This window comes from Pseudomonas cedrina subsp. cedrina, from assembly GCF_001983175.1.
Classification (GTDB): Bacteria; Pseudomonadota; Gammaproteobacteria; order Pseudomonadales; family Pseudomonadaceae; genus Aquipseudomonas; species Aquipseudomonas cedrina.
Map to the genome: position 1 here is coordinate 568009 of NZ_MNPW01000001.1, position 55944 is coordinate 623952.

Consider the following 55944-nt stretch of genomic DNA (forward strand, 5'->3'; position numbering starts at 1 on the left):
GCATCCCACGTCACACCGCCGACTTCGGCCAGACATTCGGCGTGTGGGGCATGGGCAACGGCCCCATTGTCGAACTGCCTTTGCTGGGCACCAGCAACAGCCGGGATGTGGCGGGCAAGGTCTTGAGCTTCCTCGTGTCGCCACTGGGGGACAGCGATACGGTGCAGGCCCTGGGCACCATCAGCCTGGTCGGCGGTACGGTGGATACACGGGCGTCACTGTTGCCGCTTACCGACAGCCTGCAAAAAATGCCGGATTACTACAGCGCATTGCGTAACGTGGTGGCGCAAAACCGGGCTGCTTTTGTGCGTGAAGGCCAGGAAGGCGCGACATCCCCGGCACTCGAGGGTTGTGCGAACAAAGCCTCGGATGATTTTTAAAACGCGCTCACAATGGGAGTCACATCTTGCAGCATGGCGTTTATCGCCGACAGGCTGCGGAGCCTATAAGTTTGGGTTCACTTCGCTCCTGAAGGTGAAGTGATCCTCTACTTATAGAAGGAAACATCCATGCTTAGCGCTATCAACCACTCACTGGGCAGCTTTCATTACCAACCCCTGCAGCAGGATGCTGCGGAGCCCCAGCGCAGGAAGCGCAGCATTGACGATACGCAAATGAACGTCGCTGACCCTAACAGCACCGGGAACACCAACAACAACCGAAGCAAACCCAGAGGCCAGTTGACAGGTCTGGGCGGGGGCCAACTGCTTTAACCGCATCATACGAAGGGCAGTGCACGGCCCTTCGTACTCTCCTTAACAAAACCATGACATTCCCTGAGTTAATCTTGCCGGTTCAATCCAGCCTGGAATCCTTGCCTGCATGCCGCACAACGACACACTGCCCGACGTACTCGCAGGCCCACTGCTGAGGCGCCTCGAACCTCGGCGCCTGGTGTTGTGGCTGGTGGGAAGCCGTGGATTGGAATTGAAGCTGAAGTTGCATCTACCCACGCAGACACTGGAGATCCACCTGGACAGCTGCCAGGTTGTCCCCGTCGGTCGCCAGGCGTTTATCCACCTGATCGATGTGCCTCTGGACGACGCGCTGCCGCCTGACGTGGTGATCAGCTACGACCTGCTGGTTGACGACGCTGGCATTGCCGAATGGGCACCGCACCTGCTGTATACCAACACCCAATACCCCAGTTTCGTATTGCACAGCCGTATCCATCAATTGGTGCATGGCTCATGTCGCAAACCCCATCACAGCGCCGACGAGGGTCTGCTGTGTGTCGACCGCCTGCTGGCCGATGCCAGGACTGCGGCCGACCGCCCAGCCTTGCTGATGATGAGCGGCGATCAGGTCTACGCCGACGACGTGGCCGGGCCGATGCTGCGTGCGATACACGCGTTGATCGCGCGCCTGGGCCTGTTCGATGAGTACCTGGAGGGTGCCGTAGTCGATGACAGCGCCAGCCTCTACGGCCACAGCGCCAGCTATTACCATCGCGCCGACTTGCTGCCGGCGCTGGACAGTAACGAAACCCTGCGCGAACGCTTCTTTGGTGGGGTAAAGAAGCCGATCTTCACCAGCAGCACCGCCGACAATCACTTGGTGACCTTCGCTGAGGTCATCGCAATGTATCTGCTGGTGTGGTCGCCGACGCCTTGGACACTGATCTCGCCCGTGCCTGTGCAACTGAACGCAGAACGACAGCAACGCTACGCACGCGAACAGGTGCAGATCGACCGATTCCGCGACGGCCTGCCCGGTGTCGCGCGGGTCTTCGCTCACTTGTCGACGCTGATGATCTTTGACGATCACGACATTACCGACGACTGGAACCTGAGCGCCCAATGGGAAGAGACTGCCTACGGCCATCCATTCTCCAAGCGCATCATCGGCAATGCCTTGCTTGCCTACCTGCTCTGCCAGGGCTGGGGCAACCAACCGGATGTGTTTGGCGAGCTGATCGGCCAAACCCAGGCGCTCACTGCCAAGCCCCAGGCCAACCACCTGGACGCCGCCGCGCAGGATGAACTGCTCGAAGCGCTGCTGAAATTCCAGCGTTGGCATTACGTACTGCCCACCACGCCCGCCCTGGTGGTGCTCGACACCCGCACCCGCCGTTGGCGCAGCGAGTTCACTCTCAAGCAACCGTCCGGCCTATTGGACTGGGAGGCCTTGAGCGAACTGCAACAGGAACTGCTGGACCATCCATCGGCCATTATCGTCTCGCCCGCCCCGATCTTTGGCGTCAAGCTGATCGAGACCGTGCAGAAAATCTTCAGCTGGTGCGGCCATCCGTTGCTGGTGGATGCAGAAAACTGGATGGCTCATCGCGGCGGCGCCCAGGTAATCCTCAATATCTTCCGTCACTCGCGCACGCCGGGTAACTACGTGGTCCTCTCGGGCGACGTGCACTACTCGTTCGTCTACGAAGTGCTGATCCGCCATCGCAACGCCGGCCCGCGCATTTGGCAGATCACCAGCAGCGGCATCAAGAACCAATTCCCGCCGCGCCTGCTGGAATGGTTCGACCGCCTCAATCGCTGGCTCTACTCACCGCGCTCCCCCCTGAACTGGTTCACCCGCCGGCGCACCATGCAGGTGGTGCCGCATATTCCGGAGCACGCCGAGGCCGGCGAACGCTTATGGAATTCGGCGGGAATTGGCCAAGTGTTTTTCAACGAGCAGGGCCAGCCTGAGGCGATTTACCAGCACAACGCGGATGGGAGGGTGCGGACGAGGATGGTGGCGCCGAAACGGTAGCCAATAGCCATCTTTTTTAGGCGTACATCTGCCCTATTCAAAGCGTCCAAGTCCCGATGTACAGTAGCCCCAGCCACGGAGTATCGGCGACAACAGGGGCAGGCCTTGAATGCCTGCCCACGCAAGGAATGCGCTGATGGACGATACCTCCGACACAAATCCGCTGAAGCAGGATTTCTCTCACTTCAACGCGGACATGCTGCACACCGTCCTCGAACTGGTCAGTGACGGGATCTGGGATTGGAACGCCAATACCGGGTTCGTCTACCGCAACCCCGGCTGGTACGAAATGCTGGGCTATCACCGCCATACGCTGGAAAACAGCGTATTCACTTGGGAGAGCGTGATCCATCCGGAGGATTATCCCCAGGTGATGAAGCGGTTCGACGACTACATCCACCGTCGCGCCCCCTATTACCAGGTCGAGTACCGCTGCCGCAAAAAGGATGGCAGCTACCTATGGATCGAAGACCGGGGCTACGTGATTGCGCGCAATGCTGACGGCTCGGTGGCACGCATGGTGGGCGCCCACCGCGATATTCATAGCAGAAAATGCTCACTCGAGCAGTTGGAGCGACGCAACCAATCCCTCGAGGCCCTGGTAGCAGAACGCACACGTGAGCTGTCGCGGGTCAATCGGCAGTTGCAATTGCAGCTTGATGAAAACCGCTCCCTGGCCGAACGAGATGCCTTGACCTTGGTTGCCAACCGCTACCGCCTGGAAAAAGTACTGCTGGAAGAGAGCGCCCGCGCGCAGCGCTTTCGCCTGCCGCTGGCTCTGATTGCGATAGATGTCGATGACTTCAAGCCGATCAATGACCAGCACGGCCATGGAGTGGGTGACCAGACGCTGGTTCAGTTGGCAGAGTGCCTGGAAAGCTGCGTTCGCCCGGGTGACCTCTTGGCCAGATGGGGTGGCGATGAATTCATGCTGGTCCTGCCCAAGACTTCCTTGAAGGCCGCGAAGGCACTGGCGCAGAGCATCCGCCAGGCACTAAGCAACCGCCCGCACACGGGCGGTTTCAAGATTACCGTGAGCCTGGGCGTGGCTGAACGCCGAATGGATGAATCCCCCGCCGACCTGATGGCGCGTGCCGATCAGGCGTTGTATCGCGCCAAGGCGGCGGGGAAGGATGGCGTGTCGGAATAACGCCTCGCGCTGTTATCGCACCGGCAGCGCGTTCATTTGAGCCGCAAAGGACCTTCAGGCAAGAGCTCCTTCCGATTTGGAATGACCCGGCGACTTTATTTCGTTTGCGGCAGGGACGGGCGCCCGGCTTAGATAAAAACACGCCCGCCACTGCCGAGTCGCCGATTCATGAGCCGCGAAACCATCAGCCAGTCGATTTCCATCGTTCACCCCATCAGCCTCAGCCATGGTAAAAATGCCGAGGTCTGGGACACCTCGGGCAAACGCTATATCGACTTTGTAGGCGGCATCGGTGTGCTCAACCTCGGCCATTGCCACCCCGGCGTGGTGGAGGCGATTCGTGAACAGGCCACTCGGCTGACGCACTACGCGTTCAACGCTGCCCCACATGCGCCCTACATCGAGCTGATGGACCGTCTGACCGCGTTCGTCCCGGTGGACTACCCCATCAGCGGCATGCTGACTAACAGCGGCGCAGAGGCTGCGGAAAATGGGCTGAAAATCGTACGCGGCGCCACCGGTCGCACGGCGGTGATTGCGTTTGACGGTGCCTTTCACGGCCGCACCCTGGCCACGCTCAACCTCAACGGCAAGGTTGCGCCCTACAAGCAAAAGGTCGGCGTACTACCTGGCCCTGTGTATCACCTGCCCTACCCCAGCGCTGATAACGACGTGAGCTGCGCCGAGGCGCTGAAAGCCATGGACCGCCTGTTCAGCGTGGAAATCGACGTCAACGATGTGGCCTGTTTCATCATTGAGCCGGTGCAGGGCGAAGCAGGGTTCCTGGCATTGGACCGCGAATTCGCCCAGGCCCTGCGGCGCTTTTGTGATGAGAAAAATATCCTGTTGATTGCCGATGAGATCCAATCGGGCTTCGGCCGTACCGGCCGGCGCTTTGCCTTCTCGCGCCTGGGGATCGAACCGGACTTGATCCTGCTCGGTAAAAGCATCGCCGGCGGTATGCCGCTGGGCGCAGTCGTTGGGCGCAAAGCGCTGATGGACAACCTGCCCAAAGGCGGCCTGGGTGGCACCTATTCCGGCAACCCCATCGCCTGTGCGGCGGCATTGGCCACGCTGGATGCAATGACCGACGGACACCTGAAAGCCTGGGGCTCACACCAGGAAGAAGCCATCGTCAGCCGTTATGAAACCTGGCGGGCCCAAGGCCTCACGCCTTACCTCGGGCGCCTGACCGGCGTCGGTGCCATGCGCGGCATTGAGCTGGCCAACCCTGACGGTACCCCCGCGCCAAATGCGCTGGCCCAATTGCTCGGCCTGGCGCGGGACGCCGGCTTGCTGCTGATGCCCAGCGGCAAATCGCGGCACATCATCCGTTTGCTGGCACCCCTGACGATAGAGCCTGCGGTATTGGAGGAAGGGCTGGATATTCTTGAGACGTGCCTGAAGCAGTTGGTCTAGTCGCTAAAATAGCTTACGAGGTACCGTTGATAAGATGCCTCTTGAAGACATGTACGCATTTCTGTACGTTTCAGCCATCAAATGAGGACATCATCATGGAAACCATCAATTACACGAATGCCCGCGCCCATCTGTCCGAAACAATGGACCGGGTTAACGAAGATCACATCCCGCTGCTGCTGACTCGGCAAAAAGGTGAGCCGGTGGTGATGATTTCGTTATCAGAGTTCAATGCACTTGAAGAGACGGCCTATCTGCTGCGCTCGCCTAAAAACGCCGAACGCCTCATCAATTCAATCAACAGCCTGCGGGCCGGTAAGGCCAAGCCAAGGCGGTTGATTGAAGAATGAATATACTTTTTACCCCTGATGGCTGGGACGACTACCTGTGGTTTCAACAGAACGACAAGGCAGGGCTCAAGCGTATAAACCTGTTGATCAAGGCCATTCAGCGCGATCCGTTTGACGGCGTCGGCAAGCCTGAACCACTCAAGCACAACCTGAGTGGTTTCTGGTCTCGCCGGATCACAGCGGAACACCGCCTGGTATATGGTGTAGAGAACGGTGAGGTACAGATTTTGATGTGTCGCTATCACTACTGAAGCCACCCACCCTCCGGAACCCACCTTGACCTGATCCCCCTCCACCCTGAAAATGCCCGACGCTTTTTTGTCCTCGTTTACTGAAGTAGTGAAATTTCAATGTCCGATTCCTACACCCCTGAAGAATCCGTAGTCGCCTTGCGCGCCAAAGCCGAATACGAAAACGCCATCAATCTTTCACAGCATGTGCCTGCCGCCAAGATCATCAGCGAGATGGTGCTGGACGCATTCCACACCTCCAAGGAAAGCGACCAGATCCGTGAGCTGCGCGTGGCGATCCGCCAGGCCCACGATGCCTTCGACGACGACACCGCCTACGACCTGATGGGCCAGCTCAAGCAACTCAAAGACGCCGAGGCAGCCGACAACGCCGCCCTGGAAAACCTCAGCAGCCAGTTCTCCATCAGCCGCATCCTGTCCAGCTTCAAGGACGACCCCCAGTTTCAGGAATTGGTCTACGGCCTGGCATTGAAAGTGCTGAACCAGAGCCACCAGGCCATCAGCAACCCGAGCGCCGGCAAGAGCAAGGCATCACGCCCCAAGAAAGAAGCCGAAGTGTTTGTGATCAGCAAGGACGGCATCAGCGTCACCCTGCCGCTGCGCACGCCGCGCTCGAAGCTGAACGTTGACCGTGAGGCGTTCGAGTTCCTGGGTTTCAGCTTCGTGGGTGAAGGGGATGAAGCGGAGCTGGAGGTTGAAAGCTTTGTAGATAACGCCGGCACCGAACAGCCGTTGAGCCGCAAGAGCGTGATCACTGCATTGCAACAGCAGACGGCGTTTGAGGGGTATAGCATCGCGCAGCAATAATCAGCATTGCTGGGCATATGTGGGAGCTGGCTTGCCAGCTTCCACATTAGTTTTGTGTTGGCTTAAACAACGCTTTTGACCTGCGCCGCAAACACCTCGCGAAAACGCGCCATCTCCCGTTTGCTCCCCACCGTCACCCGCACCCACTGCGGCCAGTCTTTCCATACCCGTCCAATCAGTACGCCGTGCGCCGCAAGCTTCTCGACCACCTGTTCGGCCGGTTGTTGCACGTCGATCATGAAGCAATTGGCCTGGGATGCCGTGCAGGTAAAACCACGACCTTTCAACCACGTCACGGTCTCATCGCGCAGTTGGTTATTGAGCGCCTTGCGCTGTGGCAGCAGCTTCACATCTTCCAGGCTGGCGAGGCCGCCGAGCAGACTTGCGCCCGCCGGTACGTTGTCACCGCCAAACACCGCGAGCCGCTCCAGCAGCGCCGGGTGGCCGATCGCCAGGCCCAGGCGGGCGCCGGCCATGCCGTAGATTTTCGAAAAGGTGCGCAGCACCAGCAGGTCGTCGTGGTCCTTGACCCAACTGACAACGCTGGGCACGTCGGCGAAGTCGATATAAGCCTCGTCCACCACCAACACACTGCCCTTGGGTTTGTCCGCAAGCGCCTGACGGATAGCGTCGACGGGCGTGACGGTGCCGGTGGGGTTGTTGGGGTTGCACAGGTAGAGCATGCCGGCCTGGGGATCGGCGGCGAGCATGGCCGGGATGTCGTGGGCGTGGTCGGCGTTCAGACTCACCTCCTTCACCGGCGCCTTGTTCGATTGTGCCGCCTGGCGCGGCACTTCGTAGGACGGCGTGGCCATCACCAGGCCGCGGGTCTCGCTGGTAAAGGCCAGCACCGCATAGCGCAAGGCGGCCATGGAGCCTGCAAACACCGCCACCTGCTCTTCGGCAATGCCCTGCTGCTGGGCAAACAACCCGGCCAACGCATACATGTGGCCGTAAGGATAACGTGCGGAGGTGGCGATCCCCTGCTGCATCGCCTCGCGCGCGGCGCTGGAGGGGCCGTAGGGGCTCTCGTTGTAGTTGAGCCGCACCTTGTCGGACTTGGCCGGCGGCGGCGCCGCAACCGCCCAATCCAGGCGTCCCAGCAATGGCAGGGCAGCGCCCACGGCGAGAAGGGTCCGACGACTAACGCTGACCATGTGACAACTCCTTGTTGTAGGCAGGTAATGGATTCGCACAGCTCGTACAGGGAGGTATGACGAGAAAAGCGCCTGCGAATTTAAACCCGCGCCCAAGAAAAAGCCCCGCGCTTCTCTCGAAGGCGGGGCTTTTTCACTGCAGGACCACTTCAGTGAGCGGAGGTCAGCAACAGCTCTTTCGGCACTTGGAAATCCAGGGACATCATCACGCTGAGCGCGGTGATGGTGAAGATCGAGAACACGAACAGCTTGCGCGCCCAGACGGTGTCATCCACCGCCTTGTAGCCGGTCCAGGCCATGTACAACCAGTACATGCCCATGGCCGCGGCGACGGCGAGGTAGCTCATGCCGGCGTAGCCACTGAAGGTCAACATCAAGGTCGCCACGAGGAAGGCCAGGATGTAGAGCAGGATGTGTTTCTTGGCCACCTGGATGCCACGCTTTACCGGCAAGACCGGAATCGAAGCAGCCAGGTAGTCATTGAAGCGGAAAATCGCGATGGCGTAGGAATGCGGCATCTGCCACAGGCTGAACATCACCAGCAGCACCAGCGCGGCCATGTCGAAGCTATTGGTTACAGCCACATAACCAATCACCGGCGGCATCGCCCCCGACAGACTGCCCACCAGCGTGCCGTGCACCGACTTGCGCTTGAGGTAGAGGCTGTAGAGGCCGACGTAGATGACAAAGCCGATCACGGCAAACAGCGCCGCCAGCGGGTTGGCCACCTTGTACAACAGCACTACACCGGCAACACCCAGGACGGTCGCGAAGATCAATGCCAGCTTCAGGGAAATAAGGCCCTGGACCAGCACGCGATTCTTGGTGCGCTCCATCTTGATGTCGATGTCACGGTCGATGCAGTTGTTGAACACGCATCCGGAAGCTACCACCAGGGACGTGCCGATCATTGCAGCCAGGAAGATGGCCAGATCGACATGTCCCTTGGAGGCCAGGAAGAAACCGCCCGCCACAGAAAGCACGTTACCGAAAATGATCCCCGGTTTGGTGATTTGGATAAAGTGCTTAAGCGACATCGGGTTTTACCTCACTTCGCCATCATGTAGGTGTGGATGCTGAACATGATCCACAGCGACAGACCAACCAGCAGAACGATCACCAGGCCTGCGAACACGAACGCAATCACGTTCTCGCGCTGTTCTTTGGAACGATCCAGGTGCAGGAAGTACACCAGGTGAACCAGGACCTGAATCACCGCGAACGCCAACACGATCATCAAGGTGATCGATTTCGGCAGGGTTGGGTACATCACCAGGCCGAACGGGATCAGGGTCAGGATGACCGACAGGATGAAGCCGATGGCGTAAGACTTTACGCTGCCGTGGCTTGAATCGTGGCTGTCATGGGAGTGTGCATTAGCCATTACAGAGTCCCCATCAAGTAAACGACGGTGAATACGCAGATCCAGACCACGTCCAGGAAGTGCCAGAACAGGCTCAGGCAGCTCAGGCGGGTCTTGTTGGTGTTGGTCAGGCCGTGTTTATTGACCTGGTAGATCATCACCGCCATCCACAACAAACCTGCGGTTACGTGCAGACCGTGGGTGCCCACCAGCGTGAAGAACGCCGACAGGAAACCGCTGCGGTGCGGGCCGTAGCCTTCGGAGATCAGCAGGTGGAACTCGTTGATCTCCATGCCGATGAAGCCCAGGCCGAACAGGAAGGTCAGGCCCAGCCAGCTCAGCACGCCTTTTTTGTTGCCCTTGTAGAAGGCCAACATGGCGAAGCCGTAGGTGATCGAACTGAACAACAGCAAGGCGGTTTCGCCGAGCACGTAAGGCAGTTCGAAGATGTCGTGGCCCGATGGGCCACCCGCTACGTTGTTTACCAGTACCGCGTACACCGCGAAGATCGACGCAAACAGGATGCAGTCGGTCATCAGGTAGAGCCAGAAACCGAAGACGGTCATTGGCCCCGAGTCGTGGTGATGGTCATCGTGCCCATGGTCATCGACATGGGCGTGTCCAGCATTGGTCACTAAGTTCGACATGGTTTAAGCCTGTTCCAACGAGGTTTCTACACGGTTGGCCGGGATTTTCTTCTCGGCGACCAGGCGAGCGTGCTGCTCGGCTTCGATGCGCTCGATCGTTTCGACCGGCACCATGTAGCCTTGATCATCACGTGCTGCGTGGACAATGAAGTAGCCGATGGTGCCCACCAGGCTCACGATTGCCAGCCACCAGATGTGCCAGATCATCGCGAAACCGAACACGGTCAACAACGCACCCATCACCACGCCAGTGGCGGTGTTGCTTGGCATGTGGATCGGTTCGTAGTGCTTGGGTTGCTGGTACGCAGTACCGTCTTCCTTGGCTTCGGTGAACGCATCGATGGTGTTCGCAGTCGGGATCACGGCGAAGTTGTAGAACGGCGGTGGCGAGGAGGTCGACCATTCCAGGGTGTGGCCATTCCATGGATCGCCCGATTCGCACATGTTCTGCTTGCGATCACGCACGCTGACATACAGCTGGATCAACTGGCAGGCGATGCCCACAGCGATCATCACCGCACCGAACATGGCGACGTACAGGTACGGCACCCACTCAGGGTTGGTGGTAGCGTTCAGACGACGGGTCATGCCCATGAAGCCCAGTGCATAGAGCGGCATGAACGCGACGAAGAAGCCCGAGATCCAGAACCAGAATGCAGCCTTGCCCCAACCTTCGTGCAGCTTGAAGCCGAACGCTTTCGGGAAGTAGAAGCTGAAACCAGCGATGTAACCGAATACCGCGCCACCGATGATCACGTTGTGGAAGTGAGCGATCACGAACAGGCTGTTGTGCAGTACGAAGTCAGCACCCGGGATGGCCAGCAGTACGCCAGTCATGCCGCCGATGGCAAATGTCACCATGAAGCCCAGGGTCCACAGGACCTGGCTGGTCATGCGCAGACGACCGTGGTAGATGGTGAACAGCCAGTTGAATAGCTTGACCCCCGTCGGGATGGAAATCAGCATCGTCGCCAGGCCGAAGAAGGCGTTGACGCTGGCCCCCGAACCCATGGTGAAGAAGTGGTGCAGCCACACCATGAAGCCCAGTACGGAGATCGCGCCCGAGGCGTAGACCATCGAGTGGTGACCGAACAGGCGCTTGCCGGTAAAGGTCGAGATCACTTCGGAGAAGATACCGAACGCCGGCAGGATCAGGATGTACACCTCAGGGTGACCCCATGCCCAGAACAGGTTCACGTACATCATTGGATTGCCACCAAGTTCATTGGTGAAAATGTGGAAATCCAGGTAACGGTCAAGCGACAGCAGCGCCATGGTAGCGGCCAGGATCGGGAACGAAGCCACGATCAGGACGTTTGCCCAGGTGCAGGTCCAGGTGAAGATCGGCATGTCCATCAGTTTCATGCCAGGGGCGCGCATTTTCAGCACGGTGGCCAGGAAGTTGACCCCCGTCAGCGTCGTCCCGAGTCCTGATAACTGCAGCGCCCAGATGTAGTAGTCCACACCCACGCCAGGGCTGTATTGCAGGCCCGACAGTGGCGGATACGCAACCCAACCGGTCTTGGCGAATTCGCCGACGCCCAGGGACACGTTGATCAGCACCACGCCGGACACCAGCAGCCAGAAGCTCAGGGAGTTCAGGAACGGGTAGGCAACGTCACGGGCACCGATCTGCAACGGCACCGCAAGGTTCATCAGGCCGGTAAAGAAAGGCATCGCCATGAAAATGATCATGATCACACCGTGGGCGGTGAAGATCTGGTCATAGTGTTCAGGTGGCAGGTAGCCAGGCGAGCCCTCGGTGGCCATGGCCAACTGGGTACGCATCATGATGGCGTCGGCAAAACCACGCAGCAGCATAACCATGGCAACGATGATGTACATCACGCCGATTTTCTTGTGGTCGACCGAAGTCAGCCACTCGGTCCACAGGTAGGTCCACTTCTTGAAGTAGGTGATACCTGCAAACAGTGCCAGACCACCCAGCGCGATCATGGCGATGGTAATCATCACAATCGGCTCGTGGAACGGGACCGCATCCCAACTTAATTTACCAAACATCGTTTACTCCTCTGCCCCAGCAGTTGAATGCGCGCCCGTGTCAGAACCTTCAACCGCGGCCACTTCTTTCTTCTCGTGCTTGACCGGCTTGCCTGGCTTCATACCTTCGTACTTGTCGACGATTTTCTGAAACAGGTTCGGCTCAAACGCGGAGTACAGCGCGACAGGGTTGTTCTGGCTTGGTTTGGTCAGGGCGTCGTATTCAGCTTGATCAAGCTGTTTAGGTGCGGCCTTGACTTCGGCTACCCAGGCGTTGAAGTCTTCCTGGCTCGTCGAGATCGCTTTGAATTTCATGCCGGTGAAGCCAGCGCCGCTGTAGTTGGCGGAGATGCCTTCCATTTCAGCTTTCTGGTTGGCGATCAGGTGCAGCTTGGTCTGCATGCCTGCCATCGCGTAGATCTGACCGCCCAGGGCCGGGATGAAGAACGAGTTCATCACAGCGTCGGAGGTGATCTTGAAGTTCAGCGGGGTGTGCTCCGGGAACCGGATCTGGTTCACAGTGGCGATACCCAGGTCCGGGTAGATGAACAGCCACTTCCAGTCCAGCGCGACCACTTCGATGTTGATCGGCTTGACGTCGGATTCCAGCGGACGGTACGGGTCCAGTGCGTGGGTGGACTTGTAGGTCACATAACCCAGGGCAATGATGATGAGGATCGGGACCAGCCACACCGCGATTTCGATCTTGGTGGAGTGCGACCACTTCGGCGCGTAGGTGGCGCTGGTGTTCGACGCGCGGTATTTCCAGGCGAAGGCGAACGTCATGATGATCACAGGCACCACGACCAGCAGCATCAGCAGGGTGGCGGTGATGATCAGGTTTCGTTCATCCAGGCCGACCTGTCCTTTTGGGTCGAGCAAGGTCCACTTGCAGCCTCCCAGCATTAACATCATGCCAAGCAGCGGCAAAAAGCCTAGTAATCGGGGGTACCTGTTTTTACTCATCTCACGACCTCTAAAGCAGCTTGCGCAATGCAGTTGGGTTTTGATCGCCAACACTTCACCCTGCCAAGGGTTGGCATTTCTCTTCGATTGAATAAGAGCCTGCCCATCACGTCATAAAGGAACGTTTCACGGACCTGCGGTGAGTTCTTATTCGATTTCGTGGTTAAAGGCCTTGTTACAGACCAATTCCATTTGGTGCGGATAGTTGGAAGGCTGCCGGAACCTTGGGGTCGCACAGAGCCATCCATCTGCCCCTCGACCGCTCCAGTGCTCAAAGATTGAACGGCACCGGACATTCAGTGCGGGCGATTGTAGTTAGCTGGCGATGTATAAACCATGTCTGATAAAGAAATAATTTTTATCGATTACAGCAATAATCCTTCACCAATATTGCAAAGGTTCGCGATCTTATCGCGTTCGATTCTCAACAAAAACCACAAAAATTGCCGTGTTATAGGGCAAGACGTCGCACCCCTTACCCAGCGTAAGGGCCTGCCAAACCGATGCAAGCCCCCATAAATCAAGGCATTCGGACATCACGAAATCCCTGGCGCGGCGCGAGATTCGAGAGGTCGAAAGGACTATAAAGTGACAGCACACCTTGGCCGTTTTATGCAAATCCAAGGGCCTGGCCGGGCGCTCGGAAATGTCCTGCGGCAGCTTCCGTGTGACAACATGTCGCACACTGCGCGCACCCGAAATTGCCCGGCGTCACGTTCTGTTCACAAATTCCTGCAAGCAAAAACGCCCCGGCCTTCCTTCAAGAAAGACCGGGGCGTTTGCGCGAATCAGCGTCAGGCGTTGCGCTGGCGATTTCGATAGATGCCCAGGGGCACCAGGATCACGGTCAGCACGAACGCCACGAGCGCCCACTGTGCCAGTGACAGGCCCAGCACGGGTGGGTAGGGGGTGCTGCAGAAGCCATCGACCTGGAAGCCCAAGGGAAACACCTTGGCCAGGGGCAAGTCGTCGACGATAGGTTGCAGCACATCGACCCCGCAGCTGACCTGCGGGAAAAACTGGGTGTACACATGGTGACCGGCTGCCGCCACACCGCCGAGGGCGCTGAGTATCACCAGCCCTTCAAAAAACGTGAGGGCGCCTTTGGTGCGCATGCCCGCGCCGATGAACGCGAAGACCGCGATCAACAGCAAGGCGTAGCGTTGCAGGATGCACAGCGGGCACGGCGCCTCGCCCAGCACCACCTGCATGTACAGCGCACCGCCGATCAGCGCCAGGCAGATGATGCCCAGCAACACTAGAAAGCGCCGCTCCCTGCCTAATCGCAATTCGTCACTCATCTCCGGTTCCCTTTGTTTGGTTGTGCCAATGGCCGCAAGTTTACACACAGGGAGTGGTTTAAACAGAGGGGGGTTAACAGCGGATTAATCGAGGAAAAATGGGGTGGCCGGGCGGACGCCATCGCGGGCAAGCCCGGCTCCCACCTTAGACCGCAATCCAATGTGGGAGCCGGGCTTGCCCGCGATGATGCCGACTCGGTATTCGGGCTGAAACTCTACTCCAGCGCCGCCGCCGGGCCGAAGAATTCATAGCGACTCTGCTTCTCCGGCACGCCCAGCGCCTTGAGGTGGCGCTTGACCGCCGCCATGAAGCCTTTAGGCCCCAGGAAGTAAGCATCGATGTCGCGTTGCTCGGGCAACCAGGCGGCCAGTTGTTCCTGGCTCAGCAGGCCGACTTTATCCGCCGCCGGGCTCACGCCGTCATCTTCGGCATAGCAGTAGAAGCGCTTGAGCTGCGGATGCTGGGCCGCCAGCGCATCCACCCAGTCGCGGAACGCATGCACTGCGCCGTTACGCGCGCAGTGGATAAAGTGCACCGGGCGCTGGGTGGCGAGTGCGGCTTCGAGCATCGGCAAAGTGGGCGTTATGCCCACGCCGCCGCTGATCAGCACCAGCGGTTTGTCGCCGGGCGCCAGGGTGAACTCGCCCGACGGCGGGAACAGGTCAATCGTGGCACCGACCTGCAGCTGATCATGCAAGTAGTTGGAGACCCGCCCGCCGGCCTCGCGCTTGACGCTGATGCGGTACTGGCCCGCATCGCTCAATGCCGACAGCGAATAGTTGCGGCGCACTTCTTCGCCGTCGAGCACCAGCTTCATGCCGATGTATTGGCCTGGCGCTGCGGCAAGGATCGCCCCGCTGTCGGCCGGCGCAAAATAGAACGAGGTAATCTCGGCGCTCTCCTCCACACGTTTGACCATGGTGAACCCCCGCGCACCGCGCCAGCCGCCCGGGGCCTGGGCTTTCTCTTCATAGATAGCGGCTTCGGCGCCGATCAGGATGTCCGCCAGTTGCCCATAGGCATTGCCCCAGGCCGTCATCACCTCGGGGGTCGCGATCTCGCTGCCCAGCACTTCGGAAATAGCGCGCAGCAGGCAGGCCCCGACGATCGGGTAATGCTCCGGCAGGATCTGCAGGGCCACATGCTTGTTGATGATCTTGGCCACCAGGTCGCCCAGTTGATCCAACTGGTCGATATGCCGCGCGTACATCAACACGCCGTTGGCCAAGGCACGCGGCTGGTCGCCGCTGGCCTGGTGGGCCTGGTTGAACAGCGGGCGAACCTCGGGGTACTCGGACAGCATCATGCGGTAGAAATGGGTGATCAGCGCTTCACCGCCGCTTTCCAGCAGGGGCACGGTGGATTTGACGATGGCACGGTCTTGGGCACTTAGCATGGGAGCCTCCTGGGCTTCTTCACTGATTACCCTGGTGTAGTCAGTATTCGTGCCAACTTATAAATCCTTAAATTTCAATGCGTTAAAGTATAAGTAGTCAGTATGACTTCCTACATCTTATAGTCATAAGGACTACGAGGAGTCATTATGACTGCGCAACCGCTGCTCACCACCCTGCTGCCATTGGTCGCCGACCTGTCCCGCGAACTGCCCGAAGGCGAGCGTTACCGTCGCCTGCTGCAAGCCATGCGCACCCTGCTCCCTTGCGACGCCGCCGCGCTGTTGCGGCTGGACGGCGAATGGCTGGTGCCACTGGCCGTGGATGGCTTGAGTGCCGACACCCTCGGTCGACGCTTCAGGGTCAGCGAGCACCCGCGTTTTGCCGTACTGCTGAGCAGCCCCGGCCCCACGCGTTTTGACAGTGACAGCGAGTTGCCAGACCCCTACGACGGCCTGGTCGACGGGCTGCACGGGCACCTGCAAGTGCACGACTGCATGGGTTGCCCGCTGTTCGTCGACGACCAGCCCTGGGGCCTGCTGACCCTGGACGCGCTCGACCCCGAGCGCTTCGAACGCGTGGAGCTGGACGCCCTGCAAGCCTTCGCCAGCCTCGCCGCTGCTACCGTCAACGTCGCCGAACGCATCGAGCGCCTGGCGTTGCGCGCCGAAGACGAGCACCAGCGCGCCGAGATCTACCGCCAGGCCAGCGGCCAGCAGCACAAGGAAATGATTGGCCAGAGCAAGACGCACAAGCGCCTGGTCGAGGAAATCAAGCTGGTGGGCGGCAGCGACCTGACTGTACTGATCACTGGCGAAACCGGCGTGGGCAAGGAACTGGTGGCCCAGGCCATTCACGCCGCCTCCACCCGCGCGGACAAACCACTGATCAGCCTCAACTGCGCCGCCCTGCCGGAAACCTTGGTGGAAAGCGAGCTGTTCGGCCATGTGCGCGGCGCCTTCACCGGCGCATTGAACGAGCGCCGCGGCAAGTTCGAACTGGCCAATGGCGGCACGTTGTTCCTGGATGAAGTCGGCGAGCTGTCGCTGACGGTACAAGCCAAGCTGCTGCGGGTGTTGCAAAGCGGCCAGTTGCAGCGCCTGGGGTCGGACAAGGAGCACCAGGTGGATGTGCGCCTGATCGCCGCCACCAACCGCGACCTGGCCGGCGAGGTCCGCCAGGGTCGCTACCGCGCCGACTTCTACCACCGCCTGAGCGTGTACCCGCTGCAAGTCCCGGCGCTGCGCGAACGCGGGCGCGATGTGTTGCTGCTGGCCGGTTTCTTCCTTGAACAGAACCGCTCGCGCATGGGCCTGGGCAGCCTGCGCCTGACCAGCGATGCCCAGGCGGCGCTGCTGGCCTATAACTGGCCCGGCAATGTGCGCGAGTTGGAACATTTGATCGGACGCAGCGCGCTTAAAGCCCTGGGCAACTGTCGCGAGCGTCCGAAGATTCTCAGCCTGAGCGCCCAGGACCTGGACCTGCCCGACGTCAGCGCGCCGTTGGTCGAAGAGCAGACTGAGGTTGTGCCGATTGTCAGCGGCGACCTGCGCCAGGCCACCGAGCACTATCAACGCCACGTGATCAACGCCTGCCTGGAACGCCACCAGCACAACTGGGCCAGCGCCGCCCGCGAACTGGGCCTGGACCGCGCCAACCTCGGCCGCATGGCCAAGCGCCTTGGCCTCAAATAACCCAAACAACTCGGTCCAATGTGGGAGCTGGCTTGCCTGCGATGACGGTGGGTCAGTTAAAGGTGGGTTGGCTGATAAACCGCCATCGCAGGCAAGCCAGCTCCCACATTTTCAGACCGGTTTCGCCCTGAAGGTTGGGCTCTCAGTCTTCGGCTTTCGAAACACCAACACATTCCCCACCATCACCAATACCAACCCCATCAACGCCGGCGCCGTCCACTGATAGCCCTCGACAAACGCCGACACATTCAACGCCACCACCGGAAACAGCACCGTGCAATACGCAGCCCGCTCCGGCCCCATTCGCCCTACCAGCGTCAGGTAAGCCGTAAACCCGATCACCGACCCCGGGATCACCAGGTACCCCAGCGCGCCGACATACCGCGCGCTCCAGTCCATCTCGAACGGGATCCCACGCACCGCGCAGTAGGTTGCCAGCATCAAGGCGCCATAGGCCATGCCCCACGCATTGGTGGTCAGAGGCCTGAGGCCCGCCTTTTGCTGCAAGCTCGACAGCATATTGCCCGCCGAGAAACACATCGTCCCCAACAAGGCCAAACCCAGTCCGAGCAGGGTCTGCGGGCTAGCGGCGTGCCCCACCAGTTCCGGCCAGAACAGCAAGCCCAAGCCCATCAAGCCGAGCCCGCCACCCATCAATACATTGCGCGCCACGCGCTGGCCGAAAAACACGCGGGCGTTCAGTGCGTTCCACAGCGTGGCGGTGGAAAACACCACCGCCACCAGACCGCTGGGGATCCACTGGCTGGCCGTGAGAAAGCACATGAAGTTCACGCAAAACAGGCACAGCCCCTGGGCCACGCAGATCAGGTGCCCGCGTCGGTTCATCAGCTGCAACTTGCGGCTGAGCAGCAACAACACAAACAGCACCAGCGCCGCCAGACCGAAGCGATACACGATCGACACAGGAATCGCCACCACGCCCAGTTGCCATTTGAGGGCGATCCAGGTGGTGCCCCAGATCAGCACGGTGAGTAAATACAGGGAAAGGTTCATAGCGGGCTCCATCGATTGAGCCACAGTGTCGCGCCTGAGCCCTGTTGCGCTCTTGCACATTCTTGCGCTTTTGTCCGGCGACGGGATCACAGCGCCCACCGCGGGGAGTAGCATGCAAGGCGTCGGAGAGATGAACATGCCTGATCTGCAATCGCTGCACGTTTTCCAAGCGCTTAACCGCTCGCCCAACGCACGCCTGGAAGCCTGCGCCGAGCTCGGTGACGGCGTATCCGCGGCTTTGTGGAGCAACCACCACGACGCACAGGATTACCAGGCACCCAGCCATCACACCTTGTCCTGCTACATCGGCGGCGGCACCGGCACCTTTCGGCGCGACCGGCCGGGCACCAAGGGCGGGCCCGACAAACTGTGCATCCTGCCCGCCGAGCACCAGTCGGCCTGGGTGATCAACGGCGAGATCCGCCTGGCCCACGTGTATTTCAGCCCGCAGCAGTTTGCCCTGGGCTGCGTCACCCTCCTGGACCGCGAACCGCGCACGCTGCAACTGCGCGAGAGCACCTTTCTGGAAGACCCCAGCCAGGCGCGGCGCTTTCATCAGTTGATCGCGCTGAACTGGCACGAACCCGCCGAGCGCTTGCTGACCAGCAGCCTGGCCCATGAACTGCTCAGCCACACCCTGCTCAGTCAGGTGGGCGCCCGCGACGGGCTGCGCCTGAAGGGCGGGTTGGCGGCGTATCAACGGCGATTGTTGGTGGAGTATGTCGAGCAGCATCTGGAGGAACCGATCAGCCTGGGCCAACTGGCCGGACTGTGTGCGCTGTCGGAATACCATTTCGCGCGGATGTTCCGCCAGAGCTTCGGCCTGCCGCCCCATCAATACCTGCTGGCGCGACGGCTGGCCCGTGCGCAGGCCCTGCTACGCGGTGGCACGCTGGCCTTGGGGGAGATTGCCTTGATGTGCGGGTTTTCCAGCGCCAGCCACTTCACCCACCGCTTTCGCCAGGCCATGGGCGCCACGCCCGGCGAGTACCGCCAGGCGTTCTGCGCCTAGGTCATCAACCCCAGGTTTTTCGCCTTGGCCACCGCTTGCGTACGCCGTTCCACCCCTAACTTGCTGTGGATGCGCCGCGCATGAGTCTTGACGGTGTGCAAAGAGATGAACAGGCGATCGGCAATTTCCAGGTTGGAGTTGCCCAGGGCGATTAACTGCAGCACTTCCAACTCGCGCTGGCTGAGGGGATTGTCCAGTACGCCCGAAGTCGACACCGCCGGTTCCATGCCCAGCTCGCTCAACAGCGCCGGTGAACGCAGCCGCAGTTCGCGGATCGCCTGCTGCACCTGGCAACGCGCCGCCAGCTCCAGCCCGGTTTGCAGCGAGCGGCGCGCCAGGACAGGGTCGCCGACGTGCCAGGCGACTTCGCCCACCACCAGGTGCAGTTCGGTTTCCAGGCAGAGCATGCCGCGTTGACGCGTGGTTTGCAGCAGGGCGTTGAGCCGCGCCAGCGGCTGATCGGCACAGCCCAATTTCACTTCCGCCAGCACCAGCAGGTATTCCAGGCGCGGGATCAGTTCCAGGGTGGCCGGCGGCGCTTGCTTGGCTTGGGGCCCGCGAAAATGGCGAAGGACGCGGCGCATCGCTTGCGCGGTCAATTCGGCGCGGCCCTGCTGCAACCAGAAGTGTCCGCTGACCAGCAGCAACACCGCGCGGTATACCGTGTCGGGCACCTGGCGTTGCTGCATCAGCCGTTCGGCCTCGCGCAGTTGCACAAACGCCTGGGCATAGTCGCCACGGTTGGCGGCCAACAGGGCCAGGCCGAGAAACCCGTAGAGCACACGCTTGTCCTGGCTGTGCAGGCAGATCTTCAAGCCGGCCTCGAAGCACTCGGCGGCCAGGCTGTCGTGCCCTTGGCGCAACGCCAGATGCCCGCGCCGCAGCGCGATACGCCCCCCCAATGGCCCGGCCGTGAGTTGCTGTTTGAGCAACATCGCCTGCACGTTTTCCAGCAGGCTCTGGGCGCGATAGGGAGCACCGCGCTGCTCCAGCAATTGCGCGTGGTCCAACTCAAGCAAGGCTTCGAGCAGCAACGAGCCATGGGCGCGGGCCAGGCACAACGCCTCGCGGTTGAGGGTCTGGGCCACGTCCAGTTCACCGCGCAGCAGGGCTTGTTGAGTCAGCCCCGACAAGCACATCAACCGCGACGTCCAGGCGCTGTCGGGCAAAGCTTGCAGCGCTTCGATGAAATGTTCGCGCGAACGCTCGGCATCGCCGTCCAGATGCAGCAGCCAACCCCACTGCGCCTGCCACCGCGCGAGCAAGTGCCGTTGTTGCGCCGCCGTCGGTTGCGGCGCGAACCGCGCAAGCTGATCGATACACTGCGCGGCCTGCTCGAAACGCCCGGCAAACAGCAGCGCCGCCGTCACCAGCCCCACCAGTTGCGCCGAACCGAGCATCAATTCATCGCCATGCTCTTCATGCAGGCGCAGCAGCAGTACGGCGTTCTGCTGGCGGAACAGGTCTTCGAAACTGAAGTGCTGTAACAGGCTGACCGCCACTTCGTATTCTTCGGCCAGCAGCGCCTGTTCAAACGCCGCCTGCCAGTCCTGTTCGGCGGTGAACCATTGGCACGCGCGCCGGTGCCAGGAGCGCTTGGCCGGCCAGGGTTCATCGCGCAGCAACTGCGCAAGCGGAGGGAAAACCTGCAGCCAGTCGGTGTCTTCCCAAGACTGGATAAACGCGCCGAGAGCCTGTAGCTCGCGCAGGTATTGGCCACCGTCGCCTGCGCCGAACAGGTGCTCGCATAACCCCGGATTGAAACGCGGCAGATGCGCCAGCACGCGCCAGGCTTCGGCCAGTTCGGGCGCCAAGGTGTTGAACAGCTCGTGTTGCAAATAATCGAGCAAGGTCTTTTGCGGGTGACCTTCCCCCAGCAAGGCGATACGCGCACCGGCGCACCAGCCGGCACTGAACTGCATGACGCTGTCGACGGATTGTCCCGGGGAATGAATGAGCAGTTGCTGGATCTCGGCAGGGCTGAACGCCAGGTCGGCGCCACACTCCAGCAGTTCGTCGTCGAGCAGCAACCGGGGCCAATTGCACAGGGGCCGGCGCCGTGCGCCGAGCCACCAGGTCAAGGCCGGACTGCCGGCGGTCAGCAAACGGTCGAGCAATGCATCGGTTTCGGCGGTGGGTAAACGGCAGAAGTCATCAATGAACAACCATGCCGGGGCCTGCCAGCGAGCCAGGTCCAGCAGCAGCGTCGCTTCATCGGTGAACGGCAGACCGAGGTTCTGCGCCAGGCGCCGGCAAAAGTCGCTCGGGCCCAGGGCAGCGCCATTGAGCGGCAGCCAGAAGACTTGGCAGCCCGCCGGCGCCTGCAATGCGCACTCGGCCAGCAACGCACTCTTGCCGCTGCCGCCAGGTGCGCACAGCAACTTGACCCGCACCGGCGCCGCCAGCAACGGCTCGGCCAAGCGCGGGCGCAGCAGATGGTGGGCGGACAGCCGAGGCATGAATCCAGGACGGTCCAGGCAGCGTGTCATGGCGGTCATTGCTGCATCCTGCGTTCTTATTGTTATGCAACCTGACCGCTACCCTAGCCCTGTGGTTGGCGTTTGTTGAAGAAAGATTCAGCACAATGATTGAAAGACATGCACAAAACCCACTGTGGGAGCTGGCTTGCCTGCGATGGCGGTGGTGAATTCACTACCGCTATCGCAGGCAAGCCAGCTCCCACATTTGGATTGTATTTCAGGAGAATCAACGCACGCCTTCAGCCCTCAGTGCCGCCGGGGTGTAGTCCGCCGCCCTGGCATCGAAGCCGAACACAAAGCTGCTCTTCTCTTCGTTCTTCATGCCCAACGCGAGGTAGCGCCCGGCGATGATGTCGTACAGGGTTTCCACGGTGTAGGCCGGGGTCTGGTGGTTGTAGTAGAACTGCGCATGGCCTTCGGCAACCCGCCACAATTGGCCACGGCCATCGTAGTGATCCACCAGTGCCACCTGCCAGCTGTCTTCGTCGATGTACATGTGGCGCTTGGCGTAGATGTGCCGCTCGCTCGGCTTGACCGTGCCCACCACTTCCCACACGCGGTGCAGCTCATAGCGGGTCAGGTCCTGGTTGATATGGCCCGCCTTGATGATGTCGTCGTACTTGAGCGTCGGCTGGTCGAGTTTGTAGCTGTTGTAGGGGATGTACATCTCCTTCTTGCCCACCAGCTTCCAGTCGTAACGGTCCGGGGCGCCCGAGAACATGTCGAAGTTGTCGGAAGTGCGCAGCCCATCGGACGCGGTGCCCGGCCCGTCATAGGCCACTTGCGGTGCACGACGTACGCGACGCTGGCCGGCATTGTAGATCCACGCCAGGCGCGGCTCCTTCACCTGGTCGAGGGTTTCATGCACCAGCAGCACGTTACCCGCCAGGCGCGCCGGCGCGGTCACTGACTGCTTGAAGAAGGTCAGCACGTTGGCACCCTTGGCCGGGTCCATGTCGGGGATCAGTTGCGGCACCGCCACTTCTTCCTCGAAACGGATCGGCGTGTAGCTGCCGTTGGTCTGCGGCGTGGCCTGGGTGATGATGCGGCGCAGGTTGCCCCCGTGGTAGCGGGTGATGTGGTTCCACAGCACCTCCACGCCATTCTTGGGAATCGGGAAGGCGTAGTAGCGGTTGCCGGTGAAGTTTTCCAGGCCGTTGCCGTCGTTGATCGCCTTGACGTTCAGCGCGCTGCGCTTGATCGACTCATAGATGTCGGGCGGCAGGTTGACCGTGCGGTGGGTCGGGTAGACCGGGATCTTGTAGGTCTCGGGGTAGCGCTTGAACATCGCGACCTGGCCGTCGGAGAGTTTGTCCTTGTACTTGTCGACCGTGGCCGCGGTGATCACGAACAGCGGCTTTTCACTGGCAAACGGGTCGGCGAGGAAGCCTTTGCTGTCCACCGCGCCGGCGTTTTTCGGAATGCCGCCGGTCCAGGCCGGGATAGAACCATCGGCGTTGCCGGATTTTTCGGCGCCTACCGGGGTCAAGGTGGTGCCCAGCTTGGCCGCCTCGTCCGGCGACACAGCGGCCATTACGTTGGCTGCCAACAGGCTGAGGGCCATTACCGCAAATATCTTACGCATAGAGTCTTGTCCTTCTTTAAGCCAGATCAGAAGTTCACGCCGAAGCTGAGGGCGAGGAAGTCACGGTCGGTCAGGGTGTTGTAGTCACCGCCAAAAAAGTCGGTGTAGCTGAGGCTGGCGGTGTAGGTGTTGCGGTAGTCCGCGTCGACACCCGCGCTGATGGCCTTGGCGCCTTTGTTGAACAGGCCGTTGGGGCCGTAGCCGGCGACGTCGTGGGACCAGGACAGGTTGGGCTTGAGGTTGATCCCGGCGATCACGTTGTTGTAGTCCAGGATCGCCCGCGCACGGTAGCCCCAGGAGGTGGACGTCACGAAACCGTCGGTGTCGCCCTGGAAACCATAGGCGCCGTACACCGAGTCGCGGCCGTAGCGCAGCTTGGATTTATCCTCCAGGCCGCCGACGTGCACGATGGCCGCTTCGCCCACCAGGGTCAGGCGCTCGGCGCCCAGGACCTGGTCGAAGAACTGGGTCATGCTGCTTTGGATCTGGGTGATCTCCTTGCGGCGGTAGCCCTTATTGTCGGAGCCGAAGTTGCTGCGGATGGGTGAGGCCAACTGGCCGGCTACGGGATTGATCAGGGCCAGGGTCAGGTCGGTGGAATTGAGTTGCACCGGAGCATTGGGCCGATAGCTGATTTCCCCGCTCCACGCCGTGCCGGTGGGCAAGGTGGTGGAGAAACTGGCGCCGAACAGGCGGATGTCTTCCGGATAGTCGAGGTAATACTGGCCACGTCCAAGCATCAGGCTCTGGACCAGGCCGGCACCGGAGCCTGGCGCGATGGCGTTGGCGGTGCCGGAGATCGCGCCGAGTGTAGCCAGGCTGGTCGTGTTGGTGATGGTGCCCACGATGGGTGTACGGCTGTGGTAGTTCATGAAGTACAGGCCGTACTCGGTGTCATCCCCCAGCCAGCGCAAGGCGGTGCCGAACTGGCCGGAATCCCGCGCATCGCGGTCGCCGGCGCGACGTACAATCACGCCTTCACTGGTCGCGCCAAATCCTTGGCCGAACGCCGCCGCCACAGGTTGCAATGGCCTGATCGCCGGGTTCCCGACGGTGTAGTTATTGGTGCAGCCATCCGCCGCCACATCGCCGCCAAAGTAAGTGCCGCAGTTATCCAGCACCGTCTGGTCCCATTCCAACTGGTAGAACCCTTCGACGGTCAGCTGGTTGGTCAGGCCCTGGGAGGCGAACAGCATGTTCACCGGGATCAGGCCTTCCTTGATTTCGGCACCTGGGCGGCGAAACGCCGAGACGTCGATGGGGTTGATGCTGTTGATGGAGTTGCCGATGAAGGTACTTTCGCCCCAGCTCACCACCTGCTTGCCCGCACGCACGGTGCCCGGCAGGTCGCCCAGCGAGTAGTTGTGGTAGACGAAGGCGTCGAGGATCTGCGCTCCACTGGATTTGGCGCCTTCCTTGCGGTTGTGGTCGCTGATGGGCTTGAACTCGCGGTCTTCGTCCTTGAGTTCGAAGTCGTACCAGTACTTGCCGCGCACAAACACGCCGGTGTCGCCGTATTTCAGTTCAAGGTCGTGCAGGCCCTTGAAGATCTTGGAGAAGGTCTCGCCCTTCTTGAAATTCAAGCGCCCGTCATCACCGGTGGACGCTTGGCCGGTACCGCCATTGACGGTACCCACCAGTTTCTTGTCGGCATCACGCATGCCCCAACTGGAGCCTACCGACAGCGAGGAGTCGAATTGCCCTTCGATCTCGCCAATATTGAATGAAACAGCCTGTGCCTGGGCACAGCAACCCAATGCAACCGCAGCGGCCAGCGCCTGTGGCTTGAAGATGGCGCGCATTGTTGTTTTTGTCATGCGTCTTCCCCGGTGAGTGACAGAAGGCCCCACCCTACTGCCGCCCGTCAGGAGCGATAAGCGCACCAAGGAGGGATTCGTGTTGTCGCTCGAAAGGATTAGCGGGCGCTCTGGCCTGGGTCTGGGCGTGGGCATGCGCCGCATGGATTACGGGTTATCAGGAGAATGGATGGCGCGCGCTGCCACTGTTGCGGTTTGCGTAACAGTCATTGTCATGAACCGGCATTACTTATCTTGTTACAAGCCACTATGCTTAGCGGGCTTTCAGGGCCAACGGCCCACTTCCACCGCTGGAAGAAAAGCCAGACTTGAATGGATTGATGATTTTTTCAATTCGTTAACGGTGTTCACTGACGTTGATTTGTCGCTCCTTGATCCAACGTCTTACTTCGGCCGCTGCCTATGCAGCGGCCTTTTTTATGCCCGAAATAAAACGGGGCGCCAACAGCGCCCCGTAGGATTCAAGCTTTTTCAGCAATGATCACAGGCTGTATTTCTGCAAATTGGCCATCATCTCCTTCAACGCCTCGATGTTGTCCTTGGGATGGGCGGCCCCTTCGAAATCGCAGATCTGCTGCCAATGCGCCGCCACATCCTCGGGAGAGAACCCGGCTTCGGGGTCAAAGCCCACGCCCAGGCTGCGCTCCCAGCGGGTCTTGCCGATCCAGCCGCCGCCGACTTCAAACAGGCCTGAGGTTTCCTGGCACGCCTCGCTGCCCAGGTACACCACCAACGGGCTGACCAGCTCCGGCTTGAGGCGCTCGAACACTTGCGGCGGGATCAGGCCTTCGGTCATGCGCGTAGCGCCGGTGGGGGCGATCGCGTTGACCAGGATGTTGTTCTTGCGCCCTTCCAACGCCAGGGTGCGCGTCAGCCCATACAGGCCGAGCTTGGCCATGCCGTAGTTGGACTGGCCGAAATTGCCGTAGATGCCCGAGGTGGACGCGGTAAAGATCACCCGGCCGTAGCCTTGCTCACGCAGGTGGGGCCAGGCGGCGCGGGTGACTTTGTAGGCGCCTTCGACATGCACCCGGTAAACCAGGTCCCAATCGCTGTCGTCCATTTTGTGGAAGGTCTTGTCGCGCAGGATGCCGGCGTTGTTGACCACTACATCGATACGGCCGAAAGCGTCGAGGGCGTTCTGTACGATCTTGTCACCGTCGGTGACAGAATCATGGTTGGCCTCGGCAATGCCGCCAGCTTCACGAATTTCGGCCACGACCCGGTCAGCGGCCGAGGCACTGGCGCCTTCGCCCTGGGTGGAGCCGCCCAGATCGTTCACCAGCACCTTGGCGCCGTGCCTGGCGAACAGCAGCGCATGGGCCCGGCCCAATCCGCCGCCGGCCCCGGTGACGATCACGACCTTATCCTGGAACTGCACTGACTCACTCATTCCGAACTCCAATGGCGACAATGGGAATGGGTCGAGTGTCAGGCACCGGGGCGCGGGTCACAATAGATACGGCTGAGGCTGAATGGTGCTCGATAAGGCGCAGGGATGATGGCGCTGAGAGCTGGCTTGTGTGGGAGCCGGGCTTGCCCGCGATGGGATCGCCTCGGTGTGCCAGTGACAACGCGGTGATGCTATCGCAGGCAAGCCAGCTCCCACATAAATCTCTACATCTGGCGGGGATTTGTTTCAGGAATAGGCCGCGCGCGACACCGGGCAACTGATCCGCTCACGAAACGCCAGGTAATGCTTGAGCACCTGCACCGGCGCTTCGACCTGCGGGTAGTGGCCGATATTGGCCAGCAACACCGTGTCGGCGTGGGGCACCAACTGGTGGTAGCGCTCCACCATATGGGCGCCAGAGATCGGGTCGACCTGGCCGTCGATCACGCGCAACGGCACTTCGCCTTGTTGCATCGCCGCGACCCAGCGCTCACGCAGTCGCTGCCGTTGGGGAAGGTAGCCGATGAGTTTGTGCAGGATGCGCGTACCTTCGTGACACTCGATCAGACTCCAGAAATCATCCAGGGCGCTTTCACTGGGGCGGGTATTGGGGCCGAATATCTGGTTGAAGCTGTTCGCCAAGGCATTGCGCCCGAAGGCGCGGCCGACCATCCACCCCAGGGGGCTGAGCAAGAGCTTTTGCACCAGCGCTGGCCGATGGGTCTCAGGAAACAGCCCACCGTTGAGAAACACACAGCTGGCCATGTGAAAGCGACCTTCGTAGTGCCGAGCCAGCAATTCCTGGGCAACGCTGTCACCGTAGTCGTGGGCCAGCACGTGCACCGGCTGCTCAACACGCAAGTGCGCCAGCAGCGCCTGCTGCAAATCCGCTTGTTCCAGCAGGCAGTAGCCATGGTCCAATGGCTTGGCCGAATCGCCAAAACCGAGCATGTCGCAGGCAATCACCAGGTTGCGCTGGGCCAGGGGCTGCCACAGGTAATGCCAGTCCCAACTGGCGGTGGGGAAGCCATGGATCAGCAGCAACGGCTCACCCTGCCCCGCTACCCAATAACGGATGGTGCGGCCGTGGAAGTCGAATGTCTGGCTGCGTTTGCGCCAGACGCTGAGCGGGATCTCGGCGAGTGGCATCAGTGTCTATACCCTGGGTCCCGACTGTCCAACGTGCGCAGCAGCGCCGGCCAGGCCAGCGCTCCCCCCATGCCTTGCGCGCTCTTGGTGACCGCCGCCACCATCGCCTTGGCGCCCGCGAGTATCTGCGGCCCGATGGGTATCAATTGCGCGCCGCCGTTTTGTGCCAGGACCTGGATATCGCAGGCGCGCTGGAAGGTAAACATCATCAGGAAGGTGTCGGCGATGGTGCTGCCGCAGGTCAGCAGGCCATGGTTATGCAGCATCAGGAAATTGTTCTGACCTAGATCGGCCTGCAAGCGCACCTTCTCTTCAGGGTTCAACGCCACCCCTTCGTAGGCGTGATAGGCCAGGCTCGACAACACGAATATCGATTGCTGGCTGATCGGCAACACGCCTTGCTTCTGCGCCGCCACCGCGACACCGGCGGCGGTGTGGGTATGCAACACGCAGGTCACATCGTGACGCACTTCGTGGATGGCGCTGTGAATGGTGTAGCCCGCCGGGTTGATCTCGTAGGGGCTGTCCATCAGCTTGTTGCCCGCCTGGTCGACCTTGACCAGGCTCGACGCGGTGATCTCGTGGAACATCAGCCCATAAGGGTTGATCAGGAAGTCATCGGTGCCCGGCACCTTGGCCGAGATGTGGGTGAAGATCAGGTCGTCCCAACCGTGCATCGCCACCAGGCGATAACAGGCTGCCAGGTCGACGCGGGCTTGCCACTCGGCAGCGCTGACCTGATCTTTGACATGCAGTGATGCAACGGGGGCTAGGCTCACGTTAACGACCTCCTTGGCGCACTTTCTTATTATTTTTTGAGTGAGGGGCCAGTCTAGTCAGACCTCAACGCCGCCGTAGTTGCCTTGGCAGCCAGCTTGATGACCCTGCGAGTCAGCGTTGAGAATAGTCCAAATTCGTGCAAGTGACGCCAGAGAAGTGCCGTCAACAAAGCCACGCAATAGCGTTGCTGCGGGCGTTTGCGGTCAACCGCGCAGCGCAATGATCAGTTCGGCCAGCCACGGTTCGGCGTCCGTTTCCGGGGTGACGCTTTCGCTGGCGTCCAGGCGCAGCATCGGCAGCACTTCGCGCACGCCCAGTTCACCGAACAGCTCGCGCAGTTGCTCGCCACCGGCGCAGAACGTATCGCCATAGCTGGCGTCGCCCAGGCCGATTACCGCACCGGGCAGGCCGCGCCAAGCGGCGGGCAGTTGGTCGCGGATACTCGAATACAGGGGTTGCAGGTTATCGGGCAACTCGCCCATGCCGGTGGTGGACGTGACCGCCAGAAAGGCGTCCGGTGCAAATGCCTGCACATCCGCCAGGCTGGCTCGCGGGTTGTGCCAGGCCTCGAAACCGGCGGCATTGAGGAGATCGGCGGCGTGGCGGGCCACTTCTTCAGCAGTGCCGTAGACCGAGCCGGAAAGGATGGCGACTTTCATCAATCTGATCCTGTAGTTGAGCGAAAGCCTGGGATATTAGCAGCTGACGCAAATTTTTCAGCGCACCCCGTGCAACATTCAGGCGTTGCCATAAACTCCTTACTCCACAACAAGCCATGGACCGCTCAATGATTAACGCCAAGCTGATGCAACTGGTGATCAACGCCTCTAACGACGGCATCGTCGTCGCCGAACGGGAAGGCCTGGACAAGCCGCTGATCTACGTCAACCCGGCATTCGAACGCATGACCGGCTACACGCTGGATGAAATCCTCTATCAGGATTGCCGCTTCCTGCAGTCGGGCGACCGCGATCAGCCGGCCCTGATGGCGATTCGGGAGGCGTTGGAAAGTGGCGGGGCCTGCCGCGAAATCCTGCGCAATTACCGCAAGGACGGCAGCCATTTCTGGAATGAACTGTCACTTTCAACAGTTTATAACGAGGCCGACAGGCAGACCTATTTCGTCGGTGTGCAGAAGGACGTCACCTTGCAGGTCAAAGCCCAGCAGCGCGTCACCCAGTTGGAAGCTGAATTGGCCCAGGTGAAAGCCGAGCTGGCGTCGCTCAAAACGACGAGCGGATCTAACAAAATTTAGAAAAAGGAGTCAGTAAAGGGGATAATGGCACTTTAACACTCCACCTATTGAGCAATGGCGATGCAACGCGACGCGCTTCTGACCCAGGATGAGCTGGAGTTCATTCAGAACATGCAGCACAACCCGCAACTCAACGTGCGGGATGCATCGTCGAGCCTGACGGTCAACGGTGGCGCGCAGATCCGCGACTTGCTCACCCGCCTGGCCGCTCATGACCATGTCACCATCCAGGCCCAGTTCGACAACCAGCAACTGACGTTTCCACTGCAGCTGGTGGAGGATGAGTTTCATGCGGTCCACCTGCGCCTGGGCGTGCCGAGTATTTTCGAGGATGGGCCGATGATCCGGCCGTGGCGCCTGGTGCTTGAAACACCGGTGGCCCTGGAGAATATCAAGGGCAACCCAGGCGCGTTGTGGGTGCGCGAAGTGTCATTCAAGGGGGTGCTGATAGAAATTCGTGGCCGGATCAAACCGCCCAAGACCTTTTCGCTGTGGTTCAGCCCTTCGGGCTATGAACGCATTGCGCTGCGCGGATCGTTCGAACGGGAAACCGCGCGTGGGCTGTTCGCCTACCGACTGAGCCAAGGCAGCGCCGATGAAACCGAGCGCCTGCGCCAGTTCATCCTGCACCAGCACCGCCTGGTTCACCCAGAAGTCCATGCTTGATATCAGGTGTCGAGGCTACCGCTCAGGAAGAGCTGCAAGCGTCGTTGCATCAATTGCCCCTCATTACCCAGGCAGCCGATTGACGAGCCTGCCAGGCTTTCCTGCGCCAGGTCCGCTGCATCGCCGGCCAGCAACAACGGGCAATTCAACGTCAGCGCCAGGCGCTTGAGCCGCTGCGGCAGATCACTGCTGGGGGCACGATTGGAAAACAGCACCAGGGCTTGCGGCTTGGTCTTTTCACAGACCAGGGTCAACTCATCGAACGGCTGGCCGACGCCCAGTAGTTTTACCGCAAGTTTGTCCGCCGCCATCAACAGGCCCGCGACCAACAACTCCAGCTCGCGGCATTCCCCGGCAATCGCCGCCACCAGCACGCGCGGCCCCGGCACGGCGGCGGCGGCCTGGAGGCGTTGCGCGGCACGCGAGCGCAGGAAGCTGTCGAAGAACAGCCATTCGCTGGCCTGGCCGAAACGCCCCTGGTGACGCAACAACTCCTGCCAGAGCGGCATGAGGATGTCTTGAAACACGATGGGCAGCGGATAATCGCAACAGAGCTGGCCGTAGAGCAGGTCCAACTGGCGGTCGTCGAACGCGCTGATGGCCATGCGCAGCTGGCGTTGCCACTGGCGCCATTGCAGCGCAGCCTCGGAAACCGCGCCAGGTTCGCCGAACCGCTCGCCTCGCGCGAGGATCCTGGCGACTTTACTCACCGCCACGCCACGTTCGATCCAGTCGAGAATCCGGTGCACCGTGTCGATGTCGTTGCGCGAATATAACCGGTGCCCGCTTTCGGTGCGGGTGGGCTGGATAAGGCCGTAGCGCCGCTCCCAGGCACGCAAGGTCACCGGGTTGACGCCGGTCAGCCGAGCGACTTCACGAATCGGGAAAAGGTCAGCGCAAGCGGGTGCGTTCACTGGGGATGTTTCGCGCTGGGGAGCAATAATTTCGGGCATTAGAGGTCAAGAACATCCGTGTCGATGTGGGGCCTATTTAACGCTTATTCGGCGGGCCGATTCAAGTTGCACGATGGGCCGACCAAAGTATCTGGCGTATTTCGCTGAAACAGGAATAATCCTTGCCTGTTATTTCAGCAAAGCTGCAGCACCCCGCAGCTTCGTTTGTGCGCCGCCTACCCGGCCCAGCGCACCCGTCTATCCGGAGATACACAATGTCTACCTCTCCCGTCACCCTGATGGTTGTGCGCCGCGTGGCCAAGGGTCGCTACGAAGAACTGATGGCCTGGCTGCGTGAAGGCGAGCAATTGGCCACCGACTTTCCCGGTTACCTGGGCTCAGGCGTGCTTGCACCGCCGCCCCATGATGATGAATTCCAGATTATCTTCCGCTTTGCCGATGAAAAAACCCTGCATGCCTGGGAGTTTTCCGCATCGCGCAGTGCCTGGCTGGGCCGTGGCAGCGAATTGTTTGCCGACCCGTCCGAGCACCGCGTACGCGGCATCGACGGCTGGTTCGGCGCGGCAGGCGCGCGGCCACCACGCTGGAAGCAGGCTGTGGCGATCTGGCTGGCGTTTTTCCCGGTATCGCTGCTGTTCAACTTTGTGCTGGGCCCGCTGCTCAATGAACTGGCGCTGCTGCCCCGTGTGCTGGTCAGCACCCTGGCGCTGACGCCCTTGATGGTTTACCTGTTTATTCCGTTGTCCACGCACCTGTTGGCGAACTGGCTGCACCCAACCCCTGCGCGCAAGGTGCGTGAAGCCGCGGCTTGAGCACAGGGGCGACGCGCGCTGGTATAGTTTCACCCTGCCAGCGACCCGAGCCTCCCAATGACTGCAACGAACGCCCCGATCCTGATCACCGGTGCCGGCCAGCGTGTTGGCCTGCATTGCGCCCAACGCCTGCTGGACGAGGGCCACCCGGTGATTTTCAGCTACCGCAGCGAGCGGCCCGGCGTGCACGCGTTGCGCGAGCGCGGTGCGATCGGCATTTTTGCGGATTTCAGCGATGAAGCCGGGATCCTGGCGTTTATCGCTGAACTGAACACCCATACCCAAAGCCTGCGGGCGATCATTCACAACGCCTCGGCCTGGGTCGCTGAAACGCCTGGCGACGAAAGCCGTGCCTTCGTCGACATGTTCAGCGTGCACATGCTTGCGCCGTACCTCATCAACCTGCATTGTTCACCCTTGCTGCAACGCTCGGCACCGGCCGACATCGTGCACATCAGCGACGACGTCGTGCGCAAGGGCAGCCGTCAACACATCGCGTACTGCGCGACCAAGGCCGGCCTCGACAGCTTGACGCTGTCGTTTGCCGCGCAGTTCGCACCCTCGATCAAGGTCAACGGCATCGCCCCGGCGATGGTGATGTTCAACCAGGGCGATGACGACGCCTACCGCGCCAAGGTGCTGGCCAAGTCGGCCCTGGGCATCGAGCCCGGCCCCGAGGTGATCTACCAGAGCGTGCGTTACCTGCTGGACAACCCCTATGTCACCGGTACCACCCTGACCGTCAACGGCGGGCGGCATATCAAGTAGCCGTTTTTGAGGATGTTGTATGACTTTGTCCCTGCCCCAACACTACCGCGAGATCCTCAAAGGCCTGGGTGAAGACCCGGAGCGCGAAGGCTTGCTCGACACGCCCAAGCGCGCTGCCAAGGCCATGCAATACCTGTGTCATGGCTACGAACAGAACCTGGAAGAAATCGTCAACGGCGCGCTGTTCGCATCTGACAATGACGAGATGGTGATCCTCAAGGACATCGAGCTCTATTCATTGTGCGAACACCACCTGCTGCCCTTTATCGGCAAGGCCCATGTGGCCTATATTCCGACCGGCAAGGTGCTGGGCCTGTCGAAACTGGCGCGCATCGTCGACATGTTCGCCCGGCGTCTGCAGATCCAGGAAAACCTCACGCGGCAAATCGCCGACGCCATCCAGGACGTGACCCAGGCCGCCGGCGTGGCCGTGGTGATCGAGGCCAGGCACATGTGCATGATGATGCGCGGCGTGGAAAAACAGAATTCAACCATGAACACCTCCGTGATGCTCGGCGCGTTCCGCGAGTCGACCACCACGCGCATGGAGTTCCTGCAACTGATCGGACGGAGCAAGTAGCAATGCCACAACTTCAACCAGGCATGGCACGCATCCGGGTCAAGGACCTGTGCCTGCGCACCTATATCGGCATCAATGAGGACGAAATCCTCAACAAGCAGGATGTGCTGATCAACCTGACCATCCTGTATGCCGCCCAGGAAGCCGTGCGCGACAACGACATCGACCACGCGCTGAACTACCGCACCATCACCAAGGCGATCATCGCCCATGTCGAAGGCAACCGCTTTGCCCTGCTGGAGCGCCTGACCCAGGAAGTGCTGGACCTGGTGATGGGCAATGACTCGGTGCTGTACGCCGAGGTCGAAGTGGACAAGCCCCATGCGCTGCGCTTTGCCGAATCGGTGTCGATTACCCTGGCGGCCAGCCGCTAACCCTGAACCTGCAGTGAGCCTTATGAACGATCAACAACGCCTCGAACTCGAAGCCGCCGCTTTCCGCCGGCTGGTGGCCCATCTGGACAGCCGCAAGGATGTGCAGAACATCGACCTCATGAACCTCTCGGGTTTCTGCCGCAACTGCTTGTCCAAGTGGTACAAGGCCGAAGCCGATGAGCGCCAGATCGAGCTGAGCCTGGATGACGCCCGCGAAGTGGTGTACGGCATGCCCTACGCCGAATGGAAAGCCCAGTACCAGAAAGAAGCCAGCGCCGACCAGCAGGCCGCGTTTGCCAAAGGAAAAACCCATGACTGATTTGAACACCCTGCGCGCCAGCCTCGACAGCGGCGAACATGTTTTTGCCGATACCCTGGCCTTTGTTGCTGCCGGTTACGACTATCAGCCGCAAGCCTTTACCAATGGCGATGTGGAAAACGCTGCCGGACAGAACGAAGGTTCATGCAAGACCTTGGGTCTGGCGTTGCTGGAAGGGTTGAGCGATCAGCAAGCGCTGCTGGCGTTTGGTGAGCATTACCGTTCGGTGGTGGCCACGCCTGAGGGCAGTGACCATGGCAATATCCGGGCGTTGATTGCCCATGGTTTGGCGGGTGTGAAATTTACTGCGCCACCCCTGACCCGCCGCTGATTCAATTTGAAAACCCGGTCAGTGTGGGAGCCGGGCTTGCCCGCGATGGCGGTGTGACTGATACACCGCCATCGCAGGCAAGCCAGCTCCCACAGTGATTGGGTTAGCACTTCAAGATGGCGGCGCTGTTTAAATCCCGCGCATAAAAAAACCGGCCTCGCAGCCGGTTTTTTTGGTTCAACAGGTTCAGAACGTAGCGTTCTGCAGGCCGTCGAGGTAACGCTCGGCATCCAGTGCCGCCATGCAACCGGCGCCGGCCGAGGTGATGGCCTGGCGGTACACGTGGTCGGCCACGTCACCGGCGGCGAAGATACCTTCGATGTTGGTCGCAGTGGCGTTGCCTTCACGGCCGCCCTGCACTACCAGGTAACCGTCTTTGGCTTCCAGTACGCCTTCGAACAGCGAGGTGTTCGGAGTGTGGCCGATGGCGATGAACACGCCGTCGACTGTCAGCTCGTCGAAGCTGCCGTCGTTGTTTTTCAGGCGCGCACCGGTCACGCCCATGTTGTCGCCCAGGACTTCGTCGAGGGTGGCGTTGAGCTTGAGGATGATCTTGCCTTCAGCGACACGAGCGTGCAGCTTGTCGATCAGGATCTTCTCGGCGCGGAAGGTCTCGCGGCGGTGAACCAGGGTCACGGTGCTGGCGATGTTGGCCAGGTACAGCGCTTCTTCCACTGCGGTGTTGCCGCCGCCAACCACGGCGACCGGCTTGTTGCGGTAGAAGAAACCGTCGCAGGTCGCGCAGGCCGAAACGCCTTTGCCCATGAACGCCTCTTCCGATGGCAGGCCCAGGTAACGGGCGCTAGCGCCGGTGGCGATGATCAGCGCGTCACAGGTGTACACGCCGCTGTCGCCGGTCAGGCTGTAAGGCTTTTTGGAAAAGTCGACCTGGTTGATGTGATCAAACACGATCTCGGTTTCAAAGCGCTCGGCGTGTTCTTTCATGCGTTCCATCAGCACCGGACCGGTCAGGCCGTGGACGTCGCCCGGCCAGTTGTCGACTTCAGTGGTGGTGGTCAACTGACCGCCCGCCTGCATGCCGGTGATCAGCAGCGGCTTGAGGTTGGCCCGGGCAGCGTAGACGGCAGCGCTGTAACCGGCAGGGCCGGAACCGAGAATAATCACTCGCGAATGACGGGTAGCAGACATGACTCACTCCTATCGACCGCCCGGACTACAAGGCGGCTGGAATAAAAAAGGGACCACGAAGCACTTGGGGAAGGCTTGAACTCGCGGGCCCTGAAAATAATGGATGCAGCGTATCGAGGGGGGCAAGATTAAGGAAATACGCAATAACAATCCAGCTCATAGGCGGTCTCTATGCAGTCGAGCCGGTTGATCGACACGTTTGTTTCTGCTGATGTCGCCGCTTTCGCCCAAGAGGTAAAGCCGGTAAGGTCGGCGCGTTCGTCCCTTGCTCGGAGTTCTCCATGCCCGCCCCTGTTCTTTCCGGCCCGCAATACCTGCGTGAAGGCCTCAAACTGGTGTTGAGCCCTGGCTTGCGCCTGTTTGTACTGCTGCCGCTGGCGATCAACCTGGTGCTGTTCGTCGGCTTGATCTATTTCGCCGGTCATCAGTTCAGCCTATGGGTCGACCACCTGATGCCGACGCTGCCGAACTGGCTGAGCTTCCTGAATTACCTGATCTGGCCGCTGTTTGTGGTGCTGGTGGTATTGATGGTGTTTTTCACCTTCACCATGCTGGCCAACATCATCGCGGCGCCGTTCAATGGCTTTCTCTCGGAGAAAGTCGAAGTGGTGGTGCGCGGCACCGATGATTTCCCGGCCTTCAGCTGGGGCGAGCTGATCGCCATGGTGCCGCGCACCCTGGCGCGGGAAATGCGCAAGCTGGGCTACTTCCTGCCGCGGGCCATCGGCTTGTTTATCCTCTCGTTCATTCCCGTGGTCAACCTGATCGCCGCGCCGTTGTGGCTGTTGTTTGGCGTGTGGATGATGGCGATCCAATACATCGACTACCCGGCCGACAACCACAAGCTGGGCTGGAACGAAATGCTCGCCTGGCTGCGCCAGAAACGCTGGCAGAGCATGAGCTTCGGCGGCATCGTTTACCTGGTGTTGCTGGTGCCGGTGGTCAACCTGCTGATGATGCCGGCGGCGGTGGCCGGCGCGACGTTGTTCTGGGTGCGCGAACAAGGGGCCGAGGCGATGGCGCAGCAGCAAAAAGTGACCCAGTCATAAATCCATCATGCCGTTGACACAATGACGACATGGCCCACGACGACACTGTGGGTCATGACGACAGCTTCGCTCCACATCACGCTCATCACCGAAACCTTCCCGCCCGAGATCAACGGGGTGGCCAATACCCTTGGCCGCCTGTGCGAGGGCCTGCGTGCACGCGGCCATCAAGTCGAGCTGGTGCGACCGCGCCAGGGCGCCGACCAGAGCCGTCCCAGCGACGACGCATTGCTGCTGTGCCGCGGCTGGCCGCTGCCGGGTTACCCAGGCCTGCAATGGGGCCAGTCGTCGATGCACAAGTTGCTGCGACGCTGGACGCGCCAACGCCCGGACGTGTTGTATATCGCCACCGAGGGGCCGCTGGGGCTGTCGGCGTTGCGCGCGGCGAGGCGCCTGGGGATCAGCGTCGTCAGCGGTTTTCATACCAATTTCCAGCAGTATTCGAACCAGTACGGCTTGAGCTTGCTCAGCCGCATGGTCACTCACTACCTGCGCTGGTTTCATAACCGCTCGAGCCTGACCCTGGTGCCCAGCGCCAGCCAGCGCCTGGAGCTGGAACGCAAGCACTTCGAACGGCTGGGGATGTTATCGCGGGGAGTGGACAGCCAATTGTTCCATCCAGCGAAACGCGATAACGCGCTGCGCGAAAGCTGGGCCTTGAACAGCGGGCAAACCGCTGTCCTTTATGTGGGCAGACTGGCGCACGAAAAGAACCTTGGGTTGCTCAAGCGGTGCTTCGAGACTTTGCAGGCCGCCTACGCACAGCGCCAGATGAAACTGATCATCGTCGGCGATGGCCCGCAGCGGGCAATGATGGAAAAGGACCTGCCGGAGGCGATCTTCTGCGGCGCCTTGCGCGGTGAAGAACTGGCGCGGCACTACGCGTCAGGTGATGTGTTCCTGTTCCCCAGCCTGACCGAAACGTTCGGCAACGTGGTGCTGGAAGCGATGGCATCGGGGTTGGGCGTCGTGGCCTACGACCAGGCGGCCGCAACCCAGCATATTCGCCATGGCTACAACGGAGTATTGGCGATGCCGGGAGACGAGAACGCGTTTTGCGAGGCCGCCAATTGGCTGCTGGAGGACGCCGAAAGCCTGCGTCGCATGCGCCTCAATGCGCGCCAGCATGCGAGCCGCCAGGGCTGGCCGGCGATTATCGAGCAGTTCGAGAACCAGTTACGAGGTGTATGCGGGGAGCACACTGTGATGCCCTCGCTGCCTTACGCAAAATAGAAAGCCCACGGGGCACACCATCGTTTGACTGCGCATGGGAAGATTTACTTGATATTTAAGTTGGGAACGAGCAGCGCCCGCTTACCAATCATTGATACCTGCTGCTTTAAGCAGGGCCTTTGAATCAATGGAGAGATCGATCATGCCAATTTATGGAATGGGTGTACGAAACGGAGTCAACATGCCAAATGCAGAATGGACACGTCAGCAACAATGGTTGGATCAGTCTCGAGCAGAACCGCCCGTCTACGGCCAGGCTGGGCATCAAAAAGATCCGAACAAAATTGATCACCGCAACGAGCTGAGTAAAAGACCGTAGTATTAATCACCCGTGCAGCAAAACTCCCTGTGCATGCACAGGGAGTCCAGCCCTTACACCAGAGTCGTCAACGCCTCACGACTGAACGGCAGAATGTCGCTCTCGCGGCCTTCGCGCACCTTCACCGCCCAATCCGGATCCACCAGCAGCGCGCGACCCACGGCGACCAGGTCGAACTCGTCGTTGTTCAGGCGCTCCAGCAGTTTCTCCAGGCTGGCCGGTTGCGCGACCTTGTCGGTGTTGACCATGAACTGCAGGAACTCGCCGTCCAGGCCAACGCTGCCGACGGTAATGGTCGGCTTGCCGGTGAGCTGGCGGGTCCAACCGGCCAGGTTAAGGTCGGAGCCTTCGAATTCCGGTTCCCAGAAGCGACGGGTGGAACAGTGGAAAATGTCCACACCAGCGTCCGACAACGGCTTGAGAAATTCGCCCAGCGCTTCGGGGGTTTGCACCAGACGCGCGGTGTAATCCTGCTGTTTCCACTGCGAAAAGCGAAAGATGATCGGGAAGTCCGGACCAACCGCGGCGCGAGTGGCCTGGATCAACTCGATGGCGAAACGCGAGCGATTGGCCAGGCTGCCGCCGTATTCGTCGGTACGCTGGTTGCTGCCTTCCCAGAAGAACTGGTCGACCAGATAGCCGTGGGCGCCGTGGATCTCCACGCCGTCCATGCCGATGCGCTGGGCGTCCCTGGCCGCTTGGGCAAAGGCGTTGATGACATCCTTGATGTCCTGGGCGGTCATGCCATGCACCACCACATTGCCGTCCTTGAGTTTTTCCATCGAACCATAGGCCGGCACGCTGCCATCAGGCTCGGTGCCGAGACGGCGAACGCTGCCCACGTGCCAGAGCTGCGGGACGATCTTGCCGCCCTCGGCGTGTACCGCATCGACCACGCTCTTCCAGCCGGCCAGCGCGGCCTCACCGTAGAAGTGCGGCACGTTGGGGTAGCCGTTGGAGGCTTGATGGCCGACCACGGTGCCCTCGGTGATAATCAGGCCCACGCCAGCGGCCGCACGGCGGCGGTAGTACTCGATGACTTGGGCATTCGGCACGCCGCCTGGAGAGAACGAACGGGTCATCGGCGCCATGACCACGCGGGTCGACAGTTGCAATGTGCCCAGCTGGAAAGGTTTGAACAAGGCTTGGACAGGCATGAGTGCGCTCCACGAAGAGAGGTTTATGACGCGGATAATATGGAGCGCAATAAGCCTTGAACAGCACTATTGATTTGGGTGATTTAGGCCTAAAAGAAGGAGGGCCGGTTAGCACTGACCTGTGGCGAGCGGGCTTGCCACAACAAGCCCTGTTTTCAAATAAGTCAGGGGTTCAAGCCAGGGCTTTTTCGATGGCCTGGACGATCGAGGGGTCTTCCGGTGGGGTGCGCGGCGAAAAGCGCGCCAGGACACGGCCATCTTTGCCGAGCAGGAATTTTTCGAAGTTCCAAGTGATATCCCCCGGGAACTCGGCGCCCTCGCCCGCCAGCAAACGGTACAGCTGGTGACGGTCAGGACCGTTGACCTCAAGCTTGCTGCCCAGCGGGAAAGTCACCCCGTAATTGAGGCTGCAAAATGCCTGGATCTCTTGCTCGGTACCCGGTTCCTGGCCCGCAAATTGATTGCAGGGCAGGCCAAGCACGGTGAACCCCTGGCCTTTGTACTGCTGATAGAGGTTCTCCAAGGCCGCATACTGCGGGGTCAAGCCACATTTGGAGGCCACGTTGACCACCAGCACCACTTGGCCCTTGAACGGCGCCAGCGGCAGCTCTTGTCCGTCCAAAGCTTTGAGTTTCAGGTCGTGGAAAGCACTCATGACGAACTCCAGATATCCATGTTCTTCGCATTGCGGCGTTTCGAGATTACAACCCGCAAGCCTGCAATCATAGACGCCGATTGCAAAAATCGCCTGCAGGTTACTGAGCGGTCGGCCAGGGCAAAATCGGAATCGCCGTCACGGCGTTCTGCGGGCTGCCTTCGATCAGGCGGTCGCTGTAGACCAGGTACACCAGGGTGTTGCGCTTCTTGTCGAGGAAACGCACCACCTGCATGGTCTTGAACACCAGGGACGTGCGTTCCTTGAACACTTCGTCGCCATCCTTGAGTTCGCCCTTGAAGCGGATCGGCCCGACCTGACGGCAGGCAATCGAGGCTTCGGCGCGGTCCTCGGCCAGGCCCAGGCCGCCTTTGACGCCGCCGGTCTTGGCGCGCGACAGGTAGCAGGTCACGCCGTCGACCTTGGGATCGTCAAAGGCTTCAACGACAATTCGATCGTTGGGTCCTACAAACTTGAACACCGTCGAGACCTGGCCGATTTCTTCGGCGGACGCCAGCAGCGGCAGGGCCAACAGCAGGCCGAGCAATCCCTTCATTAAACGCATCGTGTATTCCTTTGGTTAAACCAGGATCAGGTTGTCGCGGTGAACCAGTTCCGGCTCGGCCATGTAACCCAAGAGTCCGACAATCGCATCGGACGATTGCCCAATAATTTTCTGCGCTTCAAGGGCGCTGTAGTTGGCCAGGCCACGGGCGATCTCACGACCATCCGGGGCGACGCACACCACCATTTCGCCACGGCGGAAGCTGCCCTGCACCAACTTGACGCCCACCGGCAGCAGGCTCTTGTTGCCCTGGGACAAGGCCGACACCGCGCCGGCGTCCAGCACCAGGGTGCCACGGGTTTGCAGGTGACCGGCCAGCCACTGTTTGCGTGCCGCCAGCATGCCGCGTTCCGGCGACAACAGGGTGCCGATGCGCTCGCCGGCCTTGAGACGGTCCAGCACGCGTTCAATACGCCCGCCAACAATGATGGTGTGGGCACCGGAACGCGCGGCCAGGCGCGCGGCGCGCAGTTTGGTCTGCATGCCACCACGGCCCAGGGCACCGCCGACGCTGCCGGCCACGGCATCCAGTGCCGGGTCATCGGCGCGGGCTTCGTAGATCAACTGGGCGTCCGGGTTGTTGCGGGGGTCGGCGTCGAACATGCCGTCGCGGTCGGTGAGGATCACCAGCAGGTCGGCTTCCACCAGGTTGGCCACCAGGGCGGCCAGGGTGTCGTTGTCGCCGAAGCGGATTTCATCGGTGACCACGGTGTCGTTTTCGTTGATCACCGGGATGACCTTGAGCTCCACCAGCGCGCGCAGGGTACTGCGGGCGTTGAGGTAGCGCTTGCGGTCGGACAGGTCGTCGTGGGTCAGCAGGATCTGCGCCGTGTGGCGGCCATGCTCGGCAAAGCTGGATTCCCAGGCTTGCACCAGGCCCATCTGGCCGATGGCGGCGGCGGCTTGCAGCTCGTGCATCGCGCTGGGTCGCGCGGTCCAGCCGAGGCGGCTCATGCCAGCGGCAACTGCGCCGGACGAGACCAGCACCAACTCCACACCGGCCTCATGCAAGGCCACCATCTGCTCGACCCAGACGCTCATGGCTGCGCGATCGAGCCCCTTGCCATCGGCCGTCAGCAGCGCACTTCCGATCTTCACGACCCAGCGCTGCGCACCTGTCACTTTGCTCCGCATCATCTTCAACCTTAGATTGAGGGCTGCGCGACCCAGCGCGGCCCATAACGTTATACCCGGATACCAAAACGCCGCTCCAAAGGAGCGGCGTTCAAGTTTATCGCAACGAATCAGTCGCGCACGTAAATGATTTCCGGACCGTCTTCATCATCCACGTCTTCTTCGTCCCACTCATCGTCGCCGATGTCATGGACCGACTTCACGCCGCTGCGGCGCAGGGCACGCTGGTCGTCCAGCGCCTGCAACTGGGCACGGGCTTCGTCTTCGATCTGCTGGTCGAGTTCGGCCAGCTCTGCCTTGAACACCGGGTCGGCCGCGAGGCGGTCGGCACGGTCTTCGAGGTAGCGCATGATGTCGCGGGTCAGGCGCTCGGTGCCTTCTTTGGCGATGGCCGAGATCACGTAGACCGGACCTTCCCACTCCAGGCGGTCGACGATTTCCTTGACGCGTTCCTCATGCTCTTCTTCGAGGATCTGGTCGCATTTGTTCAGCACCAGCCAGCGATCGCGCTCGGCCAGGGCCGGGCTGAACTTGGTCAGTTCGCTGACGATGACTTCGGCGGCGTCCGCAGCACTGGTGTCATCCAGCGGTGCCATGTCGACGAGGTGCAGCAGCAAACGGGTACGCGACAAGTGCTTGAGGAAGCGAATCCCCAGGCCGGCGCCATCTGAAGCCCCTTCGATCAGACCGGGAATGTCGGCAATCACGAAGCTTTTCCAACGGTCGACGCTGACCACGCCCAGGTTTGGCACCAGGGTGGTGAACGGGTAGTCGGCAACTTTCGGCTTGGCGGCCGAGACTGAGCGGATGAAGGTACTTTTGCCAGCGTTCGGCAGGCCCAGCAGGCCCACGTCGGCGAGTACTTTCATTTCCAGCTTGAGGTCACGCTGCTCGCCCGGCTTGCCAGGGGTCGTCTGGCGTGGCGCACGGTTGGTACTGGACTTGAATCGGGTGTTACCCAGACCGTGCCAGCCGCCCTGCACCACCATCAGCTTCTGGCCGGCCTTGGTCAGGTCGCCGATGACTTCCTGGGTAGCGGAGTCGATGATCGTGGTGCCGACCGGTACGCGCAGTACCATGTCCTCACCTTTTTTACCGGTGCAGTCGGTACTGCCGCCGTTGGAGCCACGCTCGGCATCGAAGTGCCGGGTGTAACGGTAGTCGACCAGGGTGTTGAGGTTTTCGTCGGCCATCAGGTAGATGGAACCGCCGTCACCGCCGTCACCGCCGTTGGGGCCACCGTTTTCGATGAACTTTTCGCGGCGGAAACTCATGCAACCGTTACCGCCGTCGCCTGCTTTTACTCGGATGGAAACTTCATCAACGAACTTCATAACAAAACGCCTCTCGCCGCACGGACGAGCTTAAAAAACCAAGACATAAGACTCTTGCAAAAATGAGCGTAGCGACCTCAATCAGCGACCGCAAATCCAGCCCCGGAGCCCATCACAAACAGCTTTGCAAGAGACTCACCCCACAAACGAAAAAGCCCCGTCGCGAGACAGGGCTTTTCCAGCGATCTCGCAGTTAGGCTGCGACAACGCTCACGTAACGGCGGTTGAACGCGCCTTTTACTTCAAACTTGATCACGCCTTCGATTTTCGCGAAGAGGGTGTGATCCTTACCCATGCCTACACCGTAACCGGCGTGGAATTGGGTGCCGCGCTGACGCACGATGATGTTGCCCGGAATGATTTTCTGGCCGCCATACATCTTAACGCCAAGGCGTTTGGCTTCTGAGTCGCGACCGTTACGGGTACTACCACCAGCTTTTTTGTGTGCCATGAGTCAATTCTCCTAGTGAGGATTAGGCTGAAATTAAGCCTGAATACCGGTGATTTTGATCTCGGTGTACCACTGGCGGTGGCCCATACGCTTCATGTGGTGCTTACGACGACGGAACTTGATGATGCGGATTTTATCGTGACGACCTTGGGAAATCACTTCAGCCACAACGGTAGCGCCAGCAACCACTGGAGCGCCGATGTTCACGTCATCGCCATTGGCGACCAACAGAACGCGATCAAAAGTCACGGATTCGCCGGTGGCGATTTCCAGTTTTTCGATCTTCAGGTATTCACCTGGGGCGACCTTGTATTGCTTGCCACCAGTAACAATTACTGCGTACGACATGGTATTTCTCCGATAATCCTGCTCACCCAGCGCTTTATAAGAAGAGGTATTGGCTGGCATGGCTGCATGGGATGGACGTCCCGAATGCAATTGCGTAAGGCAGGTGCTGCCCAGGAAGTTCAGGGTGCGCGATTGTACGCAAGGCGTTAGCGGGTTGCAAGTGGCCGTCCATCGTGCCTTGACACTCGGGGGTCAGGGTCCTAGCATGCCGCGCAACCCTTCTGGAGCGACTGTCGCTGATGCAACCCCAAGCTTTCTACCGCGCGGTCGCGGACGATTTTAGCGCCGTCGACGGCATCATCAAGCAGCAGCTGACGTCTAAAGTGCCGCTGGTCTCCAAGATTGGCGACTATATTACGTCGGCTGGCGGTAAACGCCTGCGTCCTTTATTAGTGTTGCTCTGCGGCAAGGCCCTGGGCCGCGAAGGCGATGACCTGCGCCTGCTGGCCGCCACCATCGAGTTCCTGCACACCGCCACCTTGCTGCATGACGACGTGGTCGACATGTCCGGCATGCGCCGTGGCCGCGAGACCGCCAACGCCATGTGGGGCAATGCGCCCAGCGTGCTGGTGGGCGACTTCCTGTACTCGCGCTCGTTCGAAATGATGGTTGAACTCGGCTCGATGCCAGTGATGAAGATCCTCTCGCAGGCCACACGCATCATCGCCGAAGGCGAAGTGTTGCAACTGTCCAAGGTGCGCGACGCCAGCACCACCGAAGAAACCTATATGGAAGTGATTCGCGGCAAAACCGCGATGCTCTTCGAAGCCTCGACCCATAGCGCCGCTGCCCTGTGTGGCGCAACGGCCGAACAGGCCGAAGCCCTGCGCACCTTTGGCGATCACCTGGGCGTGGCGTTCCAACTGGTGGACGACCTGCTCGACTACCGTGGCGACGCCGAAACCCTGGGCAAGAACGTCGGCGACGACCTGGCCGAGGGCAAGCCGACCTTGCCGCTGATCTACACCATGCGCGAAGGCACGCCGGAACAGGCCGCCCTGGTGCGCAAGGCGATCCAGAAAGGCGGGATCGAAGACCTGGAGGCCATCCGCGCCGCCGTCGAAGCGTCGGGGTCGCTGGAGTACACGGCGCAACTGGCGCGCGATTATGTGGCCCGTGCGATCAAATGCCTGGACGCCCTTCCGGCCAGCGAATACCGGGATGCCCTGGTGGAGCTGAGTGAGTTTGCGGTAGCGCGTACGCACTGATTCTGCGCTGCTGTGGGAGCTGGCTTGCATCTTTGTAGTGAGCGGGCTTGTCCCGCGCTGGGCTGCGAAGCGGCCCCAATAAAGAAACAGCAGTGCTCCAGATAGAACCAAGCCGCCTGGTTTGGGGCGGCTTCGCCACCCAGCGCGGGACAAGCCCGCTCACTACAAGGTTTTGCGGCGCCGCCCCCAAATCGGCAATAAACCCTATATAATGTGCGACTTTTTAGCCATCCTGACTCCCAAGGAGCTTTAGTGAGCACGTTGCCACCCTGCCCGAAATGCAATTCCGAATTCACCTACGAAGACGGCACCCAGCTGATCTGCCCGGAATGCGCCCATGAATGGTCCGCCAACGGCGAGACCGAAGCGGCCGGCGATGAAACCGTCAAGAAAGACTCTGTGGGCAATGTCCTGCAGGACGGCGACACCATCACCGTGATCAAGGACCTCAAGGTCAAGGGCACCTCACTGGTCGTGAAGGTCGGCACCAAGGTCAAGAACATCCGCCTGTGCGATGGCGACCACGATATCGATTGCAAGATCGACGGGATCGGCCCGATGAAGCTCAAGTCCGAGTTCGTGCGCAAAGTCTGAACCTTGCCTCCATCCCGCGCCCGCCGCGGGATGGCGTTTCGCCCTCTCCTTGATCGAACGCACTGTCCATCCAGAAAAAACCATAAACCGCCAATAGGCACTTGCTATTCTACGAATAAGAATTATTCTCATTGAAACCGATCAAGGAGAATACCCATGACTTATTTGATAGATGCCTGGCTGGACCGTCCACACCCCTACCTGCGAATCCTGCATCGGGAAACCGGTGAAGTCTGTGCGGTGCTGGAAGAAGAAGCGCTGAACGAACTGCAGGACCAGGGCGACCTGGACGTGAATGGCTTGAGTTCAAGTGAACCGGGAGTGCTGAAGGAGGTGGTGCGCAATCTGTTTCTGTTCTGCTATGCCCGGGCGTTGCGCCCGGCGACGGAGCTGCATGGCAAGTTTCATCCATGAGCAACCGCGCAAAACCTGAATGCACCCGGCTCCCACATAGAACCGGGCGCATCAGCAAATTTTACAGAACGTCGAGCAGCTCGACGTCGAACACCAGAACGCTGTGCGGCGGGATGCTGCCAACGCCTTGAGCGCCGTAGGCCAGTTCGCTCGGCACGTACAGGCGCCATTTGCTGCCGGCATTCATCAGTTGCAGGGCTTCGGTCCAGCCGGCGATCACGCCGCCCACCGGGAATTCCGCAGGCTGGCCACGATCGTAGGAACTGTCGAACACAGTGCCGTCGATCAGGGTGCCATGGTAGTGGGTACGTACCTGGTCTTCGCGGCTTGGCTTGGCGCCTGTACCTGCGGTCAACACTTCGAATTGCAGGCCGGACGCCAGAGTGGTGATGCCATCGCGCTTGGCGTTTTCAGCCAGGAAGGCCAGGCCGGCACCGGCAGCGGCTTCAGCCTTGGCAGCCGCTTCGGCTTGCATGATTTCGCGAATCACTTTGAAGCTGGCTGCCATTTGCTCCTGGTCAACACGGCTTGGCTTGCCGGCGAACGCGTCGGTCAGGCCGGCAAGGATCGCGTCCAGGCTCACGCCAGGCGGCGGGTTATCGCGCAGTTGGTCGCCCAGTTGACGGCCAATACCGTAGCTGACGCGGGTTTCGTCGGTGGACAGATTGACTTCGGACATCAAATGGCTCCGCTGTAGGGCGGGTACGAAAACCATTGTTTTGCGTGCCGCCCAGAACTAAAAGGGCCAGCAGACTAGCACACATGCCCGCGCTTGATGAGCCACCGCGCCGGCAACTACGTATCTACTACCGAGCCCCAGGTGCCGGGCGACAAGCTGAAGCTCCCAAACATCACGGAGCTTCAGAATGATCCCAACCCCACTTGATCGCCCCCCGACGTTCGAAGAAATACGCAACGATCTGGGGCAGATCAGCGATTACCTGTTGCAGGGCGGCCCAATCAGGGCCCAGGCCAAACCTGATGAATTCATGGAGTTGGAACGCCTGAACCAGGTTCTCAATTGTCTCCACGCCCCTCCAGATAGATGCCACCGGACGCTTTTTCATCGACCGCTGGGATGCAATTCTTGTCGCAGGACACGCTGATCCAGGCACTCAGGTACGACATAGACCTGACCCCCGTGTAACGGCAACCTCGACGATTGCCTCCACCAGGAGGCAATTTCCCCCATCCGTCGGGACGCGCCTGCGCAAGTAAAAAAAACTACAGCTCAAGGGTTTGCGGCCGATACGGACGTACACCTTTGCTGGCATCAAAAACAAAAACTTCCAGCTCCAGAAAACAAATCGACTGCGTGCCTGGAGGCATAGTAATGAACAGCTGGTTCGGCAACATCAGCGTCAACCTCAAACTCGGCCTGGGCTTTGGCTTGGTGCTGGTTCTCACCTCGATCCTGGCCTTCACCGGCTGGACCAGCCTGGGGGGCCTGATCGACCGCAGCAATTGGATGAGCGACATCACCCAGCTTAATGCCTCGCTGACCAAACTGCGCGTCGTGCGCCTGCAGTATATGCTGGCCAATGGCGACGAAACCGTGGCACAGAACGTACAGACCAATCTGGACGTCTTCTCCGCCCAGCAGCAGAAGCTGCTCGACAGCTTCAAGAGCCCGGAAAACCTCAAGCTGCTCAACCAGCAAAAGGCCCTCATCACCGCCTATCAACAGTCGCTGAACAAAATGCGTGAGGCCTACCGTAATGGCAACGCCGCGCGCCAGGTGATGGGTGACAAGGCCGAGATCGCCAATACTCAGATCAATGCGCTGGACGCCAGCGTGCAGCAGATGGCCGACAGCCCGGAGCGCTTCGCGCAGTTCCAGGCGGTGACCCACGCCAAAGAAGAATTCCTGATGGCCCGCTATGAAGTGCGCGGCTACATCGCCAATGTCAACGCAGACACCGAAGCGCAAGCCGCCGCCCAGATTGAAAAAGCCATCAACGGCCTTAAGGGCCTCGGCGCCGTGTTTGGCGCCAGCCAGCAAAACGCGCTGGCCTCCCTGGAAACAGCCCTTGGCGCCTATCGCACTGCGGTGCAGAACTACAAGGCCGCCAATGCCAACATAGTCAGCGCCCGCGCCGAAATGACCACCCAGGGCACCGACATCGTGACCCTCAGCGACAAGCTCTACGACATCCAGCTGGAACGCCGTGATATCGAAAGCGCGCAGGCCCGTAGCCTGCAACTGATCAGCACCCTGCTGGCCCTATTGGTCGGTGTCATCGCCGCATGGGTCATCACCCGCCAGATCACCCGCCCGCTGCAGGAAACCCTGGCCGTGGTCGATCGCATTGCCTCGGGCGATCTGAGCCATACCATCCAGGTCACCCGTCGCGACGAACTGGGCGTGCTGCAACAAGGCATCCAGCGCATGGGCACCACCTTGCGTGAGTTGATCAGCGGTATTCGTGACGGCGTGACCCAGATCGCCAGCGCCGCCGAAGAGCTGTCGGCCGTCACAGAGCAGACCAGCGCCGGCGTAAACAGCCAGAAGATCGAGACCGATCAGGTCGCCACGGCCATGCACGAAATGACCGCCACCGTGCAGGAAGTGGCGCGCAACGCCGAACAGGCTTCGCTGGCCGCCGCCGACGCCGATGGCCAAGCCCGCGCAGGCGACAAAGTGGTGGCTGAAGCCATCGCCCAGATCGAACGCCTGGCCGCTGAAGTGGCGCGCTCCACCGACGCCATGGCGCACCTGCAACAAGAGAGCAACAAGATCGGCAGCGTCATGGACGTGATCAAGGCCGTGGCCGAGCAAACCAACCTGCTGGCACTCAACGCGGCGATTGAAGCGGCGCGAGCCGGTGAAGCCGGCCGTGGGTTTGCCGTCGTGGCCGACGAAGTGCGTGGCCTGGCCCAGCGCACGCAGAAATCCACCGAAGAAATCGAAGGCCTGGTCGCCGGTTTGCAGAACGGCACCCAGCAAGTGGCCAACGTGATGAACAACAGCCGCAGCCTCACCGACAGCAGCGTCGAACTGACGCGCAAGGCCGGTGTGTCGCTGGAAAACATCACGCGTACCGTGTCCAATATCCAATCGATGAACCAGCAGATCGCCGCCGCCGCCGAGCAACAAAGCGCCGTGGCCGAAGAGATCAGCCGCAGCATTGTGAACGTGCGTGATGTGTCCGAGCAGACCGCCACGGCCAGTGACGAGACGGCCAAGTCGAGTGTGGAACTGGCGCGCCTGGGCAGCCAGTTGCAGCAGATGGTCAGTCATTTCCGGGTGTAACGACCGGCGCATTCAATGGGGCGAAGGAGATTCACTGTGGCGAGGGAGCTTGCTCCCGTTGGGCTGCGTAGCGGCCCCAAAATCCTGGGAGCGCTGCGCACTCCAACGGGAGCAAGCTCCCTCGCCACAGGCAAACTTAGACATACTCGGCCCTCCGTGAGTTGGGCCTTACCTCCAGCGCACTTACCGGAACACGTGAGCCTTGGGACGCTGGTCATGGCTTCCGATGAAGCTCGCAACCCCGGCCACTAACCGGTGTTGCAAAAAACCGCCTATTTAAAGGCGGTTTTTTATTGCCCGCAAATTACCCCTCAGCCCTCACCTTCCTCGACAAACACCACCCGATTGCCAAACGGATCCTTGACGCTCATCTCACGCGAGCCCCACGGCGTTGCTTCAACCTCAGGCTTGGCATAACGGTAATCTTTACCCAGCAATTGCTGCTGATACGCGTCCACGCCTGGCGCCTGGATCCGCACCGCCGCGCCCGGCGACGCATCGCCATGGTGCTCGGACAAATGCAGCACGCACTCACCCAACGACACCTGCAGATACAGCGGATAGTTCGCCTCGAACCGATGCTGCCAATCGACCTTGAACCCGAGAAAGTCGACGTAGAATTCCAACGCTTTGGTCTCGTCGAAAATCCGCAGGATGGGGGTGACTTTTCCTAAGTGCATGGCAACCGCTCCGTATGTAAGAACGCCCACTATAAATACGAAAACCCGCCACGCAAATCCCCGCTGCGTGCCAGGAACCGGCCCGGCCGCTGACCATTGGCCTGCCCGTCGCGGTAGCTCAGCACGCCATTGACCCACACCCCGTCAATGCCCTCTGCCGCACGCTGCGGTTCCTTGAAATCCGCCACATCGCGCACGCGCAGAGGGTCGAACAAAACCAGGTCCGCCCAGTACCCTTCGCGAATTTCGCCTCGCTGCGCCAGGCCAAAACGCGCCGCCGACAGGCCGGTCATTTTGTGCACAGCGGTATGCAACGGGAACAACCCGACATCGCGACTGAAGTGCCCCAGCACCCGTGGAAACGCGCCCCACAAACGCGGATGCGGAAACGGATCCTCAGGCAACCCATCGGAACCCACCATCGACAAGGGATGCGCCAGGATGCGCCGTACATCCGCTTCGTCCATCCCGTAATACACCGCCCCCGCCGGTTGTAGCCGACGCGCTGCCTCCATCAGCGAAACGTTCCAGTCGCCGGCGATAGCCTGCAAGTCGCGCCCGCCCATGTCCGGGTGCGGCGTCGACCAAGTGATGGTGATACGGAACGCATCGGTGACTTGCTTGAGGTCCAGGGTCGAAGAACTGGCGGCATAGGGATAACAGTCGCAGCCCACCGGGTGGGTTTTCGCCGCCCGTTCCAGGGATGCCAGCAGTTGCGGACTGCGCCCCCAGTTTCCCGCGCCCGCGCACTTGAGGTGGGAAATGATCACCGGCGCCTGGGCATGCCGACCGATCTGGAAGGCTTCGTCCATCGCTTCCAGAACCGGCTCGAATTCGCTGCGCAAATGGGTGGTGTACACCGCGCCGAAGGCCGTCAGCTCTTCACTCAGTTGCATCACCTCATCGGTCTCGGCGTTGAACGCACTGGCGTACGCCAGGCCTGTGGATAAACCCAGGGCGCCGGCGGCGAGGCTTTCCTGTAACTGCACGCGCATGGCGGCGATTTCAGCCGGCGTGGCGGTGCGGTGCAGATCGTCCATGTGGTTGCTGCGCAACGCCGTGTGGCCGATCAAGGCCGCAACGTTCACCGCAGGGTGGGCGCTTTGCACCGCGGCGCGGTAGTCGGCGAAACGTGGATACACGAACGCTTCACGCTGGCCCAGCAGGTTCATCGGGTCTGGCGGATCACGCTGCAAACTCACCGGCGAGGCGCTGATCCCGCAATTGCCGACAATCACCGTGGTGACGCCCTGGCTGAGCTTGGGCAGCATCTGCGGGTAACGGATCACCACGGTGTCATCGTGGGTGTGCACATCGATGAACCCCGGCGCCAATACGCGGCCGGCGGCATCGATCTCTTGCTCGGCAGCGGCCGTGGACAAATCGCCGATCGTTGCGATGCGCCCGTCGCGCAACCCCACATCGGCCGGGTAGCCGGGGGTGTTGCTGCCATCGATGACCAGCGCCTGGCGAATCAGCGTGTCGTACTTCATATCAGTCTCCGAGCGGCAGGCTGTCGGGGCCGCCGCGATAATCGTCGAGGGCCAGCTTGATCCGGCGCAGGCGTTCCTGGTTGGCGTCCGGCAGGGCCAGCGCCAGTTCGGTGGCGAGCAGATCAATGGCCAGCAACATGCCGTAGCGCGCCGCCGTGGGTTTGTAGATAAAACTGGTTTCGGCCGGTTGCAATGGCAGCAAGACATCCGCCAACAGGGCCAAGGGCGAATCGGCCAGGGTGATGGCGAGAATGCGCGCGTCGTAATTGCGCGCCAACTCCACCACGTCCAGCAGTTCGGGGGTAAGTCCACTCAAGGAACACACGATCAGCGCCTGTTCGGGGCCCAGGGTCGCCGCCGTGATACGCATCATCACCGGGTCGTGGCAGGCGGCAATTGGATAACCCAGGCGCACCAGGCGCACTTGCAGCTCATCGCTGCACAGGCTCGACGGGCCGCCCATGCCGAACGCATGAATCATCCGCGCCTTGCCCAACAGGCTCACTGCATCCACGAAACTCGTCTGGTTGAAGCCCGACAAGTGCTGACGCAATGTGGCCTCGATGTCACCCAGGATCTGCCGATGAAACGCCGACTGTTCCGGCAACCCAGCCGGGTCGAGGAAGCGACTGCCCACGCCACTGGCCTGGGCCAGTTGCAGGCGCAAGTCGCGCAAATCCCGGCACCCGACACTGCGCGCAAAGCGCGACAAGGTCGCGGTGCTGACCTCGGCCCGTTGGGACAAGGCCTCCAGGCTGGCCGACGCGGCAAAGCCCACGTCATCGAGCATCAGCCTGGCGATACGCCCCTCCCCTGCGCTGAAGGAAGCCTGGCGGGCGCGGATCTGGTAGAGGATGTCCATGGGGTCTCCGGGTTACAGAACAGGGCTCATAACAACAGTGAAAGGCCGTACGTCAGGCCGAAGGCGACCAGCGAAATCAGGGTCTCCAACACGGTCCAGGTCTTGAAGGTCTGGATCACCGTCATATTGAAGTATTCCTTGATCAGCCAGAAGCCGCCGTCGTTGACGTGGGAAAAGATCACCGAGCCCGCGCCGGTCGTCAGCACCAGCAATTCCGGGTGTGGATAACCCAGGCCCATGGCAACCGGCGCCACCACACCGGACGCGGTGGTCATGGCAACCGTGGCCGAGCCTGTGGCAATACGCATCAGCGCGGCGAACAGCCACCCCATCACCAGCGGCGACAAATGAAACGCATGGGCCAGGCCGAGGATTTCGTTGGTCACGCCCGCGTCTACCAGGATGCGATTCAACCCACCGCCCGCGCCCACCAGCAAGGTAATGCTGGCCGTCGGCGCCAGGCATTCATTGGTGAACTTGAGGATCGACTCGCGGTTGAAACCCTGGGCGATACCCAAGGTCCAGAAGCTGACCAATGTCGCCACCAGCAACGCAATCACCGAGTTGCCGATGAACAACAGGAACTGGTTGAACGCAGTGCCCGGCGTGGCGATCACGTTGGCCCAACCGCCGATCATCATCAACACCACCGGCAGCAGGATGGTGCCCATGGTCAGCGCGAAACTGGGCAGTCGGATGCGCGGCTCGCGCTCGATGAACTGGCGTTCCAGCGGGTTTTGCGCCGGCAACTGGATACGCGGCACGATGAACCTGGCATACACGGGGCCGGCGATGATGGCCGTGGGGATGCCGATCAGGATCGCATACAGCACCGTCTGCCCCACCGACGCGTTATAGGCCAGCACCGCCATCATCGCCGCCGGGTGCGGCGGCACCAGCGCATGCACCACCGACAAACCGGCGACCATCGGCAAGCCGACCATCAAGATTGAAACGCCCACACGCCGCGCCACGGTAAAGGCGATCGGCACCAGCAACACAAAACCGACTTCAAAAAACAGCGGCAGCCCCACCAGGAACGCGATGCACACCATCGCCCAATGGGCATTGCGCTCGCCGAACCGGTTGATCAACGTACGCGCCACCTGCTCGGCACCGCCGGATTCGGCCATCATCTTGCCGAGCATGGTGCCCAGCGCGACGACCAGGGCGATGTGCCCCAGGGTCTTGCCGACGCCCGCCTCGTAGGAGCCCATGATGGTATCCGCCGGCATCCCGGCCGTCAGTGCCAGGCCGATGGACACCAGGGTGATGACGATAAACGGGTTGAGCCGGTAACGTGCAATCAGCACGATCAAAGCAATGATGGCGATGGCAGCGTATGCCAATAGCCCGAAGCCCAGTGATGCGGCCATGCGGTACTCCTCGGAAAGGGTCACGTCAGATCTGTTGTGAAACTCATAAATCATTACCGAGGCGTATTTTCAATTTTAATGAAACTAAATTTCGCCCACAGATAAGCCCTGTCGCGTTGGGATACGCCCAAGGCTCGTCAATGAAAATTCAGGGAGCGTTCTTACACGAAGATCAGACAAGGCTGGAAACTCACCGCGCGCGGTTGAGTCTTAGCCTGCACATTCATTGAAGCCAGGAAATCGACCATGAAACACACGACACTCGCCGCCGGCGCCCTGCTGCTGGCCCTGTGCGGCACTGCCGCCGCAGCCGACAACCCGGCGCTGAAAAAATGCATGGACGGCGCCAGCACCACCGCAGACATGGTCGGTTGCAACGTCAAGGAGACCAAGGTGCAAGACGCGCGCCTGAACAAAGCCTACAAGGCTGCTCTCGCCGCCCTGGAAGGCAACCGCAGGCAGCAGCTGCAAGACGTGCAGCGCCTGTGGATAAAGTACCGCGATGCCAATTGCGGTTTCATCGGTTCGGCCACCGGCGGCACCATCGATCAGGTCAACGGCTCCGGTTGCGTGCTGGACATGACCCAGGCACGCGCCCAGGAGTTGGAAAACCTCGTCGGGCCTTGATCAGTCGTGATGCACCCGCGCACGCTTGAGCAACTTCTTGCAGCGCTCCGACAGATGCAACACCCGCAGGTGCTTGCCGGCCTTGCTGTAGCGCTCGCGCAGGGTCATCAGCGCGGCAATCGCCGAGTAGTCGACAAAGCTCAGGTGACGGCAATCGAGCGTCACCTGAGCCGGGTCGTTGGCCGGGTCGAATTGGTTCAGGAACGGCGTGGTCGAGGCAAAGAACAAGGTACCGTGCAGGCGATAGAGCTTGCTGCCATCGGCTTCCAGATGCTCATCGGCGTACAATTCGCGCGCTTGCTGCCAGGCAAAGTTCAGCGCCGCAATCACAATCCCGCACAGCACGGCGGTGGCCAGGTCGGTGAACACGGTGATCACCGTCACCGCAATGATCACCAGCACATCATTGAGCGGCACCTTGTTGATCACCCGCAACGACGCCCAGGCGAAGGTCTGCTGCGACACCACGAACATCACCCCGACCAGCGCCGCCAATGGAATGCGCTCGATCAGCGGTGACAGAAACAGGATGAACAACAGAATCATCACCCCGGCAAACACCCCGGAGAATCGCCCGCGCCCGCCGGAGCTGAGGTTGATCACGGTTTGTCCGATCATCGCGCAACCGCCCATGCCGCCGAACAGGCCAGACAGCATGTTCGCCGCGCCCAGGGCCACGCTTTCGCGGTCGGGGTAGCCACGGGTCTCGGTGATTTCGTCGGTGAGGTTCAGGGTGAGCAGGGTTTCCAGCAGCCCGACCATAGCCATCAGGAAAGCGTAGGGCGCGATGATGCCGAGGGTTTCCAGGGTCCAGGGGATCTGCGGCCACGCAAAGGTCGGCAGGCCGCCGGCGATATGGGCCATGTCGCCGAGGGTGCGGGTCGGCAAACCGAGCAGATAGACCGCCAGGCCCACGCCAAGGATCGCCACCAGCGCGGGCGGCACGGCGCGCGTGATACGCGGCAACAGGTAGACGATGGCCATGGTCACCAGCACCAGGCCGGCCATTACGTACAGCGGCGTGCCGCTGAGCCAGCTTTCGCCGTTCTTGAAGTGCTCCAGCTGCGCCAGCGCAATGATGATCGCCAGGCCGTTGACGAACCCCAGCATCACCGGATGCGGCACCATGCGCACCAGTTTGCCCAGGCGCAGCAGGCCGAACGCGACCATGATCAGCCCGCCCAGCAATACCGTGGCCAGCAGATATTCCACGCCGTGTTGCACCACCAACGCCACGATCACCACCGCCATCGAGCCTGCCGCGCCGGAGACCATACCGGGGCGACCGCCGAATAAGGCGGTCAGGGTGCAGATGATAAAGGCGCCATAGAGCCCCATCAGCGGGTTGAGGTGAGCCACCAGGGCAAAGGCGATGCACTCGGGCAGCAACGCAAAGGACGTGGTGAGGCCGGCCAGGGCATCGGCGCGCAGACGGGTGAGGTTCATGAGGTACCAGGGTCATGCGGGGGATAAGGCGGGGAATGGTACGGAATTGAGCGGGGTGGGGCCAGTGTCGGGTGAACATGAAGGACCGAGTGGCCCCCTTCGCGAGCAAGCCCGCTCCCACATTTTGACCGC

55 protein-coding genes and 2 pseudogenes (1 of these 57 only partly in view) are annotated in these 55944 nt (G+C 60.9%); 26 read left to right on the plus strand and 31 right to left on the minus strand.

Annotated elements, in window-relative coordinates:
• From BLL36_RS02690 to BLL36_RS02725, 7 genes are all read left to right on the plus strand, one after another.
• A protein-coding gene (locus BLL36_RS02690) for an MlaA family lipoprotein (RefSeq protein ID WP_076949912.1) crosses the window boundary here: on the plus strand, nt 1–380 show its 3' end. 409 nt of this gene lie to the left of the window's left edge; only the last 380 of its 789 coding nucleotides appear in the window; its start codon lies off the left edge, out of view; it ends in the stop codon at nt 378–380.
• 442 nt (nt 381–822) lie between these two features.
• Nucleotides 823–2715, plus strand: coding sequence for a metallophosphoesterase family protein (locus tag BLL36_RS02700; protein ID WP_076949914.1), 1893 nt, complete (start codon nt 823–825; stop codon nt 2713–2715).
• 136 nt (nt 2716–2851) lie between these two features.
• Nucleotides 2852–3865, plus strand: coding sequence for a diguanylate cyclase domain-containing protein (locus BLL36_RS02705; protein WP_076949915.1), 1014 nt, complete (start codon nt 2852–2854; stop codon nt 3863–3865).
• Nucleotides 3866–4033: 168 nt separating this feature from the next.
• On the plus strand, nt 4034–5284 hold the full coding sequence (locus BLL36_RS02710; protein ID WP_076949916.1) for a 2-aminoadipate transaminase: 1251 nt from the start codon (nt 4034–4036) through the stop codon (nt 5282–5284).
• Nucleotides 5285–5379: 95 nt separating this feature from the next.
• Complete coding sequence (locus BLL36_RS02715) at nt 5380–5634, plus strand: type II toxin-antitoxin system prevent-host-death family antitoxin (RefSeq protein WP_076949917.1); 255 nt, start codon at nt 5380–5382, stop codon at nt 5632–5634.
• Complete coding sequence (locus BLL36_RS02720) at nt 5631–5885, plus strand: Txe/YoeB family addiction module toxin (protein WP_076949918.1); 255 nt, start codon at nt 5631–5633, stop codon at nt 5883–5885. The genes BLL36_RS02715 and BLL36_RS02720 overlap by 4 nt, the downstream gene beginning before the upstream one ends.
• Nucleotides 5886–5984: 99 nt before the next feature.
• A complete protein-coding gene (locus BLL36_RS02725) occupies nt 5985–6692 on the plus strand; it encodes a hypothetical protein (protein ID WP_076949919.1) in 708 nt (235 codons plus the stop codon).
• A 62-nt stretch (nt 6693–6754) separates the two neighbouring features.
• Here the strand turns inward: BLL36_RS02725 and ptaA are convergent, their stop codons facing one another.
• From ptaA to hmpA, 8 genes are all read right to left on the minus strand, one after another.
• Entirely contained in the window at nt 6755–7849 is a 1095-nt protein-coding gene (gene ptaA / locus BLL36_RS02730; RefSeq protein ID WP_076949920.1) for a pyoverdine biosynthesis transaminase PtaA, read from the minus strand.
• 149 nt (nt 7850–7998) lie between these two features.
• Nucleotides 7999–8886: a heme o synthase gene (gene cyoE / locus BLL36_RS02735; RefSeq protein ID WP_076949921.1), complete on the minus strand. Its 888-nt coding sequence runs from the start codon at nt 8884–8886 to the stop codon at nt 7999–8001.
• Between the two features lie 11 nt (nt 8887–8897).
• Entirely contained in the window at nt 8898–9233 is a 336-nt protein-coding gene (gene cyoD, locus BLL36_RS02740) for a cytochrome o ubiquinol oxidase subunit IV (RefSeq protein ID WP_003194051.1), read from the minus strand.
• Nucleotides 9233–9859, minus strand: a complete 627-nt coding sequence (locus BLL36_RS02745; RefSeq protein WP_076949922.1) for a cytochrome o ubiquinol oxidase subunit III — start codon at nt 9857–9859, stop codon at nt 9233–9235. The genes cyoD and BLL36_RS02745 overlap by 1 nt, the downstream gene beginning before the upstream one ends.
• Before the next feature lie 3 nt (nt 9860–9862).
• Entirely contained in the window at nt 9863–11881 is a 2019-nt protein-coding gene (gene cyoB / locus BLL36_RS02750; RefSeq protein WP_076949923.1) for a cytochrome o ubiquinol oxidase subunit I, read from the minus strand.
• A gap of 3 nt (nt 11882–11884) precedes the next feature.
• A complete protein-coding gene (gene cyoA / locus BLL36_RS02755; RefSeq protein WP_057724001.1) occupies nt 11885–12826 on the minus strand; it encodes a ubiquinol oxidase subunit II in 942 nt (313 codons plus the stop codon).
• A gap of 794 nt (nt 12827–13620) precedes the next feature.
• On the minus strand, nt 13621–14127 hold the full coding sequence (locus BLL36_RS02765) for a disulfide bond formation protein B (RefSeq protein WP_076949924.1): 507 nt from the start codon (nt 14125–14127) through the stop codon (nt 13621–13623).
• A 215-nt stretch (nt 14128–14342) separates the two neighbouring features.
• A complete protein-coding gene (gene hmpA, locus BLL36_RS02770; RefSeq protein ID WP_076949925.1) occupies nt 14343–15524 on the minus strand; it encodes an NO-inducible flavohemoprotein in 1182 nt (393 codons plus the stop codon).
• 147 nt (nt 15525–15671) lie between these two features.
• Between hmpA and norR the strand changes: the two genes are divergently transcribed.
• Entirely contained in the window at nt 15672–17216 is a 1545-nt protein-coding gene (gene norR / locus BLL36_RS02775) for a nitric oxide reductase transcriptional regulator NorR (protein ID WP_076949926.1), read from the plus strand.
• Nucleotides 17217–17327: 111 nt separating this feature from the next.
• On the opposite strand, the gene BLL36_RS02780 is transcribed toward norR, so the two are convergent.
• Nucleotides 17328–18230: a DMT family transporter gene (locus BLL36_RS02780; RefSeq protein WP_076949927.1), complete on the minus strand. Its 903-nt coding sequence runs from the start codon at nt 18228–18230 to the stop codon at nt 17328–17330.
• A gap of 136 nt (nt 18231–18366) precedes the next feature.
• Here BLL36_RS02780 and BLL36_RS02785 point away from each other — a divergent pair, with 136 nt between their 5' ends.
• The gene (locus tag BLL36_RS02785; protein ID WP_076949996.1) at nt 18367–19242 is read left to right on the plus strand and encodes a helix-turn-helix domain-containing protein; all 876 of its coding nucleotides are present in this window, start codon (nt 18367–18369) and stop codon (nt 19240–19242) included.
• On the opposite strand, the gene BLL36_RS02790 is transcribed toward BLL36_RS02785, so the two are convergent.
• The 3 genes from BLL36_RS02790 to BLL36_RS02800 form a co-directional block, all read right to left on the minus strand.
• On the minus strand, nt 19239–21740 hold the full coding sequence (locus tag BLL36_RS02790) for a LuxR C-terminal-related transcriptional regulator (RefSeq protein WP_076949928.1): 2502 nt from the start codon (nt 21738–21740) through the stop codon (nt 19239–19241). The genes BLL36_RS02785 and BLL36_RS02790 overlap by 4 nt on opposite strands.
• A gap of 208 nt (nt 21741–21948) precedes the next feature.
• On the minus strand, nt 21949–23307 hold the full coding sequence (locus BLL36_RS02795; RefSeq protein WP_076949929.1) for a DUF1329 domain-containing protein: 1359 nt from the start codon (nt 23305–23307) through the stop codon (nt 21949–21951).
• A gap of 26 nt (nt 23308–23333) precedes the next feature.
• A complete protein-coding gene (locus BLL36_RS02800) occupies nt 23334–25124 on the minus strand; it encodes a DUF1302 domain-containing protein (RefSeq protein WP_076949930.1) in 1791 nt (596 codons plus the stop codon).
• A gap of 79 nt (nt 25125–25203) precedes the next feature.
• Between BLL36_RS02800 and BLL36_RS30285 the strand changes: the two genes are divergently transcribed.
• The gene (locus BLL36_RS30285) at nt 25204–25605 is read left to right on the plus strand and encodes a hypothetical protein (RefSeq protein WP_130925951.1); all 402 of its coding nucleotides are present in this window, start codon (nt 25204–25206) and stop codon (nt 25603–25605) included.
• Here the strand turns inward: BLL36_RS30285 and BLL36_RS02805 are convergent, their stop codons facing one another.
• The 4 genes from BLL36_RS02805 to BLL36_RS02820 form a co-directional block, all read right to left on the minus strand.
• Entirely contained in the window at nt 25606–26517 is a 912-nt protein-coding gene (locus tag BLL36_RS02805) for an SDR family oxidoreductase (RefSeq protein ID WP_076949931.1), read from the minus strand. It abuts the gene before it with no gap.
• 246 nt (nt 26518–26763) lie between these two features.
• On the minus strand, nt 26764–27666 hold the full coding sequence (locus BLL36_RS02810; RefSeq protein WP_076949932.1) for an alpha/beta fold hydrolase: 903 nt from the start codon (nt 27664–27666) through the stop codon (nt 26764–26766).
• Entirely contained in the window at nt 27666–28445 is a 780-nt protein-coding gene (locus tag BLL36_RS02815) for a class II aldolase/adducin family protein (protein WP_076949933.1), read from the minus strand. Before BLL36_RS02815 ends, BLL36_RS02810 begins: the two co-directional genes overlap by 1 nt.
• 204 nt (nt 28446–28649) lie before the next feature.
• Nucleotides 28650–29105: a flavodoxin gene (locus tag BLL36_RS02820; protein ID WP_076949934.1), complete on the minus strand. Its 456-nt coding sequence runs from the start codon at nt 29103–29105 to the stop codon at nt 28650–28652.
• A gap of 128 nt (nt 29106–29233) precedes the next feature.
• On the opposite strand from BLL36_RS02820, the gene BLL36_RS02825 reads away from it, so the two are divergent.
• Both BLL36_RS02825 and BLL36_RS02830 read left to right on the plus strand, forming a co-directional pair.
• On the plus strand, nt 29234–29701 hold the full coding sequence (locus BLL36_RS02825) for a PAS domain-containing protein (protein WP_076949935.1): 468 nt from the start codon (nt 29234–29236) through the stop codon (nt 29699–29701).
• A gap of 60 nt (nt 29702–29761) precedes the next feature.
• Entirely contained in the window at nt 29762–30367 is a 606-nt protein-coding gene (locus BLL36_RS02830; protein ID WP_076949936.1) for a hypothetical protein, read from the plus strand.
• Nucleotides 30368–30369: 2 nt separating this feature from the next.
• On the opposite strand, the gene BLL36_RS02835 is transcribed toward BLL36_RS02830, so the two are convergent.
• On the minus strand, nt 30370–31320 hold the full coding sequence (locus BLL36_RS02835; RefSeq protein ID WP_076949937.1) for a MerR family transcriptional regulator: 951 nt from the start codon (nt 31318–31320) through the stop codon (nt 30370–30372).
• 215 nt (nt 31321–31535) lie between these two features.
• Here BLL36_RS02835 and BLL36_RS02840 point away from each other — a divergent pair, with 215 nt between their 5' ends.
• The 6 genes from BLL36_RS02840 to BLL36_RS02865 are packed head-to-tail and all read left to right on the plus strand — an operon-like array spanning nt 31536 to nt 34465.
• The gene (locus tag BLL36_RS02840; protein WP_076949938.1) at nt 31536–32093 is read left to right on the plus strand and encodes an antibiotic biosynthesis monooxygenase; all 558 of its coding nucleotides are present in this window, start codon (nt 31536–31538) and stop codon (nt 32091–32093) included.
• 57 nt (nt 32094–32150) lie between these two features.
• Nucleotides 32151–32861, plus strand: a complete 711-nt coding sequence (gene folM, locus BLL36_RS02845; RefSeq protein WP_076949939.1) for a dihydromonapterin reductase — start codon at nt 32151–32153, stop codon at nt 32859–32861.
• Nucleotides 32862–32880: 19 nt separating this feature from the next.
• Nucleotides 32881–33441 (plus strand): GTP cyclohydrolase I FolE, encoded by a 561-nt coding sequence (folE, locus tag BLL36_RS02850; protein ID WP_076949940.1) that lies wholly within the window; start codon nt 32881–32883, stop codon nt 33439–33441.
• A 2-nt stretch (nt 33442–33443) separates the two neighbouring features.
• On the plus strand, nt 33444–33815 hold the full coding sequence (gene folX, locus BLL36_RS02855; RefSeq protein WP_076949941.1) for a dihydroneopterin triphosphate 2'-epimerase: 372 nt from the start codon (nt 33444–33446) through the stop codon (nt 33813–33815).
• 22 nt (nt 33816–33837) lie between these two features.
• Entirely contained in the window at nt 33838–34134 is a 297-nt protein-coding gene (locus BLL36_RS02860; RefSeq protein ID WP_010206472.1) for a DUF1244 domain-containing protein, read from the plus strand.
• A complete protein-coding gene (locus tag BLL36_RS02865; protein WP_076949942.1) occupies nt 34127–34465 on the plus strand; it encodes a HopJ type III effector protein in 339 nt (112 codons plus the stop codon). Before BLL36_RS02860 ends, BLL36_RS02865 begins: the two co-directional genes overlap by 8 nt.
• Nucleotides 34466–34651: 186 nt before the next feature.
• Here the strand turns inward: BLL36_RS02865 and trxB are convergent, their stop codons facing one another.
• Complete coding sequence (gene trxB / locus BLL36_RS02870) at nt 34652–35614, minus strand: thioredoxin-disulfide reductase (protein ID WP_076949943.1); 963 nt, start codon at nt 35612–35614, stop codon at nt 34652–34654.
• A gap of 281 nt (nt 35615–35895) precedes the next feature.
• On the opposite strand from trxB, the gene cysZ reads away from it, so the two are divergent.
• Nucleotides 35896–36663 carry a sulfate transporter CysZ gene (gene cysZ, locus BLL36_RS02875; protein WP_076949944.1) on the plus strand — a complete coding sequence of 256 codons (768 nt, stop codon included), beginning with the start codon at nt 35896–35898 and terminating at the stop codon, nt 36661–36663.
• Between the two features lie 54 nt (nt 36664–36717).
• Nucleotides 36718–37896 carry a glycosyltransferase family 4 protein gene (locus tag BLL36_RS02880; protein WP_076949945.1) on the plus strand — a complete coding sequence of 393 codons (1179 nt, stop codon included), beginning with the start codon at nt 36718–36720 and terminating at the stop codon, nt 37894–37896.
• Between the two features lie 372 nt (nt 37897–38268).
• On the opposite strand, the gene BLL36_RS02885 is transcribed toward BLL36_RS02880, so the two are convergent.
• The 7 genes from BLL36_RS02885 to rplU all read right to left on the minus strand — a co-directional run bounded on the left by BLL36_RS02885 (nt 38269) and on the right by rplU (nt 43859).
• A complete protein-coding gene (locus BLL36_RS02885) occupies nt 38269–39372 on the minus strand; it encodes an NADH:flavin oxidoreductase (protein ID WP_076949946.1) in 1104 nt (367 codons plus the stop codon).
• Between the two features lie 172 nt (nt 39373–39544).
• Nucleotides 39545–40027 (minus strand): glutathione peroxidase, encoded by a 483-nt coding sequence (locus BLL36_RS02890; protein WP_076949947.1) that lies wholly within the window; start codon nt 40025–40027, stop codon nt 39545–39547.
• Nucleotides 40028–40127: 100 nt separating this feature from the next.
• Nucleotides 40128–40592, minus strand: coding sequence for a CreA family protein (locus BLL36_RS02895; RefSeq protein WP_076949948.1), 465 nt, complete (start codon nt 40590–40592; stop codon nt 40128–40130).
• A 15-nt stretch (nt 40593–40607) separates the two neighbouring features.
• Nucleotides 40608–41726, minus strand: a complete 1119-nt coding sequence (gene proB / locus BLL36_RS02900; RefSeq protein ID WP_076949949.1) for a glutamate 5-kinase — start codon at nt 41724–41726, stop codon at nt 40608–40610.
• A 110-nt stretch (nt 41727–41836) separates the two neighbouring features.
• Nucleotides 41837–43060: an Obg family GTPase CgtA gene (gene cgtA, locus BLL36_RS02905; RefSeq protein ID WP_076949950.1), complete on the minus strand. Its 1224-nt coding sequence runs from the start codon at nt 43058–43060 to the stop codon at nt 41837–41839.
• Nucleotides 43061–43253: 193 nt separating this feature from the next.
• Entirely contained in the window at nt 43254–43511 is a 258-nt protein-coding gene (rpmA, locus tag BLL36_RS02910) for a 50S ribosomal protein L27 (RefSeq protein ID WP_003176049.1), read from the minus strand.
• Between the two features lie 33 nt (nt 43512–43544).
• On the minus strand, nt 43545–43859 hold the full coding sequence (rplU, locus tag BLL36_RS02915; protein WP_003230856.1) for a 50S ribosomal protein L21: 315 nt from the start codon (nt 43857–43859) through the stop codon (nt 43545–43547).
• A 239-nt stretch (nt 43860–44098) separates the two neighbouring features.
• Between rplU and BLL36_RS02920 the strand changes: the two genes are divergently transcribed.
• From BLL36_RS02920 to BLL36_RS02930, 3 genes are all read left to right on the plus strand, one after another.
• Nucleotides 44099–45067 (plus strand): polyprenyl synthetase family protein, encoded by a 969-nt coding sequence (locus BLL36_RS02920; protein WP_076949951.1) that lies wholly within the window; start codon nt 44099–44101, stop codon nt 45065–45067.
• Between the two features lie 252 nt (nt 45068–45319).
• Nucleotides 45320–45661 (plus strand): zinc ribbon domain-containing protein YjdM, encoded by a 342-nt coding sequence (locus BLL36_RS02925; RefSeq protein WP_034100559.1) that lies wholly within the window; start codon nt 45320–45322, stop codon nt 45659–45661.
• A 156-nt stretch (nt 45662–45817) separates the two neighbouring features.
• On the plus strand, nt 45818–46075 hold the full coding sequence (locus BLL36_RS02930) for a PA4570 family protein (protein ID WP_017735021.1): 258 nt from the start codon (nt 45818–45820) through the stop codon (nt 46073–46075).
• Nucleotides 46076–46136: 61 nt separating this feature from the next.
• On the opposite strand, the gene BLL36_RS02935 is transcribed toward BLL36_RS02930, so the two are convergent.
• Entirely contained in the window at nt 46137–46754 is a 618-nt protein-coding gene (locus BLL36_RS02935; protein WP_076949952.1) for an FKBP-type peptidyl-prolyl cis-trans isomerase, read from the minus strand.
• Between the two features lie 654 nt (nt 46755–47408).
• Between BLL36_RS02935 and BLL36_RS31595 the strand changes: the two are divergent.
• Nucleotides 47409–48473, plus strand: a pseudogene (locus BLL36_RS31595) (methyl-accepting chemotaxis protein); the annotation flags it as partial.
• Between the two features lie 261 nt (nt 48474–48734).
• Nucleotides 48735–49328, plus strand: a pseudogene (locus tag BLL36_RS31600) (methyl-accepting chemotaxis protein); the annotation flags it as partial.
• Between the two features lie 311 nt (nt 49329–49639).
• Here BLL36_RS31600 and BLL36_RS02950 read toward each other — a convergent pair.
• Genes BLL36_RS02950 through BLL36_RS02965 form a run of 4 tightly spaced genes read right to left on the minus strand, consistent with a single transcriptional unit; the run spans nt 49640 to nt 53739 of the window.
• Nucleotides 49640–50038: a glyoxalase superfamily protein gene (locus BLL36_RS02950; protein WP_267903509.1), complete on the minus strand. Its 399-nt coding sequence runs from the start codon at nt 50036–50038 to the stop codon at nt 49640–49642.
• Nucleotides 50038–51501: an N-acyl-D-amino-acid deacylase family protein gene (locus BLL36_RS02955; protein ID WP_076949956.1), complete on the minus strand. Its 1464-nt coding sequence runs from the start codon at nt 51499–51501 to the stop codon at nt 50038–50040. Before BLL36_RS02955 ends, BLL36_RS02950 begins: the two co-directional genes overlap by 1 nt.
• Nucleotide 51502: 1 nt before the next feature.
• Nucleotides 51503–52363: a MurR/RpiR family transcriptional regulator gene (locus BLL36_RS02960; protein WP_076949957.1), complete on the minus strand. Its 861-nt coding sequence runs from the start codon at nt 52361–52363 to the stop codon at nt 51503–51505.
• Between the two features lie 26 nt (nt 52364–52389).
• Entirely contained in the window at nt 52390–53739 is a 1350-nt protein-coding gene (locus BLL36_RS02965; protein WP_197678438.1) for a GntT/GntP/DsdX family permease, read from the minus strand.
• Nucleotides 53740–53985: 246 nt separating this feature from the next.
• Here BLL36_RS02965 and BLL36_RS02970 point away from each other — a divergent pair, with 246 nt between their 5' ends.
• Nucleotides 53986–54366, plus strand: coding sequence for a lysozyme inhibitor LprI family protein (locus BLL36_RS02970; protein WP_076949959.1), 381 nt, complete (start codon nt 53986–53988; stop codon nt 54364–54366).
• Here BLL36_RS02970 and BLL36_RS02975 read toward each other — a convergent pair whose 3' ends face one another.
• Nucleotides 54367–55812 (minus strand): SulP family inorganic anion transporter, encoded by a 1446-nt coding sequence (locus tag BLL36_RS02975; protein WP_076949960.1) that lies wholly within the window; start codon nt 55810–55812, stop codon nt 54367–54369.
• Between the last annotated feature and the right edge of the window lie 132 nt (nt 55813–55944).

Bases quoted from the DNA above. Each gene is read 5' to 3' on its own strand.
- folE (WP_076949940.1), top strand. From the start codon at position 32,881: ATGACTTTGTCCCTGCCCCAACACTACCGCGAGATCCTCAAAGGCCTG.
- cyoD (WP_003194051.1), bottom strand. From the start codon at position 9,233: ATGGCTAATGCACACTCCCATGACAGCCACGATTCAAGCCACGGCAGC.
- cgtA (WP_076949950.1), bottom strand. From the start codon at position 43,060: ATGAAGTTCGTTGATGAAGTTTCCATCCGAGTAAAAGCAGGCGACGGC.
- BLL36_RS02790 (WP_076949928.1), bottom strand. From the start codon at position 21,740: ATGACCGCCATGACACGCTGCCTGGACCGTCCTGGATTCATGCCTCGG.
- BLL36_RS02830 (WP_076949936.1), top strand. From the start codon at position 29,762: ATGCAACGCGACGCGCTTCTGACCCAGGATGAGCTGGAGTTCATTCAG.
- BLL36_RS02935 (WP_076949952.1), bottom strand. From the start codon at position 46,754: ATGTCCGAAGTCAATCTGTCCACCGACGAAACCCGCGTCAGCTACGGT.
- BLL36_RS02800 (WP_076949930.1), bottom strand. From the start codon at position 25,124: ATGACAAAAACAACAATGCGCGCCATCTTCAAGCCACAGGCGCTGGCC.
- proB (WP_076949949.1), bottom strand. From the start codon at position 41,726: ATGCGGAGCAAAGTGACAGGTGCGCAGCGCTGGGTCGTGAAGATCGGA.
- BLL36_RS02715 (WP_076949917.1), top strand. From the start codon at position 5,380: ATGGAAACCATCAATTACACGAATGCCCGCGCCCATCTGTCCGAAACA.
- BLL36_RS02975 (WP_076949960.1), bottom strand. From the start codon at position 55,812: ATGAACCTCACCCGTCTGCGCGCCGATGCCCTGGCCGGCCTCACCACG.
- BLL36_RS02835 (WP_076949937.1), bottom strand. From the start codon at position 31,320: ATGCCCGAAATTATTGCTCCCCAGCGCGAAACATCCCCAGTGAACGCA.
- BLL36_RS02785 (WP_076949996.1), top strand. From the start codon at position 18,367: ATGCCTGATCTGCAATCGCTGCACGTTTTCCAAGCGCTTAACCGCTCG.
- BLL36_RS02840 (WP_076949938.1), top strand. From the start codon at position 31,536: ATGTCTACCTCTCCCGTCACCCTGATGGTTGTGCGCCGCGTGGCCAAG.
- cyoB (WP_076949923.1), bottom strand. From the start codon at position 11,881: ATGTTTGGTAAATTAAGTTGGGATGCGGTCCCGTTCCACGAGCCGATT.
- BLL36_RS02860 (WP_010206472.1), top strand. From the start codon at position 33,838: ATGAACGATCAACAACGCCTCGAACTCGAAGCCGCCGCTTTCCGCCGG.
- rplU (WP_003230856.1), bottom strand. From the start codon at position 43,859: ATGTCGTACGCAGTAATTGTTACTGGTGGCAAGCAATACAAGGTCGCC.
- cyoA (WP_057724001.1), bottom strand. From the start codon at position 12,826: ATGAGTAAAAACAGGTACCCCCGATTACTAGGCTTTTTGCCGCTGCTT.
- BLL36_RS02825 (WP_076949935.1), top strand. From the start codon at position 29,234: ATGATTAACGCCAAGCTGATGCAACTGGTGATCAACGCCTCTAACGAC.
- BLL36_RS02705 (WP_076949915.1), top strand. From the start codon at position 2,852: ATGGACGATACCTCCGACACAAATCCGCTGAAGCAGGATTTCTCTCAC.
- BLL36_RS02765 (WP_076949924.1), bottom strand. From the start codon at position 14,127: ATGAGTGACGAATTGCGATTAGGCAGGGAGCGGCGCTTTCTAGTGTTG.
- BLL36_RS02970 (WP_076949959.1), top strand. From the start codon at position 53,986: ATGAAACACACGACACTCGCCGCCGGCGCCCTGCTGCTGGCCCTGTGC.
- folX (WP_076949941.1), top strand. From the start codon at position 33,444: ATGCCACAACTTCAACCAGGCATGGCACGCATCCGGGTCAAGGACCTG.
- BLL36_RS02780 (WP_076949927.1), bottom strand. From the start codon at position 18,230: ATGAACCTTTCCCTGTATTTACTCACCGTGCTGATCTGGGGCACCACC.
- norR (WP_076949926.1), top strand. From the start codon at position 15,672: ATGACTGCGCAACCGCTGCTCACCACCCTGCTGCCATTGGTCGCCGAC.
- BLL36_RS02805 (WP_076949931.1), bottom strand. From the start codon at position 26,517: ATGAGTGAGTCAGTGCAGTTCCAGGATAAGGTCGTGATCGTCACCGGG.
- BLL36_RS02865 (WP_076949942.1), top strand. From the start codon at position 34,127: ATGACTGATTTGAACACCCTGCGCGCCAGCCTCGACAGCGGCGAACAT.
- ptaA (WP_076949920.1), bottom strand. From the start codon at position 7,849: ATGGTCAGCGTTAGTCGTCGGACCCTTCTCGCCGTGGGCGCTGCCCTG.
- cysZ (WP_076949944.1), top strand. From the start codon at position 35,896: ATGCCCGCCCCTGTTCTTTCCGGCCCGCAATACCTGCGTGAAGGCCTC.
- rpmA (WP_003176049.1), bottom strand. From the start codon at position 43,511: ATGGCACACAAAAAAGCTGGTGGTAGTACCCGTAACGGTCGCGACTCA.
- trxB (WP_076949943.1), bottom strand. From the start codon at position 35,614: ATGTCTGCTACCCGTCATTCGCGAGTGATTATTCTCGGTTCCGGCCCT.
- BLL36_RS02960 (WP_076949957.1), bottom strand. From the start codon at position 52,363: ATGGACATCCTCTACCAGATCCGCGCCCGCCAGGCTTCCTTCAGCGCA.
- BLL36_RS02920 (WP_076949951.1), top strand. From the start codon at position 44,099: ATGCAACCCCAAGCTTTCTACCGCGCGGTCGCGGACGATTTTAGCGCC.
- folM (WP_076949939.1), top strand. From the start codon at position 32,151: ATGACTGCAACGAACGCCCCGATCCTGATCACCGGTGCCGGCCAGCGT.
- BLL36_RS02725 (WP_076949919.1), top strand. From the start codon at position 5,985: ATGTCCGATTCCTACACCCCTGAAGAATCCGTAGTCGCCTTGCGCGCC.
- BLL36_RS02890 (WP_076949947.1), bottom strand. From the start codon at position 40,027: ATGAGTGCTTTCCACGACCTGAAACTCAAAGCTTTGGACGGACAAGAG.
- BLL36_RS02710 (WP_076949916.1), top strand. From the start codon at position 4,034: ATGAGCCGCGAAACCATCAGCCAGTCGATTTCCATCGTTCACCCCATC.
- BLL36_RS02930 (WP_017735021.1), top strand. From the start codon at position 45,818: ATGACTTATTTGATAGATGCCTGGCTGGACCGTCCACACCCCTACCTG.
- BLL36_RS02720 (WP_076949918.1), top strand. From the start codon at position 5,631: ATGAATATACTTTTTACCCCTGATGGCTGGGACGACTACCTGTGGTTT.
- BLL36_RS02885 (WP_076949946.1), bottom strand. From the start codon at position 39,372: ATGCCTGTCCAAGCCTTGTTCAAACCTTTCCAGCTGGGCACATTGCAA.
- BLL36_RS02965 (WP_197678438.1), bottom strand. From the start codon at position 53,739: ATGGCCGCATCACTGGGCTTCGGGCTATTGGCATACGCTGCCATCGCC.
- BLL36_RS02895 (WP_076949948.1), bottom strand. From the start codon at position 40,592: ATGCGTTTAATGAAGGGATTGCTCGGCCTGCTGTTGGCCCTGCCGCTG.
- cyoE (WP_076949921.1), bottom strand. From the start codon at position 8,886: ATGTCGCTTAAGCACTTTATCCAAATCACCAAACCGGGGATCATTTTC.
- BLL36_RS02700 (WP_076949914.1), top strand. From the start codon at position 823: ATGCCGCACAACGACACACTGCCCGACGTACTCGCAGGCCCACTGCTG.
- BLL36_RS02955 (WP_076949956.1), bottom strand. From the start codon at position 51,501: ATGAAGTACGACACGCTGATTCGCCAGGCGCTGGTCATCGATGGCAGC.
- BLL36_RS02880 (WP_076949945.1), top strand. From the start codon at position 36,718: ATGACGACAGCTTCGCTCCACATCACGCTCATCACCGAAACCTTCCCG.
- BLL36_RS02745 (WP_076949922.1), bottom strand. From the start codon at position 9,859: ATGTCGAACTTAGTGACCAATGCTGGACACGCCCATGTCGATGACCAT.
- hmpA (WP_076949925.1), bottom strand. From the start codon at position 15,524: ATGCTAAGTGCCCAAGACCGTGCCATCGTCAAATCCACCGTGCCCCTG.
- BLL36_RS02795 (WP_076949929.1), bottom strand. From the start codon at position 23,307: ATGCGTAAGATATTTGCGGTAATGGCCCTCAGCCTGTTGGCAGCCAAC.
- BLL36_RS02820 (WP_076949934.1), bottom strand. From the start codon at position 29,105: ATGAAAGTCGCCATCCTTTCCGGCTCGGTCTACGGCACTGCTGAAGAA.
- BLL36_RS02810 (WP_076949932.1), bottom strand. From the start codon at position 27,666: ATGCCACTCGCCGAGATCCCGCTCAGCGTCTGGCGCAAACGCAGCCAG.